Origin of the sequence: Marinactinospora rubrisoli, from assembly GCF_042664915.1 — a bacterium.
Lineage (GTDB): Bacteria > Actinomycetota > Actinomycetes > Streptosporangiales > Streptosporangiaceae > Marinitenerispora > Marinitenerispora rubrisoli.
Window position 1 is genome coordinate 113,380 of record NZ_JBHTBH010000013.1, and the last position, 57,266, is coordinate 170,645.

The following is a 57,266-nucleotide window of genomic DNA, read 5'->3' on the forward strand; positions in this document are numbered from 1 at the left end:
GTTCGGCCGCCCGTGGCACCAGGCGGTGGGTGCGCAGCACCTCGGCGATCGCGGCGCCGACCCGCATGCGCGGGCTGAGCGCGCCCTCGGTGTCCTGCAGTACCACCTGGACGGCCCGGCGGTAGGGGCGCAGCCGCCGCATGGCGAGCACGTCCTCGCCGTCGAACCGCACGCTGCCGCCCGACGGGGTGACCAGCCGCAGCAGCGCCCGCCCCACCGTCGACTTGCCGGAGCCGCTCTCACCGATCAGGCCGAGCCCGGACGGCCCGTCCGGCAGCGTCAGGCTGACCCCGTCAACGGCGACCGTCGAGCCGAACCGGACGGTCAGGTCGCTGGCCTCAAGCATCGGTGGCTCCTCCCAGCCGCGGCACCGCGGCGAGCAGTTCCCGGGTGTAGTCGTGCCGCGGCCCGGCCACCAGCTCGGCGGTCGGCCCGGCCTCGACGACGCGCCCGGCGCGCATGACCGCGATCCGGTCGCACATCCCGGCCAGCACGGCGAGGTCGTGGCTGACGAACAGCACGCTCACCTCCTCCTTGTCGCGGAGCTCGGAGAGCAGCTTGCAGATCTCGGCCTGCACCGTGACGTCGAGCGCGCTGGTGGGCTCGTCCGCGATGAGCAGCTGCGCCCCCAGCGCGAGGCCCAGCGCGATGGCGACCCGCTGCAGCTGGCCGCCGGAGAGCTGGTGCGGGTAGCGTCCGAGGTGCTCCGGCGACAGCCACACCCGGCGCATGGCCGACTCGGCGCGCTCCCGCGCCGTCGCGCGGCTCCCGCCGTGCAGCCGCAGCGCGCGCAGCACCGTCGTGCCGACCGGCAGCACCGGATTGAACGCGCCGGCCGGGCTCTGCGGGATGAGGGCCATGGTGCTGCCGCGCAGCCGGCGCAGCCGGCGCTCGGGCGCGCCGATCAGCTCCTCGCCGGCCAGCCGCACGCTGCCGGTCACGGTGGCGCCGGCGCGGCGCGCCAGCCCGAGCACCGCCAGGCCGGTGAGGGACTTGCCGGCGCCGCTCTCCCCGGCGAGGCCGAGGATCTCGCCGGTCCCGACGGTGAGCTCGGCGAGCTCCACCTGGGTACGTGCGCCGAACGACACCCGCAGATCGCGGATGGCGAGCAGCGGCTCCGCCGTGCTCATGTCACAGCCTCCTCGATACTCCTGGATGGTCCTGGCCGGTGGGGGTGGTCGCCGTCCGCATGCGGCGCGCTCAGATCCGCGGGGTGCGGCGGGGGTCCAGGCGGTCGCGGAGCGCGTCGCCGAGCACATAGCACAGCGCGGCCACCAGCATGATCGCCAGACCCGGGAAGGTCCCGATCCACCACTCGGTGACGAAACGGTTCTGCGACTGCTGCACCATGAGCCCCCAGTCGGGGGTGGGCGACTGCGCGCCGAGGCCCAGGAAGGACAGCCCCGACGCGACGAGGATGACGCCGCCGATGTCGGTGGACGCCTGCACCAGCAGCGGCGTGACCGAGCCGGGCAGCACGTGCCGGAAAAGGATGCGCCAGCGCGACAGCCCGAGCGCCCGGCACGCCTCGATGTGCCGGCGGCCCGCCACCGAGGCGGCCTCGCCGCGCACCAGACGCGCGTACCACGGCCACCAGGTGACGGCCAGGGCGATGGTCACCCCCACCAGTCCCGGCGGCAGCACGGCCGCCAGGGCGAGCGCCAGCAGCAGCGCGGGCACGGCCAGGAAGACGTCGGTGACACGCATCAGGATCTCGTCGATCCAGCCGCCGAAGTAGCCGGCGACCAGGCCGATCACCGTGCCGACCACGAGCGAGACCACCACCACGACCAGCGCGATCGCCGGCCCGAAGCGGGCGCCGTACAGAACGCGGGAGAACACGTCGCGGCCGAGTTCGTCGGTGCCGAACCAGTGGGCGGCCGATGGCGGCTGCAGGGCCTGCCCGGTGTCGGTGGCCCCGGTGGCGTGCTCGGGGTACGGCGCGAGCCAGGGGGCCAGCAGCGCCACCAGGGCGATGAGCAGCAACAGCGCGGTCGTCACCGCGATCACGGGCGAGCGGCGCAGCTCGGCCAGCAGCCGGCGCACCGCCGCCGGCCGCTCGGGGACGGAGGACGGGGAGGACGTGGAGTCGGAGGTCGCAGTCACCGGAGCCGGATCCGTGGGTCGAGGGCGGCGTGCAGAAGGTCGACGAGCAGGTTGGCGGCGATGTAGAGCAACGCCACGAGCAGCGTGACGCCGACGATCGCCGGAACGTCCAGGACGGTGGCGGAGTTCGCGGCGTACTGCCCGAGACCCGGGTAGTTGAACACCGCCTCCACCAGGAAGGTGTTGACCAGCGAGTAGCCGAAGATCAGCGCCATGAGCTGGAGCACCGGGTTCCAGGACAGCCGCATGGCGAAGCCGCCCAGAACGGCGCGCTCGGTGAACCCGATCGAGCGCACCACCTGGATGTGCGTCTCCCCCAGGGTGTCCAGGACGCTGGCCCGCACCAGCCGGGCGATCACCGCCACCGGGTAGGAGGCCACCACCAGCGCGGGCAGCAGCAGGTGGTCGAAGATGCTGGCGAGCATCGGCCAGTTCCCGGTGACGAGGGCGTCCACGAGCGGAAGCCCGGTCACCTTGGCCAGCGGGTACTGCGCGAGCGTGTCGGAGTCCCAGCTTCCGGCCACCGGCAGCAGGTGCAGCCGCCCGGCGAAGAACATCTGCAGCAGCAGCGCGAGCCAGAACACCGGCATGGACGCGCCCAGGATCGCCGCGCCGCGGATCAGCACGTCGGGCAGCCGGTTGTGCCAGCGGGCGGCGAGCAACCCGGCCGGCACGCCCACGAGCACGCCGATGAGCAGGCCGGCCAGCACCAGCTGCAGCGTGTTGGGCAGCAGCGTGAGCAGGTCGTCGAGCACCGGCCGGTGGGTGCGCACCGAGACGCCCCAGTCGCCGCGCAGCACCCCGGCCACGTAGTCGACGATCTGCTCGTGCGTGGGCCGGTCCAGCCCCAGCTCCTCGCGGACCCGCTCCCGCTCCTCGGGGCTGGCACGCGGTCCGGCCCAGCCCGCCGCGGGGTCGCCGGGCACCAGCCGGGCGATGGCGAACGTCAGCACGACGACGCCGAGCGCGACGAGCGCCGACAGCCCGAGCCTGCGGGCCGTGTAGGCAATCACGGGTCGTTACCTTCCCTGCGGGATCTCTGGACGTGACCGGGGCGGCCCGGGGCCCGGCGCGCCGTGCGCGCCGGACCCGGGCCGCCGGAGGGACGTGGGCGTCAGGAACGCCGCCTCAGGCCGCTCAGGCGGGCTGGAGGTCGTAGACGAACACCACGTTGGGGTACGCGGGGTTGTCCACGAAGCCCTCGAAGGAGGAGCTGACGGCCCGCTGGTACACCTGGTCGCCGAGGAGCAGCACCGGCGCGTCGGCGATGATCATCGACTGCATCTCCTCGTACATGGACTGCGCCTCGTCCTCGTCCTGAGCGGTGACCTCTCCGACCTCGTCGATCATCTCGTCGAGCTCCGGGTTGGAGTAGTAGGAGAGGTTCATGTTGATCTCCTCCTCGGTGCGGAACACGCTCTGGAACCAGGAGATCGGCTCGGGGTTGTCCGGCCACCAGTACGTGAGGACGATGTCCTGACGGTCGTCGGGGTTCTCCTCCTGCGCCCGCGGCCACACCCCGGAGTCCCAGGGCAGCGCCTCGATGTTCAGCTCGATGTTGACCGCGGCGAGCTGGGACTGCATGAGGCTGGCGACGGTCGCCACGGTCTCGTTGCCCTCGGTGTAGGTGAGGTCGAGCTGCAGGATCTCCCCGCTGTCCGGCCCGTACCCGGCCTCGGTGAGCAGCTCCTCGGCGCGGTCCGGGTCGTACATCCGCAGGTTGAGGTCCTCGGAGTGGCCGAGCAGTCCCTCGGGGATGACCCCGTCGGCGTCGGACAGCATGCCCTCGGAGGCGTCGATGATCTCGTCGTAGTTGACCGCGTGCGCGACGGCCTGCCGGACGCGCTCGTCGTCCAGCGGGGCCGACTCGGTGTTCATCATCCCGAAGAGGTTCTGCCACGAGGTGGTCGAGGTCACGTCGAGCCCGTCCTCGGAGCGCATGGGCTCCAGCAGGTTGGTCGGCAGGTTCCGGACGTAGTGCGCCTCGCCGGAGGTCATGAGCTGCGCCGCGGTCGACGCCTGTGGGACCACGCGGTACTGCACGGTCTGGTAGTGGCTACCGTCCCAGCCGCCCCAGTAGTCCTCGTACCGGGTGAGCGTGAGCTCGTTCTCGCTGCCGGCCTCCCAGCTCTCGACCTGGTACGGGCCGGTGCCGTAGGAGGTCGCCTCGAAGTCGTCGGCGCTGGCCGGGATGTCGTAGATGTAGGCGGCGTAGGACGCGCTGGTGATGAGGTCCATCGGCGCCGGGCGGCTCAGCTTGAACGTGACGGTGTTCTCGTCCGGGGTCTCGATGGAGGAGACCGGGTCCCACAGGTAGGCGGCGCCGGCGCCCTCCTCGATGGTCCGCTCGATGGCGGCCTTCACCGCCTCGGAGTCCATGGACTTCCCGGTCTGGAAGGTAACGCCCTCACGCAGCGTGAACGTCCAGGTCCGGCCGTCGGAGGAGGACTCCCACTCGGTCGCGAGCAGCGGCTCGATCTCCTGCTGCTCCGGGTTGTACCGGGTCAGCGTCTCGTACATGTTGGGGAAGGCGTAGAGCTCGTTGGAATAGGAGGCCGCCGGATCCCATTCGGTGACGAGCTCGGTGTTCGTGATGTAGGTGAACGTTTCGGAGTCGGCTCCGGCAGCGCCGTAGCCTCCGGACGCGCAGCCGGTGGCGACGAGCGCGAGGGCGGTCGCGAGCGCCGCGACTGTCCCGGCTCTGCGACGCGGACCGGGGTTCACGGGACGGTCGTTGGTTGTCATCGTCTGCCTTGTTCGGGGGTGGACGGTTACGGGGAAGGCAACGGTGGTGGTGCGAACCGTGCCGCGGTCACCTGGCCGGCGGGGGAGCGGCCTCCGCGGTGCGGGAACGGGGGGAGCCGTTCCCGCCGCGGGGTCGCGGCCCGGTGTCCGCTACAGAGCGAACGGGTGTCGGGTCACGAGCAGACAACGGGGCGGTGACGATCGGTCACACCTTGCTGAGGGGGCCGGCGGCCTTCACTCGGAGCCGTACCGCCGGCTCGCGGAGGTAGGCCAGCGGGATCTGGTCGATCTCCACGATCTCCACGGCTCCGGCGTCGGCTCCGGCGCTCACCGCGTTGTCGACCGCCGCCTGGCGGGCCGTCTCGATCGCCTTGATCCGTTCCTGCTCGCCGTACCCAACAGCGAAGATGCGATCGACCTGGCCGCTTACCGTTCCGATAGCCGCACCGATCGCGTTTGCCACATCGTAGTGGGCCGGGCGGAAGACCTCAGTAACGCCGGGCACACGATCGGGGATGAGGACGCTGCCGCCGCCCACCGCGATCAGGGGCATGTCCCCGCGGGTGACCTTGATCCGGTCGATGGCGTCGGCGATCTGCTGGTCGGCCTCGGCGAGCCCCGCTTCGAGCAGGCCCAGGGCGTGCTCGGGCACCGGCCCATCACCGATCTCGGCGCGGCCGGCGGCCACCACGGCGTCGGACAACGTCGCGACCTCGCCGCCGAACACCAGCGCCTCCCGGCTCAGCCGGTAGCCGACGCTGCGCGGGCCGACCAGCGGAACGCCGTGGTCCCCCTCCCGGACCACGGTGCCGCCGCCGATCGCGATGCTGACGAGGTCGGGCATGCGGAAGTTGGTGCGAACGCCGCCCACCTCGACACCGAACGCGGACTCGCGCGGGAAGCCGTTGGCCAGCGCGCCGATGTCGGTGGAGGTGCCGCCGACGTCGGCCACCAGGGCATTCTCCTGGCCGCTCAGGCGGGCCGCGCCGCGCAGGCTGTTGGCCGGGCCGCTGCCGATGGTCAGGACCGGGGTGCGTTCGGTGAAGGCCAGGCTCATCAGCGTGCCGTCGTTCTGCGCGAAGAACGGCACCGCGTGCCCGAGGCCGTGCGCGTCCAGCGCCTCCTCGATGGCCTGGATGATGTGCGCGGCCACCCGGCCGAGGGCCGCGTTGAGGATGGTGGCGTTCTCCCGCTCCAGCAAGCCGAGCGAGCCGACCTCGTGCGAGAGCGACACGGGGATGTCGCCCAGCTCGCGCTGGACCACCTCGGCGGCCAGGTGCTCGTGGGCGGGGGAGACCGGCGCGAACACGCTCGTGATGGCGATGGCCTCGGCCCGGCCGGCGACCTCGCCACAGAAGCGGGCGACCGCGTCGGCGTCGAACGGGACGATGTCGCGGCCGTCCAGCTCCATGCCGCCGGCCACGATGCGGGAGCCGGCCGACACCACCGCGTGGAGATCGTCCGGCCAGCCGAACATCGGACGTATGGAGGTCGACGAAGGCGCTCCGACCCGGATCGCCGCGACCCGCCGCAGGTCCCGCCGCTGCAGTACGGCGTTGGTGGCGTGCGTGGTGCCGACCATGACGTGGCCGACCTGCTCGGTCCGCACAGCCGGGTCGGAGAGCACCGCGCGCAGCGCGTCGTTGATGCCGCCGGTGATGTCGAGGGTCGTGGGGACCTTGGTGCGCGCGATCGGCTGGTCGGAGTTGTTGCCCAGCACCACCGCGTCGGTGTTGGTGCCGCCGACGTCGATGCCGATGCGCAGGTCGCCGGAGGTCATGAGGCGGATTCCTTTCGTCGGGCCACCAGCTCCTCGACGGGGGTGTAGTCGAAGTCGTAGGCGAAGGCGCGCGGCCCCACGAGGGCCAGGCCGGCTTCGGTGCGCCACAGATCGGGGGCGGGCAGCGCCACGAGGGTGACCCGCTGGCCGTAGCGCAGCTCCTCGGTGAAGATCACCTCGCCGGTCTGGGAGTCCAGCGCCGTGATGATGTCCGGGACGGTGGCGAGCACCTCACCGTCCTCCAGGACCGCCAGGTTCTCGTTCTGGATCTCCACCCGGACCAGCCGGCCGCGGTCGCTGGCCACGCCGTCGATCAGCACGTTGCCGCGGACGAACCCGCCCACCGTGCGCCGGTTGACGTCCTCGATCTTGCCGCTGACCAGCACGTGGCCGTCGATCGGGGCCAGCCGCTCCGCGATGTCACCGCGGGAGGAGTCGGCCAGGATCTCCCCGATCCGTACCGCCCAGCTCACGCTGCCGCGCACGGTCGCCGTCCGTGCCGTGGCGCCGTCGAGGCTGTGGTCGACGGTCACCGAGAAACCACCGAACGCGACCGAGAGGGCCCGGGCGGTGTGCTCCAGCCAGTGCGCGTCCATGTCGCGGAAGACCACGTGGTGGCCGCGCTCGTCCACCAGCACGGTGGGGGTGGCGGGGACGCCGTGCAGGTGCATGGAGATCATCTGCACCTCGGGGTAGGCGCGCCCCATGCCGTCGGCGTCCACCAGCGGCAGGCCGGTGTGCGCGGCCCAGATCACCGGCTTCAGCGCGTTGTTTCCGCCGATCTCGGCGGCCATCCAGGCGTAGGCGGGGCGGCCGAGTTCGCGCTCCATGGCGTCGCGCAGCCAGACGCCCTGCTGCGGGTTGCCGATCTTCTCCAGCGTGATGTCGGGTGATCCCAGTCCCGCGGTGGGGAGGATCAGGGCGTCGTCGGGAACGTCGTCGAGGGAGATGACTTCGACAGGTCCGAGTTCCTCCACGGCCTGCAGAGCGGCGAGCAGCCCGGATCTGGTCGATCCCCCGCCGCCCGCCCCCAAGATCGCCGCTCCCCGTGCGTAGTAGGGCAACGTCGTCTCATCGAGTAGCACGGGTGCAGCCTAGGCGTCTGGCCTGGGACGAAACATGGTCCCCGACGCACGACGTTTCCAATTCTTCTTGTGCATGAGGCACAATCAACCTTCATGGCGAAGCTGCGCGCGCTGTTGACCACTCCGGGGCTGGAATCGATGGCCCTGGTGGCCGATGTCGGCCTGGACCGCGAGGTCACCGACATCGTCATGGTGGACGATCCGGCCGAGCTGCACAAGGCCCCGCCGGACGGAATCGTGCTGCTGACCCCTCGGCTCAGCGCCGAGGCGGAAGGTTACCAGTTCGATATCTGGTGCCGCAGGGTGGCCGAACTCGGCGTCACCGCGCTGGTCCTGCACGGCCGCGAGACGGAGGAGGTACCGCGCAGCGCCACCCGCATCGCCCGCCGCTCGGGGGTGGCCATCGCCTGCGTGCCGGCCAAGGTCGAGGCCGCCCAGCTCGTCCGCGACATCGGCCGCGGCATCGACGAGGGCGCGGAGGTCGCCCTGCGCCGGGCCTCCGCCGCGGCCGCGGCGCTGCGCGAGGTGGTGGGGGAGGACGCCAGCACCGCCGCGCTGTGCGAGCGGGTCAGCGGGATCGGCGGGATCCCCGTGGAGCCGCGCCGCCCCGAGCGGCCCGGCGAGTACGGGGTCCCGGTCGTCGTGGACGGCGTGGAGGTGGACCACCTCACGGTCCAGGACCGCGCCGGCAGCGACGGCGACCTCGCCCGCCTGCTGGCCTGGATGACCGCGGAGGCGGCCGGCCGCGTCGCCATGACGCGGCAGCGCGCCACCGAACTGCCGATCCGGTCCCGCACCCGCATCCTCAGCGAACTGCTCATGTCCGACCCCCAGCACGTGGCGGAACTGGTGCCCCGCGCCCGCGCCCTGGGGCTGGCGGTGGACGACTGGCACGTCGTGGTGGACGTGCGCATCGACGCCCGCGAGCTGGACGAGGTGCAGCGGCTGGGCATCGCCGAGATCCTCGGCCCGGTCGCCATGCAGACCGTCGGCCGGTCCGGCGTCGGGCAGGGGCAGGGAGAAGGCGGCGGTGCCGGGTGGCATCTCGCCTACATCGACCGCGCGCCGCTGCTCGTCCGCACCTGGAAGCGCCGGCCCGGTGACCAGGAGCTGCGCGCGTTGCGCGGCTCCGTCGAGGCGGTGCACACCGAGGTCACCCGCCGGATGCCCGAGCGGCCGGTGCGGTGCGGCATCGGCAGCGCCCACGAATCCGTGGAGGGCCTGCGCGCCTCGTGGGCCGAAGCGCGCGCGGCCCTGCTCAGCGACGATCCCGAGGCGGGAACGGCGGCCCCGCCGGTGGTCATGTTCGACGACCTCGGCCTGCACCGCATGCTCGTCGAGTGGTACACCACGCACACCGCACGCACGGCCGTGCGCGACCTGCTGGCGCCGCTGGACGCCTTGGGCCGCGACAAGGCGTCCACCATGGTGCGCACGCTTCGCGTGTACCTTGACAACCAGGGCTCGCTGAGCGCCACCGCGACCGCGCTCAACCTGCACCGCAATGCGGTCAGCTACCGCCTGAAGCGCATCCTGTCGCTGCTGGACGTCGACCTGTCTGACCCGGACCAGCGGCTCGCCGTGCACCTGGCCTGCCGTGCCTGGAAGCTGGTGTGACGGGGGACGCCCCCCGCCCGCTCACGCTTCCGGCAGCAGGTCCCGCCACGGGAACAGGTAGATGGAGAACAGGATGATGGCGATCGTCAGCAGCGGGGTGATGACGTTGCGCTCCACCTTGCCGTCGGTCTCGAACGCCATCGGGCTGGCGAACCGGTACTTGAGGAACGGCCAGAGCAGCGGGCAGCCCATGCTGGTGGCGCAGTCGCCCACGAAGTGCAGGATGCAGCCGAACGCCACGGCCAGGCCCATCCAGCTGTAGTCCACCCCGCTGGTGTAGAGCGCGAGCACGATGCCCGCGGTGGCCAGCGCGTTGATGACCCCGGCCGCCGCGCGGTTCTTGTCCATGCCGAACCCGAGGCCGTTGATCGCGATGCCCACCAGCAGGAAGACGAAGATCTGCACGGCGAGGTCCGACCACAGCGCGAGTCCCTGGGTGATCGCACCCATGATGAGCGCGAACAGCAGCGAGTGCGTGCCGTTGCGGTGGCCGCCGAACAGCCAGTTGAGCAGCCCGCCCAGGGCCTGGGTGACCATGCCATAGGTCTGCGTGATGGTGGCGCTCTTGTGGTCGAGGTCGGGGATCAGCGCGGCTCCGCCGCACACCAGCGCGCCGGCGATGATCTCCCCCGAACCCAGTTCGAAGTTGACGCCGAATATCTCCGCTCCCTGAAGGAGAGGAACGACCGCCATCCAACCGACCACGCCACTGAGTGCGTGCGAATGCCCCATCATGGCCGGAACCGTAGCGGGTGACGGTGTTCCTGGCGAATTCAGGCACCCTTTTCGCAGGGCCGTTGTGAACGGGCGGAACGGCCGTTTTGCCGCCGTCCCCGGAAACCGGTCGCCGCCATCGTAAATGTTCTGTGACGGCGCGCATGGAAGCGGCCGTAAATCGTTGACGCTGTCTCCGCGGCGCTGGTAGACAACCACCACGACACAGCCATCTCACAATGGCGGCCGGTGTCCGACCTCCCCCGAGCAGGACGGGTTGCACAGCATGGTCTTTCGGCAGGTTCCCTCCAGACGACGCACCCCCCGCTGGCTCGCGGTCACGGCCGCCGTGGCGGCCCTCGTCATCGCCGCGCCGCCACTGGCCGCGAACGCCGACTCCACCGGCGGGAGCGGTACCACGCTCACCATCGCCGCCTCCCAGCCGGTCGACTCGCTGAGCCCGTTCCTCGCCCAGCGGGCCATCAGCACCAACATCCACCGGCTGATCTACGACTTCCTCACCAACTACGACGCCGAGACCAACGAGCCCATCCCGGCCCTCGCCGAATCGTGGGAGACCTCCGAAGACCAGCTGACCTGGACCTACACCCTGCGCGAGGGCATGGAGTGGAGCGACGGCGAGCCGCTCACCGCCGACGACGTCGCCTGGACCTTCACCACCATGATGGAGGACGAGGCCGCCGCCACCGCCAACGGCAACTTCGTCGCCAACTTCGAGCGGGTCACCGCTCCCGACGACCGCACCGTCGTGATCGAGCTCCGCGAGCCGCAGGCCACCATGCTCGCGCTGGACGTGCCCATCCTGCCGCGGCACATCTGGGAGGACGTCGACGACTACGCCGACTTCAACAACGACGAGACGCCCATCGTCGGCAGCGGACCGTTCGTCCTCACCGAGCACCGGCCCAACCAGTCCATCACCCTGGAGGCCAACGAGAACTACTGGCGGGGCGCCCCCGGGTTCGACCGGCTGGTGTTCAGCTACTACAACGACCAGGACGCCATGGTCGAGGCGCTGCGCAGCGGCGAGGTCTCCTTCGTCTCCGACCTCACCCCCGCCCAGGCCGACGCCCTTGAGGGCAACGACACCATCACCGTGAACGCCGCCGACGGCAAGCGGTTCAACGGCTTCACCATCAACCCCGGCGCCCGCACCGCCGACGGCGATGAGTTCGGTGACGGTCACCCCGCCCTGCAGGACCGCGTGGTACGCCAGGCCATCATGCGCGCCATCGACAAGGACGCCCTGGTGGAGACCGTGTACGGCGGGTACGCCGAGGCGGCCGAGGGCTACATTCCGGCCCGCTACACCGACTACGCCTGGGCCCCCGAAGGCGACGACCGGCTCGACTTCGACCCCGACGCCGCCAACGAGATGCTCGACGAGGCCGGCTACGAGCGCGGGGACGACGGCGTGCGGGTCTCACCCGACGGCGACCCGCTCACCTTCCGGATGTTCGTGCACAACGACCGGCCCGCGTTCGTGCAGACCGGCCAGTTCATGGAGGAGTGGCTGGCCGACATCGGGATCGAGGTCGAGGGCAACTACGTCGACCCCAACCAGATCACCGACCGGCTGAACAACGGCGAGTACGACCTGATCTTCACGTCGTGGAACGTCAACCCCGATCCCGACTTCGTGCTCGGCATCCACACCTGCGACGCGCTGCCCGAACAGCCCGGCACGATGCGCAGTGACTCCTTCTTCTGCAACGAGGACTACGACGACCTCTACCAGCAGCAGATCCAGGAGTACGACCCCGAGCGGCGGGCCGGGATCGTCCGCGACATGCAGCGGATCCTCTACGACGAGGCGGTCGTGAACGTGCTCGCCTACCCGGACATGTTGGAGGCGTACCGCTCCGACCAGATCGCCGACATCCAGGTCCAGCCCGACCCCGGCGGCAACCTGTGGAACCAGGACGGCTACTGGAGCTGGTGGTCGGCCACCCCCGTCGAGGCCGCGGCCGGTGACGGCGGAGGCGTCCCCGTGGGGGCGATCATCGGCATCGGCGCCGCCGTCCTCGTCATCGCCGGTGGTGTCGCGTTCCTCGTCCTGCGCCGCCGCGCCGCCACCGCCGACGATCGGGAGTAGCACCGAGTGACCGGAACACCCACGCCGCCGCCGGCCGCCGCCCCGGAGAACACCCGGGGCGGGCCGGCCGCCCGTTCCCGGCCACGGACGGGTTTCGCATCCCGCGCGCTGCTCCGGCACATCGGCGGCCGGCTGCTCGGCTCGGTGGTGTCGCTGGTCGCCGTCATGGTCACGGGCTTCTTCCTGTTCCGCATCCTGCCGGGCGACCCCGTGCGCACCATGACCCAGGGCCGCGCGGTCACCGTGGAGCAGCTGGCCGAGCTGCGGCGGCAGTTCGGCCTGGACAAGCCGCTCCCGCAGCAGTTCCTCGACTACTGCCTCGGGCTGCTCCGGTTCGACCTGGGTACCTCGTTCCAGTATCGGGCGCCGGTGGCCGAACTCATCGCCGAACGGTTGTGGCCCACCGTCCTGCTGGCGGGGACCGGCACCGTCATCGCCGCCATCCTCGGTCTGTGGCTGGGCACCCGGGCGGCGTGGCGGCGGGGGTCCGTCACCGACCGGGTGCACACCGGGGTGGCGCTGACCCTGTGGTCGGTGCCCACGTTCTGGCTCGGACTGATCCTCATCGTGGTGTTCGCCGGTGGCCTCGGCGGCGCGCTGCCGCACCTCTTCCCCACGGGCGGGATGGCGACGCCGGGCGTGACCGGGTTCGTCCCGCAGCTGCTCGACGTCGCCCACCACATGGTGCTGCCGGTGGCGACCATGGTCGCGGTCGTGTACGCGCAGTACCTGATGATCATGCGCTCGTCGCTGCTGGACGAGATGGGCGGCGACTACCTGGTGACGGCCCGCGCCAAGGGGCTGCGCGACGCCCTGGTGCTGCGCCGCCACGCCGTGCCCAACGCGCTGCTGCCGACGGTCACCCTGATCTTCCTCAACCTCGGCGGGGTGGTGGCCGGCGCGATCCTCGTCGAGGCGGTGTTCTCCTGGCCCGGCCTCGGGATGCTGTTCTACGAGGCGCTGCGGGTGCCCGACCTGCCGCTGGTGCAGGGCCTGTTCATCTTCTTCTCGGCTTCGGTGATCTTCATGAACCTGCTCGCCGACCTGGTCTACCCGCTGCTGGACCCGCGGGTGCGCACGTGAGCGCGGCCGAGCCGCCGCCGGGCGCCCCGGCGGGAGGCGACCCCTCCGGGGCGGAACGGGCTGACGCCTCCGTGGCCGAACGGACTGGCTCCGCGTCGGCCGATTCCGGCCGGCGGCCGGAAGCCGCGGCCGTCCGGAACCCGCGGGCGCTCGCCTGGCAGCGCCGCCGCCGGGCGGTGGCCGCGTTCTGGCGGGAGTACGCGGCCAACCCCGCGGGCGTGGCCGGTCTGGCCGGACTGCTGCTGTTCGTTCTGGTGGCGCTGACCGCGCCGCTGTTCGTCGACCCGGGCGATCTGTCGGTCACCCGCGCGCCGGGCACGCCCTACCAGCCGCCCAGCGCCGAGTACCCGCTCGGCACCGACAACTTCGGCCGGTCCGTCCTCGACCTCGTCGTCTGGGGTGCCCGGGTCTCGCTCACCGTCGGCTTCCTGGCCACCCTGGTGTCGGTGGCGCTCGGGGCGCTGATCGGGGTGGTGGCCGGGCACTTCGGCGGCTGGACCGGGACCGTGCTGATGCGCGTCACCGACTGGTTCCTGGTGCTGCCCACCCTGGTGCTCGCCATCGCGCTGGCCACCGTGCTGAGCCGCAGCCTCTTCACCGTGATCCTGGCCATCGGCATCACCGCCTGGCCGACCACGGCGCGGCTGGTGCGCGCCCAGACGCTGGCGGTGGAGGCGCGGCCCTACATCGAGCGGGCCCGGGCGCTGGGCGGCGGCCACTGGCACATCATGGGGCGGCACGTGCTGCCCAACGTGATGCCGCTGGTGCTCGCGCAGACCACGCTGATGGTGGCGAGTTCCATCATCGCCGAGTCCACGCTGGCCTTCCTCGGCCTGGGCGACCCGACCACGATCTCCTGGGGCGGCATCCTGCAGGACGCGCGCAACGCCGGGGCGGTCAGCTCCGGTGTGTGGTGGTACCTGCTGCCGCCGGGACTGGCCATCGCGCTCGTCGCGCTCGCCTTCACGCTGTGCGGGCGGGCGATGGAAGGCGTGCTCAACCCGCGGCTGAGGGGGCGCCGGTGAGCTACCTGGAGGTCCGGGACCTGACCGTCGCTTACCGCACGGCAGGGGGCGAGGTACCCGCGGTGCGCGGCGTCGACCTCACCGTCGAGGCCGGCAGCAAGCTCGGCCTCGCGGGCGAGTCCGGCTGCGGGAAGTCCACCGTGGCGCTCGCCCTGCTGCGGCTGCTGCCCGCGTCGGCGCGCGTCGGCGGACGGATCCTGCTGGACGGCGAGGACGTCCTGACGATGCGGTGGGGCCGGTTGCGCGCGGTGCGCTGGGCCGGGGCCTCGATCGTCTTCCAGGGCGCCATGCACTCGCTGAACGCCGTGCACCGGATCGGTGACCAGATCGCCGAGCCCATCCTGCTGCACGGCAACGCCACTCCCGCCGGGGCGGCCCGGCGCGCCGGAGAACTGCTGGAACAGGTCGGGCTGCCGGCCCGCCGGGCCTCCGCCTACCCGCACGAGCTGTCCGGCGGCCAGCGGCAGCGGGTCATGATCGCCATGGCGCTGGCGTGCGGACCGCGGCTGATCGTCGCCGACGAGCCCACCACCGCACTGGACGTGATGATCCAGGCGCAGATCCTGCGGTTGATCGACCGGCTGGTGGGCGAGAACGGCATCAGCATGCTGATGATCAGCCACGACCTGTCCGTGCTCGCCGACACCTGTGACCGGCTCGCCGTGATGTACGCCGGTCGGGTCGTCGAGGAGGGACCGGCCGCGCAGGTGTTCCGCGCCGCCCGGCACCCCTACGGGGCCGCGCTCGGCGCCGCCTTCCCGGCCATCGGCGACCCGGAGTCGCGGCGCCGCCCGCGCGGCCTGCCGGGCGACCCGCCCGACCCGGCCGCGATGCCGCCGGGGTGCGCCTTCCAGCCGCGGTGCGCCGTGGCCGAGCCGCGCTGCGCGGAGGTCGACCCGGTGCTGTGGCCGGCCGGCCCCGGCCGGACCGCCGCCTGCGTGCGGGTGCTCAGCGACGAACAGGCGACGGCGGCGGGGGTGTCGGCCGCGGTCGGCGCGCCCACACCGGCGGGCGGAACGGACGGCGGGGACGGTCCCCGTCCCGGGCAGGAGGGCCGGACGCGATGACGACCGAGACCGAGCACCCGGACCACCCGGGAGCACCGCCGGCCGATGGGCCGCCGACCGACGGCACGGTCGTCCTCGGCGCCGCCGGCCTGCGGGTGGAGTTCCGGGCCCGGGGCGGACGCGGCACGGCGCGCGCGGTCGACGGGGTGAACCTGGACGTGCGCGCCGGCGAGATCGTCGCGCTGGTCGGCGAGTCCGGCTGTGGCAAGACGACGCTGGCCCGCACACTGCTCGGCCTGGAGCGTCCCACGGCCGGGGAGGTCAGCTTCGAGGGCCGGCCGCTCGGCTACCGGGCGCGGGAGCTGAAGGCGTTCCGCCGCCGGGTGCAACTGGTGCTGCAGGACCCGAGCGGTTCGCTCAACCCCCGGCACACCGTCTACGACGCGGTGGCCGAGGGCCTGCGGATCCACCACGGCACCACCGCCGACGAGCCCGAGCGGGTGGCCGCCGCGCTCTCCCGCGCCGGGCTGCGCCCGCCGGAGCGCTTCTTCCTCCGCTACCCGCACGAGCTGTCCGGCGGCCAGCGCCAGCGGGTGGTGATCGCCGGAGCGCTGGTGCTGGAACCGGAGATCATCGTCGCCGACGAGCCGGTCGCCTCCCTGGACGCCTCGGTGCGCGGTGAGATCCTGGCGCTGCTGCTGCGCCTGCGCGACGAGCTGGGCCTGTCGGCCCTGGTCGTCACGCACGACCTCGGCCTGGCGTGGAACATCGCCGACCGGGTCGCGGTGATGTATCTGGGCCGGGTCGTCGAGGTCGGCCCGGTGGAGGAGGTCCTCACCGCGCCCCGGCACCCCTACACCCAGGCCCTGCTGTCGGTCCTTCCGGAGGCCCCGGGCGACACTCCGGTCATCCTCACCGGCGAACCCCCGGACCCCACCCGCGTCCCCGGAGGCTGCCGCTTCCACGCCCGCTGCCAGGTGCTGTCCAGCGGCGCGGCGGAGCGGGCGGGTGTGGCGGATCGCTGCCGGACCGACGATCCGGCCGTCCTGACCGGCGGTACCAGGGCCCAGGTGGCGTGCCACTACGCGGCGGCGGTAGCGGAGAGCGGCGAAGCGCCAGCGGGCTGAGGGACGCGCGTCAGCTGAGGGACGCGCGTCAGCTAGCGAGCCGACTCCGGCAGCGCGTTCCCGGGCGTGTCGAGCCACACTCGCTGCCCGGCCGCGTCGACCGTGACCCCGAACCGCTCGCGTTCCGGCCGCCCCCAGCCGACCCAGGTGAGGTAGGCCCGCTCCGCCTCGTCCCAGAGGTCGCGCGGGCCGCGCTGTTCGACGCCGCACCGCAGGTAATCGGGGTCATAGGCGACCCGGGCCTGGGAGTCGGCGCTCCACAACCACGCCTGGTAACGGCCGTCCGGTCCGTCGGCGCCGTGCCCGAACACGCCCGGCAGCTGCCCGGCGACCGCCACGTGCGCCCCGGGAGGGCCGTCCAGGACCCGGCGCGGGTCCAGAAGGGTCGAGCTCTCCCGCCACTCGCCGTCGGCGGCGAAGTCGGGAGCGACAGGACGCTGGGCGCGCAGCATCATGTAGGAACAACCGCCGGCGAGGCGGCCCACCGCGCGGCCGTCGCCGGTGCCGGTGAGCCATAGCCGGTGACCGTGGCCGATTCCGGGCAGCCACGGCAGCACGAGCGTGCCGCCCGGCCGGGTCTGCGTCACCCACGCGTGCGGGATGTCGCGGACTCCACAGGTGACGTGCACGCCGTCGTACGGTTCGCCGCCCGGCCACCCGGCCGCGCCGTCGGCCACGATCAGCTCGGGAGCGGACCCGGCCGAACGCAGGTTCGCCGCGGCCCGCGCGGCGACGTCGGCGTCGATCTCGACACTGGTCACCCGGTCGGCTCCGAGACGAGTGGCCAGCAGCGCGGCGGTCCATCCGGTCCCGGTGCCGATCTCCAGCACGTGGTCCCCCGGGAGGGGCGCCAGCAGTTCGAGGAAGGCCGCCACCATGCCGGGAGCGGACGCCGAACTGGTCGAGTCGCCGTCGCCGGTGGTCAGCGGGGTGTCGCCGTCGTCCAGCTGGGTGACGATCGCGGTGTCGGAGTAGACCGCCTGCCGCCACACGTCCGGGGCGGCGTGCCGGTCGATCGGATACCGCCGCGTGGTGTCGGCGGACACGGCGACGGCCACCGGCGGGATGAAATGCTCCCGGGGTACCGCGAGCATGGCGTCCCGCCAGCGCCGGTCGGTCAGCTGCCCCGACCGGCTGAGAGCGGCCACGAGGGCGGCGGGTTCGGTCATTTCGGCTGGGGTTTCTCACGTGTCCCGCCGCCGGGCGTCTGGGTGTCGGGGTTGGTCGGTGGCGGCTCGTATGGTTGGCTGGGTTTGGGCCGGCCTTCGTGGCGTCCCATGGGACCTCCCGTCGTGGCGGACTCGGCCAATATCGTAGCCGCGGAAATTCGCCCGGTCGGGACGTCGGCCGATTCCGGCCGCAGCGGTGGGCGGTATGGCGGTGAAATCCCAGAATGCCCCGCCCGCCATTCGTGGCGGGCCCGGCGGTGATCGGGAATCAATTCCTAGATGTAGAGTCCGTAGCCGGTCCCGATGCGGTAGTTCGACCCGACGGTGGCGCAGTATGCGTAGGACCATGAGCCGTTGCTCGCCGATGCACCCTGCACCGTCCGGCCGTTGGTGCACTGAGCCACGGCGATGTACGGTCCCCCGGAACAGGAGACGCCGAACGTCCGGCTGTCGTACCAGGGGCGGCAGGCGGCGGCCTGCTCGATCTCGGCGTTGGCCGTCGTGGGAACCATGGCGAGGCCGACCGCCGCGACAAGGGCGGCGAGTAGCGACACGACGCGTTTCATAATGAACTCCCCGTTGCGGTGTTCGTGGCCGCGCCGTCAAAGTTGATCGGTCGAATCGCGATCTTTGAATGGTGCGGCATTTGGGAGCATCTCCCGTTCCGAGAAATCAGCGGATATTGAAGTACTTCGCTGGCGCTCCGCGGATGGTTTCCCGGCGTCAATGGGTGAGATCGAGGGTGCTCGGTGGCTACGCGGCCGAAATCGGCCATTCGGTAAATTGATCGAAATTCCCGGGGATCTCGAAAGGATGCCGTCGATGAACGGCGAGGGGAACCTTGCGGGTGGAAGCGGGCCGATCCGAACCGCCGGATCGGCATGCTGTGAAACGCGCAGGTCCGCGGGGGTATGCGGCGATGCCCGGCCATTGCCGCGCGCGGTCTCGGGTCGGGGTGGCCGTCCTCCGGCCGCGACGCGCGACCGCCGCGATGGCCTGGTCGAGCGGGCGGCCGATCCCGGCCACGGGGGGCGGCTTGAGGGCAGGCCCGGGAGTGAGCGGCGCTCCGATCGGCACGCGGGCCCGGACTTCGCGCATGGTTTGCCTTAGGTTAGGCTAACTTGCGCTGATTTCCGGTGAGGTGGGAGGGCCTGAGCGTGACGACGACGGAGGCGCCGCGCCCCACCGGATCCGATCCATCCGGGTCGTCCGCCCCCGACCAGGCCGCCGACCCGCCGCCGCTCGCCCCCCTCACCACCTGGACCCGCCGCTCGCTGCGGCGGCACCTCGTCCGGCGGCGGTGGCGGGCACTCGCGCTCGCCGTTCCGCTGGTCATGGCGCACCAGGTCGGCGAGGCCATGGTCCCGGTGATCGTCGGGCTGGTCATCGACGGCGCCGTTGCGACCGGCGACGTGCGCCGCGGGGTCCTAGGGCTCGCGCTCCTGGCGGGCGTCTTCCTCGCGTTCTCCTGGAGCTACCGGATCGGGGCGCGGATCAGCGAACGGGTCGCGCAGAGCGCCGAGCACGAGCTGCGCGTCGACCTTGCCCGGCGGGTGCTGCACCCGCGCGGCGGCGCGGAGCGCGGCAGGCAGCCGGGCGCGCTGCTCAGCGTCGCGACCTCTGACGCCCAGCGGGCCGCCATGTTCACCCCCGCCATCGCCATCACCGCGGCGGCCGTCACCGCCCTGGCCGTCACGGTCGTGGCCCTGCTGCGGGTGTCGGTCCCGCTGGGGCTGCTGGTGGTCGCCGGCCTGCCGCCGGTCCTGTGGCTGACCCACCGGCTCGGCCGTCCGCTGGAGCGGCGCAGCGCGGCCGAGCAGGAGCGGGTCGCCCGCGCCGCCGGGCTGGCCACCGACCTGGTCCGCGGGCTGCGGGTGCTCAAGGGGGTCGGCGCCGAGCGGGCGGCGGCCGGGCGCTACCGGGCGGCCAGCCGGGACTCGCTGCGCGCCACCCTGGTCGCGGCCCGTGCCGAAGGGCTGTACGAGAGCGGCGCTCCGCTCGTCACCGGCGCGTTCCTGGCGCTCGTCGCCTACGCCGGGGGCCGGCTCGCGCTCGCGGGCGACATCACCGTCGGCGAACTCATCGCGGTGGTCGGCCTGGCCCAGTTCCTCATCGGGCCCATGCAGCGGATCTTCCGGGCCGGTGCGGTGTTCGCCCAGGTGCGGGCGTCGGCAGGCCGGGTCGCCGAGGTGCTGTCCGCGCCACCGGCGGTCGGGGCGGGCACGGCCGAACCCGCGGCCCGCGCGGGCGCGCTGCGGCTGGACGGCCTCACCCACGGGGGCCTGCGCGACCTCACCCTGGAGATCGCGCCCGGCGAGGCCGTCGGCCTCGTGGTGCCGGACCAGGCCACCGCCACCGCACTGCTGGACTGCCTGGGCCACCGCATCCGCCCGGAGGGCGGCGCGGTGCTGCTGGACGGGGTGCCGCTGGACCACCTGGCACCGGAACGGGCGCACGCGGCCGTCCTGGTCTCCGACCACGAGGCCGACCTGTTCGAGGGCACCGTGCTGGCCAACGTCGGCGCGGCGGCCCGCGACCCCGGCCGGGTCCCCGACGCACTGGCCGCCGCCGCGGCCGACGAGGTCGCCGCCGGTCTTCCCGACGGCCTGGACACGGTCGTCTCCGAACGCGGCCGCTCGCTCTCCGGCGGCCAGCGCCAGCGCGTCGCCCTGGCGCGCGCACTGGCCGCCGACCCGCCGGTGCTCGTCCTGCACGACCCGACCAGCGCCATCGACGCGGTCACCGAGGCCCGCGTCGCCTCGGGCCTGCGCACACTGCGCGCCGGCCGCACCACCGTCGTGCTGACGACCGGCCCGGCGCTGCTGGCGGTCTGCGATCGCGTCGTACTGATCCACGACGGCGAGGTCACGACGACCGGCCGGCACGCCGATCTGGTGCGGGACGACGCGGGCTACCGCGCGGCGGTGCTGTCATGAGGACCCGCCACCACCCCGGAACACCGGCGGACCGTTGCCCGGCGACTCGGCGCCGTGCCCTCGGCGCCCACCGGTGCTCGGTCGGCCCGGCCGGGAGGTGGGTGCCGTGGGCGACGGATTCGGGCGCGTCGCCGCCGATGGCTGCTCTTGGACGGTCATGCGCGGATCTGGCGTGGTGCGTCCGCGATGCGGCCGGCCGGACATATCCGGTGCGGCCCGGACCCGCCCGCGTCTTCGCCGCCGGGCGCTGCCGGGCGTGTGGCGCGTCATCGAACCGGATCGTTGCGCGCCCGCGCGACGACCTTCGCCGTCGGCACCGCGATGCTCGTCGCGCCGCGGACGAGGTGCCCAGGACAGCGACACCCCAGGACAGGACGTCCGCACGACCAGGGGCGACGAAAACCGGACGCGGCAGGGCCGTCGTCGGTCCCCGTCCGACACGCGGGCCCCTGGGCCGCCGCACGGATCTGCGTGTGGGTCGCGCCTGCGGTCTTCGGTCGTGCGGGGGCCGATGCAGTCCGGGCCGGGTGGCGGGGGAGATCCTGGTGGCTCGGGGCGCTGCGGGCGGTCGGCCGGGCGCGGCGGGAGACAGCCCCGTGCCTGTCGTCAGTGCTCCGTGTCGTCCGTGCGGTGGCGTCGGCCAGGTCAGGGTGTCGTGGTGGGGCGTTTCTGGCTCCTGGCCGCAATGGGCGGGCTGTGTCGTGGGCCGCGTGGCCGGGATCGGGCTGGGCGGCCGGATGCGGTTGGTGGTCCACGGGCGTTTCCGTGCGGTCTTCGACCAGGGCCGTCCGGCGCCTGGCGCGTTGCCCGGTCGCACGGATCTGCGTGTGGGGCGTGCCTCGGGTGTCCGGTCGTGCGGGGGCCGATGTACTCCGGCTCGGGTGGCGGGGGAGATCCTGGTGGCTCGGGTCGCGGCGGTCGGTCGGCCGGGCCCGGCGGGATATGGACTTTCTCGCGGCTTCAGCGGTCCGTGTCGTCCGTGCGGTGGCGCCGGCCGGGTCGAGGCGTCGCCGTCGTGCACTTCGGCCGGAGGACGCGGTGGAGGGCACCGCGGCGCCGGCAGGATGATGGTCGGGGCCGGTCCGCTGTCCCCGGTGTCCGACAGGTGTGCTCGTCCCGTCGTTGACCGGACTGTTCATCGTCTGGTGCATCGGCCGGCCGCACCGAGGCGGGCACGCGTCGCGGCTCTCGTCACCGATGGCGCGGCGCCGGTCGCCCGTTGCGTAGGGGACGTGCCGGCGGGCCACGCCGTGCCGCCCGGTCACGTCGCCCCGGCGGCCCGGCCGTCCCGGTGCCCGGCCGCGGCACGGCCGGCCTGTTCAGGCCGGCACGCCGGGCCCCGGACGTCGGCTCCTCGGCCCGGCCGGTCTCTCCGCCACGGGCCCGCCCGGCTCCGGCGATCGCCCGCCCCTCCCGGACCTCAGATGGTGGTGTCACCGTGACCTCCCGCGTCCCCCTGCCCACCGCCACCGCTTCGCAGACCCGGCGGGCGCTCGCCGGGCTGCTGCGGCCGCACCGGGCGCTCGCCGCCGCGACGCTGGCCGTGCTGGTCGCGGGTGCCACCGTGCAGATGGCGGGGCCGCTGCTGCTCGGGTACGTCGTGGACGTCATCGCCGAGGGGCGTCCCGCCTCAGCGCTGGTGCTCCCCGCCGTGCTGCTGCTGGCCGTCGCCGTGGGGCACGCGGCGCTGTCGGCGCTGGGGACCGTGCTCACGTCGCGGCTCGGTGAGACGGCGCTGGCCCGGCTGCGGGAGCGGGTCGTGGACCGGGCGCTGCGGCTGCCCCTGCGCCGGGTGGAGGAGGCCGGCAGCGGCGACGTCGTCGCGCGGGTCGCCGGGGACGTCGCGGTCATCGCCACCGCCGTCCGCGAGGCGCTGCCGGCGTTCGCCGGGGCCGGTCTGACCGTGGGGTTCACCCTGATCGGACTGGGGGCGCTGGACTGGCGGTTCGCGCTCGCCATGCTCTGCGCGGTACCGATCCAGGCGTTCGCGCTGCACCGCTACCTGCGGACGTCGGCGCCGCTCTACGCGGAGCAGCGGGTGGCCGAGGGCGAGCGCGCCCAGCAGCTGCTCGACTCCGTCGGCGGCGCCGCGACCGTCCGGGCGTTCGGGCTGTCCGGCCGGCACACCGCACTGGTCGCCGAGCGGTCATGGGCCGCCGTTCGGTACGCGCTGCGGGTGGTCGACCTGCGCAACCGCTTCTTCGCGCGGCTGAACGTCGCCGAGTTCACCGGCCTGGCCGCCATCCTGTGCACCGGATTCCTCCTGGTGCGCGCCGACGCGGTGACGATCGGCGCGGTGTCCGCCGCCGCGCTCTTCTTCATCCGGCTGTTCGACCCGATCAACGTGCTGCTGTTCCTCTTCGACCAGGTCCAGGAGGCCGGGGCGGGCCTCGCCCGGCTCGTCGGCATCGCCGACCTCGACCCGCCCGCCGAGCCCGTCGACCCTCCGGCCCCCTCCGGCGCGTCGGTGCGGGTGTCCGGGGTGCGCTACGCCTACACCCCCGGCCACGACGTGCTGCGCGGCGTCGACCTGGAGATCCCGGCCGGCGCGCGGGTGGCGCTCGTGGGCGCGAGCGGGGCCGGCAAGACCACCCTCGCCAAGCTCGTCGCGGGCGTCCAGGAGCCCACCGCCGGAACGGTGACCATCGGCGGTGTGCCGCTGGACCGTCTCGGAGCCACCGGGATCCGCGACCAGGTCGCCCTGGTCAGCCAGGAGGTGCACGTGTTCGCCGGCACCCTGGCCGACGACCTGCGGCTGGCCCGTCCGGCGGCGGGCGACGCCGACCTGCGCGCCGCGCTGGACCTCGCCGGGGCCCTGGAGTGGGCGGAGGCGCTGCCCGACGGACTGGCGACCACGGTCGGCGACGGCGGGCACCGGCTCACCGCCACGCAGGCCCAGCAACTGGCCCTCGCCCGGCTCGCGCTCGCCGACCCGAAGGTCGCCGTCCTGGACGAGGCCACCGCCGAGGCCGGCAGCGCGGGCGCCCGCGTCCTGGAGGCCGCCGCCGACCGCGTCCTGGCCGGACGCACCGCGGTGGTCGTGGTGCACCGCCTCACCCAGGCGGTCACCGCCGACACCATCGTGGTCCTCGACGAAGGCCGGATCGTGGAGAGCGGCGGTCACGCCGAGCTGGTCGCCGCGGGCGGCAGATACGCCGAGCTGTGGGCGGCGTGGTCCACGGCGAACCTCACGGCCGGTTCGGAGCGGTGAACCGGGCGGGGACACCTCCCTGGCGGTCGGCCGCCGGGTTCACTCCGCCCCCGCCTCGACGGTGGCCGCGCCCACCGCCCGTGTCGACGCGCGTTCGGTCAGCCACGCGAACAGGCTCGGGTCCTCGCCCATCTCCGGGTGCCACTGCACGCCGATCACGTCGGCACGGTCGGTGTACTCCAGCGCCTCGACCGTGCCGTCCGGGTGCCACGCGGTGGCCGTAACGTCGCGTCCCGGGGCGGCGACCGCCTGGTGGTGGTAGGTGGGGACCGACAGCTCGGTCCGGCTGAGGACCACGGCGAGGCGGCTCCCGGCGGCGACGGTGACCGGATGGCGGCCGAAGGCGCCGGGCGTCGGGCAGTGGCCGGCATGGCCGACCACGTCCGGGAGGTGCTGGTGCAGCGTTCCGCCTCGGGCGACGGCCAGGAGCTGCATGCCACGGCAGACGCCCAGAACGGGCACGCCCAGCCGCAGGGCGGCGGCCAGCAGGCCGGCCTCGGCGGTGTCGCGGCGGTCCTGAACGCCCGTGGTGTGCGCGATGGCCGGCGCACCGTAGCGGGCGGGGGAGATGTCCCCACCGCCGGCCAGCACCAGGCCGTCCAGCCGTGGCACCGCCGCACCGGCGTCCGCCACCGGCGGGAGCAGCACCGGCACCGCTCCGGTCGCGGCCACGGCGTCGACATAGGACCAGGGCAGCAGCGCGGCGGGCATGTCCCACACCGTGCCCCAGCGCGCGTCCTGCGAGTAGCACGAGATGCCGATGACCGGCCGTCCGGTGATCACAGTGTGCTCCCTCCCGTTCGCACGGCTACGGGCCGTCCGCCTCCCGTCGTGCGGCGGCGCGTCCGGTCGGCCCGCTACCCCGGCCGCCGCGCGCGACGCGCGTCACCGTAAACCGGTCCCGCCGACGCGACCCGGCGGGACGCGCTCCGCCGGACGGCAGGCGCGCCCGTCCGCGTATCGACTCCGCGGTTCGCGGCCTGCCGCCGCGACGTCATCCACCGGGGGCCGCCAGGCCGGCGCCGACGCGGTCCAGCATCGCGCGCACCGCGGCGATCCGGTCCGCCGCGGGCTGGTCGGTCCGCCAGTAGTGCACGCCGGTCCCGAGGGCGGTGACCGCGACGTTGATCATCAGCATGATCTCCGGCTCGGGCACATGGGGATGGCGTTCGAGCGCCCATGTGCGCAGGTCGGCCACCAGCCGCTGCGTCATCGGCCGGGCGGACCGGGAGAGGGTGGGCGAGTCCGCTTTGAGGCGCAGGTGCACGATGATCTGCGCCTCGAACTCGGCGAGGTAACCGAGGATGACCGCCACCAGTGAGTCCCACAGTGGCTCGTCCGCCGGCCGCTGTTCCAGTAGGCGGCGCTGGACCTCGGCCTCGTGCGCGTCGTAGGTGACGACGACGGCTTCTTTGCTTTCGAAGTAGTTGAAGAACGTCCCGCGTGCGACGTTGGCCGCGGCGGCGATCTCGTCGATGGTGACCGCGTCGAACCCGCGTTCCTCGAACAGGGCCAGGGCTGTGGCGCGGATCGTCCGCCAGGTCAGTGCCTTTTTGCTGGCTCGCAGTCCCACGTCGCGCGAGTCGCCGACTTCGGTGTGCACGCGGGAAGTATAGCCGTCACCACTGCAATCATGTACTGGGTACAAAATTGTACTCAGTGTAGGACGGCGCTAGGTTGTGCGGCGTGCGAACGACGGCGGAACGAGGCTGACGCACCGGGAGCACTTCAGCGGGCTGCTGGCCCGGCTGGTCAAGGAAGGACCGCGCGGGGGCGACGAGGGGTTCGCCGCCTTCAACCGGGCGCTGAAACGCCGCGTAGAGCGGTGACCGCCGTTCCGTCGCAGCGCTCGGGGCCGAGCGGCTCCCGGCGCCCACGAGCCGAGCGCATCCACCGTGCGGGCGCCGGTCACCTCGTCGGCGGGCGCCAATGGTGAGACCGCAGCGGGCGCGAGTCCGGAATCCGGCCACGTCCGGCCGCACCGCCACACGTCCGGCGGCACGAAGGGCGCCCCGGCCGATGGCCGGGGCGCCCGATCGGCCGGTCAGGTCAGCGCCGGCCGGTCCAGTGTCAGCACGGCCCGGTCGGCGTCCAGGACGGCCGGCACACCCAGCGGGACGGTGAGCTGACTCGGGCAGTGCCCGAACCCGAGCTCCCACACCACCGGAACGCCGAGCGGGGAGAGCCGCTCCAGCATCAGGTCGCGGATCACCTCCAGGTCCGGCGTGCAGTCCTGCCACGAACCGAGAGCGATGCCCGCCACCCCGCGCATCCAGCCGCTGCGCAGCAGCTGGGTGAGCATCCGGTCGATGCGCGACACGTCCTCACCGACGTCCTCCAGCAGCAGGATGCCGCCGGCCGCCGACGCCCGGCTGTGCGGGGTGGCCACCCCATCGTTCAGCAGGCTGAGGTTGCCGCCGATCGTGACGCCGCGCGCCCGGCCGGGCACCAGCGTGGTGGCACCCGGCGAGGTCAGCTCCAGCCGCGACTCCGGCTCGAACAGCGTGACGCGCAGCTCCGCCGGTGTCCGGGCGTCCTCCAGGAAATCCCGGCTGGCGATCACCGGACCGTGCACCGTGACCACGCCGAGCTCGGTCGCGAACGCCTCGTGCAGCGCGGTCACGTCGCTGTAGCCCACCAGCGCCTTGGGCCGCGCGCGGCGCATCGCGGTGAAGTCGAGCAGGTCGACGGTCCGGTGCGCGCCGTCGCCGCCGCGAGCGCACAGCACCGCCGCGACCTCCGGGTCCAGCCACGCGTCCTGAAGGTCGCGGGCCCGGTCCGCGTCGAGCCCGGCCAGATAGCCGAAGCGCGGATGCCGGTCGTGCACGTGCCGGCCCAGCACCACCTCCAGCCCCCAGCCGGCGATCACCTCGCACGCCGCCACCAGCCGTTCGGGCGTCGGCGGACTGCACGGGGCCACCACCGCCACCCGGTCGCCGGGCCGCAACCGCGGCGGCCGGGCGATCCGCGGGCTCGGGCCCGCGCCCGCGGTCACCGCCGCAGCTCCAGGGCCGGCGCATCCGTCTCGAACCCGAACACCTGGGCGTACAGCGACAGTTCGGCGTGCAGCGCGGCCACGATCGTGGCCTCCTGACGGAACCCGTGCTGCTCGCCCTCGAACGTCAGGTAGGCGTGCGGGACCCGCCCGGCGATGCGCTCCAGGAAGCGCTCGCACTGCACGGGCGGGCAGATCTCGTCCTCCAGCCCCTGCAGGAGGACGAACGGCGCGGTGATCCGCTCGGCGTGGTTGACCGGGGACCGCTCCTCGTAGCGCGCCCGTTCCCGGGGCCACGGGCCGACCAGGCTCTCCAGGTACTGCGACTCGAAGTCGTGCGTCTCCCCGGTCCGCCACCCGGCCAGGTCCAGGATCGGGTACTGGATGGTGCCGCACGCGAACACGTCCGTGAACGTCAGCGCAGCCGCCGTCGTCCAGCCGCCGGCACTGCCGCCCCTGATCGCCGTCCGAGCCGGGTCCGCGGTCCCCTCATCCGTCAGCGACCGCGCCACCGCAACCGAGTCGGCGACGTCCACCACGCCCCAGTTCTCCCGCAGCCGCTCCCGGTAGGCGCGGCCGTGCCCGGTGGAGCCACCGTAGTTGACCTCGGCCACCCCGATTCCACGGCTGGTGAAATAGGCGATCTCCAGATCGTGCACCATCGGCGCCCGGCTGGTCGGGCCGCCGTGCACGAAGATCACGAACGGCGGGGCCACGCCCTCCGGCCCGGTGACGGTCGGATGGTGCGGCAGGTACACGTTGGCGTGCACCTCCCGGCCGCCCTCGCCCCTGAACGTCCGGGCCTTCGGCCGCGGCAGGAAGTCGGCGAACGGCTCGTCGGGAAGGTCGCCGTCACGCGGCCGGGTCAGCGACCGCCACTCCCCGGTGACCGTGGAGACCGCCACGATCTCGGCCGGCAGCGTGGCGGCGGCGGCCACCCCGATCACCCAGGAATCCGCCGCACCCCCCGAGGTCAGCCGGCCGAACCACTCGGTGTGCGGGGTCGTGACGTCGGCGATCGCCCCGGAGTCGGGGGAGAGCACCCCCAGCGCGGTCGTCGCGCGGCCGTGCACCACCGCGATCCGGCCGTCGCGCAGCGGGCGCAGCCACGAGCTGCCCAGCTGCCACAGCGGCCCGCCGAACTCCTCCTCGCGCCGGGCCAGGTTGACCGGCGCCCGCTCGGCGCCGCCGTCGGCGGCGAAACCGATCTGGTGCGGGTTCCACCAGCCGTCGGGATCGGTGACGCAGTAGAGCGTGCCGTCCGCGCCCCACTCGGCCTGGACCACCGCTTCCCCCGGCCCGCCGGCCACGGTGCGGACCTCGCCGGCCCGGCCGTCGGCCGACAGGTCGCACACGTACAGCCGGGTGGAGTCCCACGGCATGTCGGGATGGTCCCAGCCGATCCAGGACAGCCGGTCTCCCGACGGCGAGACCCTCGGGCAGGCGAGGAACCGCTGCCCGGCGGCGACCCGGCGGATCGCCTCCGGCCGGTCCGCGCCCGAGCCGTCCAGCGGCACCGCGACGATGTCGCGCTCCACGTCCGTCGGGTTCGGGCCGAGATGCGTCTCCCGGACGCACCAGACCTCGTCGCGGCCCGGCGGCACGATGGGCTCCACGTACCGGACGCCCGCCCGGATCTCCGGCTCCGGCGTCAACGGGCGCACGGTGGGCGCCCCGCCCGAACCGGCCGGCGCCGCGTCGCGCAGCGGACCGGGCTCGCACCGGTAGAGGCGCTGGTCGGAGAACTCGCTGAACACCACGATCGGGCCGGCGTCCGGGGCCGCGCCGCGGACCAGGGCGTAGGGCCGGCCACCGTACTCGTGCACCCGGCTGCGCACGTTCCACGGTGCGGGCAGCACCGTCTCGGCCGGCAGCCCGGGCAGGTCCAATCGCGCCCGGCGCAGGGTCACCCGGCCCTTTTCCGCCGGGCGCGGCTCCGTCCACCACACCTCCTCACCGACAGCCGTGGGCCAGTTCGGCATGCCGTCGTGCCGTGCGACGGCGCCTGCGCCGATGGGGGACGGCCACGAGCCGTGCCTCAGGGGTCTCTTGCTCATCCGGGTCCTTCCTGTTCCTGGTCTCCCGATGGCGGGAGCGGGGGCGGATGGCGGACGGCCGCCGCCGACGGCGGCGGCACGATGAGAAGGGACGCCGGTCAGTCGACAGACGTCAAGAACCGGTCCAGCACGCGCACCCCGAACCGGAGCGCGTCCACCGGGACGCGCTCGTCGACGCCGTGAAAGAGCGTGCCGTGGTCGAGATCCGCGGGCAGCCGCAGCGGCGTGAACCCGTAGCCGGTGATGCCGAGCGCGGCGAACTGCTTGGCATCGGTCCCGCCGCTCAGGCAGACCGGCACCACATGGGCGCCGGGATCGTGCGCGAGCAGGGCCGAACGCATCGCGGCGAACGTCGGCGACTCCACCGGCGAGACGAGCGGATCGGAGCGGTGCTGGTACGCCCACTCCACGGCCGGTCCGGTGAGCTCGTCCAGGGTCTCCTCGAACTCCCGCGCCGCCCCCGGCAGCACCCGGCCGTCGATCCCGGCCGACGCCGACTCCGGGATCACGTTCACCTTGTACCCGGCGTCCAGCATGGTGGGGTTGGCGCTGTTGCGCACCGTGCCGGCGACCAGCCGGGACGTGGGATCCAGCCGCTCCAGCAGCGCGTCCAGGTCCCGCTCCGCGACGAAGCCGGGAGAGTCCAGGTCCACCTTCACACCCACGGCCGCGCCGATCTCGGTGATCGCCGCGCGGGTCACCGGGGTGAGCCGGATCGGCCAGCGGTGCTCGTGGATCCGCGCCACCGCGCCGGCCAGCGCACCGACCGCGTTGTCGGGATTACGCCGCGAGCCGTGCCCGGCCGTGCCGTGGGCGGTCAGCCGCAGCCACGCCGAGCCGCGCTCGCCCGCACCCACCGGGTACAGCCGCACCGGCCGCCCGGACACGGTCCGCGCGTGGTGCGTGTAGCCGCCCGACTCGCTGATGCCCTCGGTGCACCCCTCGAACTCGCCGGGGTGCTCGCGCACCAGCCACTCGGCTCCGTAGGCGGCGCTGTCCTCCTCGTCGGCGGTGAACGCCAGCACGATGTCGCGCTTCGGGCGGCGCCCGGTGCGGGCCCACGCCCGCACCAGGGCGAGCACCATCGCGTCGGCGTTCTTCATGTCGAGCGCGCCGCGCCCCCACACCATGCCGTCGCGGACCTCGCCGGAGAACGGCGGAACCCGCCAGTTGGCCGGGTCGGCCGGCACCACGTCGAGGTGGCCGTGGACGAGCAGGCCCGGCGCGGCCGGATCCGACCCGGGGACGCGCGCCACCACGTTGGCCCGGCCGGGGGCCGACTCCAGGATCCGCGGCGCCAGCCCGGCGTCGGCGAGCCGCTCGGCGACGTACTCGGCCGCCGGGCGCTCGCGGCAGTCGCCACCGCCGCGGTTGGTCGTGTCGATCCGGATGAGGTCGGAGGTGAAGCGCACGACCTCCTCGTCCGTGATCGCCCAGTCATCGCCGGAGGCGCCGGGCGCCGTGTCGTCCGTTCCCGGCCACGGAGGCGTGTCTCCCGTTCCCGGCCACGGAGGCGTTACGTCAGCCATAGTTGGATTCCACCGCGTTCGATATGAGGGTCATGACGGCCTTGAAGCAGCGGATCATCGCATAGGCGTCCCGCGCGGTGTAGCGGACGCGCCGTTCGGCGACCTGCCGGACACCCGGCACCAGCGCGGCGGCGCCGACCAGGTGCGCGGCGTCCACCTCGACCTCGACGGTGAGCGGGTCGTGGCGGACCGGATCGCGCCGTCCGGCCAGCGCCATGGCGGACTCGGCCGCGGCCCGGATGTCGGCCGAGGTGCGCGCGGGCGGGCGGCAGACGGCGGCGTACCGCGACACGTACTCCTTGACGGCGACGGTGCGGGCCTCGGGCGCGTAGCTCGCCGCGTCCTGGCAGGCGCGGTCGTCGCCGGTGACCAGGACGACCGGCGCCCCGTACTCGGCGACGACCCGGGAGTTCAGGTATCCCTCGCTGGCCGGCGTGCCGTCCAGCCACACGCCCGTGACCGAATTGGGCAGGTAGGTGTGGGCGAGCACGCCCTCGGCCCCCGCGCCGGCGTGGTACCCCAGGAACGCGACCCCGTCGACGTCCCCGCGCTGCACGCCCTCGACCATGCTGAGGTCCTTGTGCCGCCCGGTCAGCATGACGGCCCGCTCGTCCAGCCGCTCCAGCAGCAGGTTGCGCATGGTGGCGTGCGCCTCGTTGATCACCACCTCGGTGGCGCCGCCGGCGAGGAAGCCCGCCACGGCGGCGTTGACGTCTGAGGTGAACATCGCGCGGCAACGCTGCCACTGCTCGGTCCCCGGTTCGACATCGGCGGGCCAGGTGACCCCGGTCGCGCCCTCCATGTCGGCAGAGATGAGGATCTTCACGGGGCCCGACCCTATGCCTTCCGGCCAGTGCGGCGCACCTGTTCCGCTAGAGCCTGTTGCCGCCGTGTCTCGTGGGACTCGTGAGGCGACGGGGCGCGCGTTCCCGCGTGGACCTGGGGCTACGGCAGCGTGAGGATCTCCGCGCCGTCCTCGGTGATCACGAGGGTGTGCTCGAACTGGGCGGTGCGGCTGCGGTCGGCGGTGACGGCGGTCCAGCCGTCGTCCCACAGGTCGTAACCGATCCCGCCGAGCGTGATCATGGGCTCGATGGTGAACGTCATCCCCGGCACCATGACGGTGTCCGCGCGCGGGTCGTCATAGTGCGGCACGATGAGCCCGGAGTGGAACTCCGGCCCGACCCCGTGGCCGGTGAAGTCGCGGATCACCCCGTAGCCGAACCGCCGGGCGTAGGACTCGATGACCCGCCCGATGACGTTGATCTGCCGCCCCGGCCGGCAGGCCCGGATGCCGCGCATCGTCGCCTCGCGGGTGCGCTCGACCAGCAGCCGGGACTCCTCGTCCACGTTCCCGGCGAGGAAGGTGGCGTTGGTGTCGCCGTGCACGCCGTGGATGTAGGCGGTGATGTCGATGTTGATGATGTCGCCGTCGGAGATCACGGTGTCGTCGGGGATGCCGTGGCAGATGACCTCGTTCAGCGAGGAGCACAGCGACTTGGGGAAGCCCTTGTACCCGAGCGGGCTCGGGTAGGCGCCGTGGTCGCACAGGAACTCATGGCCGATGCGGTCGAGTTCGTCCGTGGTCACCCCCGGCCGGACGTGTCTGCCGACCTCCTCCAGAGCCTGGGCGGCGATGCGGCCCGCGATCCGCATGGCCTCGATGGTCTCCGCGCTCTGGACGTCACCGAGCACACCCTCGGTCGGCCGCTTCCGCCCGACGTACTCCGGCCGTTCGATGTGAGAGGGGACCGAACGTGGTGGCGACAGGCGCCCGGGAACCAGCGGAGTAGTCATGGAGACAGAGTGTAGCCAGCGCCGCGACCACGGCTGCCGGGCTGCGCGGGCGGGGGCCCTGCACAGGTGGGCGGCCGGCCGCCGGCGGGTAGGAGCCGGGTGGAACCGGCCGTTCCACCCGGCGGCCGGCGGCACTTGGCGCAGGAGGTAGCGAACGCATGAGTGACCGCGACGGCACCACCCCCGACGGCGACCACCGGTGGTGGTTCTGCCTGAAGCACAACCGTCCCGAGTACGGCCCCGGCTGCCCGAACAAGTACCGGCTCGGGCCCTACCCGGACGAGGCGGCGGCCGGCGACGCGCTGGCCACCGTTGCCCGGCGCAACGAGCGGTGGGACGAGCAGGACGAAGAGGACTGAACCGGCAGAGGGCCGCGGCCACGAACACCCACCGGCCGGCCGGCCAACGACGGCCAACGCCCTACGCCAGAAGCCGCACCCCGCCGGAGCGAGCAGCCGAACACGGCCAACGGCACGGCATGGTCCGGCCTTCTCGCTTTCCTCCGCCGTCGGCGGTTTCGGGCGCTCGGCGGCTCGCCGCTCGGTGTTTGTGGTCGCGCTCGCCTTCTCGCTTCCCTTCGCCGCCGACGCGGTGGGCCTTCGGCCGTTGGCGTCGGCGGTTTCGGGCGCTCGGCGGCTCGCCGCTCGGTGTTTGTGGTCGCGCTCGCCTTCTCGCTTCCCTTCGCCGCCGACGCGAGAGGGCTTCGCCAGGGGACGTCGGCGGCTCCGGGCGCTCGGCGGCTCGCCGCTCGGTGTTTGTGGTCGCGCTCGCCTTCTCGCTTCCCTTCGCCGCCGACGCGAGAGGGCTTCGGCGATGGCGTCGGCGGCTCCGGACGCTCGGCGGCTCGCCGCTCTGGTCAGTCCAGGATCCGCGGGCCGCTCACCACGTCGAGGAACCGGTGGATGCGGTCGCGCAGGCTCTGGCGTGGTCGTCGTTCCCCGGGCATGCCGGCGGCGCTGCTCACCAGATGCTGGACCCCCTCGAACGACAGCGGCGCACGGGCGGGGTCGAGGCTGATCGCGTCGTGCGCGAGGGAGGCCAGCTCCGGATCGCCCTGGTCCAGGGCGAGGATGGTCGCCCCGGTGCGCCGTGCGTCGTCCACCCGCTCCAGCAGCGGGACGGGCGCCTCCTGCTCTGGGCTGACCACGAACAGCGTCTCGCCGCGCCGTGCCTCGGCGAGCCGGTCCAGGCCGATCCGCAGGTGCGCGGGGGCGTCGGGCGCGGGATTCCAGCGCAGCAGGGTGGGGGAGAGCTGCGGCAGCCCGGCGTAACGGCTCTCGTCGGCGAGGTGCGCCGCCAGATGCCAGGGCTCGTCCTCGGGGGTGCCCACGAGCAGCAGCCCGCCGGCCTCACGGGTGTCGCGCAGGGCGCGGGCGAACTCCTCGGTGCGTTCCAGCCAGGGGGTGGCGACGAGGAGCTCGCGGAGTCTCGCTACGTGCTCGGCTTCCACGCACCCCATGGTGCCGTACCCGGCCGGTCGCGCGCAGTGATGTCGCGCAAACCGTTTCCCGTTCGCGTCCCGGCCTTCGGCCGGTACGGGGGCGGGCCGGCACGCGCCGCCGGCGTGCGGCTGGAATGATGCGGAGCATGGCAGACCAGAAAACACCGCACGACACCCCGGACGTGTCCGGACTGCGGATCGCGGTCCTGGGCGGCACCGGCGACCAGGGGCGCGGCCTGGCCCGGCGGTTCGCCCTCGCCGGGCACGAGGTGGTCATCGGCTCCCGGAGCGCCGAACGCGCCCAGGCCGCCGCCGCGGACCTGGGCGAGGGTCTCCCGGTGACGGGGCTCGACAACGCCGCCGCGGCCGAGCAGGGGGACGTCGTCATCGTCGCCGTGCCCTGGGACGGCCACCGCGACCTGCTCGTCGCGCTCGCCGACCGGCTGGCCGGCAAGATCGTGGTCGACTGCGTCAACCCGCTGGGCTTCGACAAGCGGGGCGCCTACGCGCTGGCCGTGCCCGAGGGCAGCGCCGCGCAGCAGGCGGCGGCCGTCCTCCCCGACAGCCGGGTGGTGGCCGCCTTCCACCATGTGTCGGCGGTCGTGCTCCTCGACCCGGAGGTCGCGGAGGTCGACCTCGACGTTCTCGTCCTCGGCGACGACCGTGCGGCCACCGACACCGTCCGCGCCCTGGCCGCCCGCATCCCGGGCGTCCGCGGCATCTACGGCGGTCGCCTGCGCAACGCCCACCAGATCGAGGCGTTCACCGCGAACCTCATCTCCATCAACCGCCGGTACAAGGCGCACGCGGGGCTGCGGATCACGGACGTCTGACCCCGGGGGCCGAATGCGGCCGTCGGCTCGGCCGTCGGCCGCTCATCGCAGGGAGCGGCCGGCCCGGGTGTCCAGGTACACCACGTCCAGTTCCCGGCCGGCCCGCGGTTCCACTAACGGAGTGAGCGACGTCAATCCCACCGGCAGGCCGCGCCGGCCCCGCCGGTGACGGTGGCCGTTGCCGGCCGCCCACGCCAGTTCGCCGGCGGCGTCCCGGAACACCGGCCGGCTGCCGGCCAGGAACAGCGTCTCCGCGTGCGCCGCAGGCAGCAGCCGGTCCCGGAAGTCGGCGTGCGTCCACCGCTCTGCGGTGAGCCGCACGTGCTGCCAGCGGTGCTCGTCGGTGTCGACGGTGATCGGGCGCCCGGTGCCCAGCCGGCGGCGCAGCTCCGGCCACGCCGAACGCCGCAGCCCCAGGGAATGGTGCACCAGCACCAGGTCGAGGGCGTTCGCGGCGAACGCCCAGTCGGCCAGCTTCCGGTTCTGCCGCAGCGGGACGTAGAGCACGCTGAAGCGGGATCGGGCGGCGAGCGCGAACAGCGCAGCCAGCCGTGCGAGCCCGTCCTGGTCGCCGACCAGCGGGGTCCAGCGCCCGACGACGTCGGCGAGCACGGTCTGTTCGAGGGGGGACCGCGGCTGGAGCACCCGGTGGACGCGGCCGTCCAGCCGGGGGCGGTGTTCACGGAGCCGCAGGCGCATCCGGTTTCCTGAGGAGCGCGCATCGGCGGGGCGCCCGTCCCCCGCGGCCCGATGGCCGGGAGGCCGTGCTGCGGGTGCGCGGCGCTACAACCATCCGGCCACCTTCTCGACCAGCCGCACCGGGTCGTCGGCCACCGGGGTCACGTCGAGGTGGGTGACGCCCGCGGCGCGGAACGCCTCGACGCGTTCCCGGACGTAGCCCTCCGGGCCGACCAGGTTGGTCAGCTCCACCATCTCCTGCGGGACGGCCGCCGCGGCCTCCTCCTTGCGGCCGGCCAGGTAGAGGTCCTGGATCCGTTCGGCGGCCTCCTCGTAGCCGTACCGGCGGGCCAGCGCGTTGTAGAAGTTGCGGCCCTTCGCGCCCATTCCGCCCACGTACAGCGCGATCTTCGGGCGGGCGAGGTCGAGCAGCCGCCGGGTCCGCTCGCCCTCGCCGATCGCGAGCATGCCGCCGGCCGAGATCGCCAGCGGGCCGAGAGCCGGGTCGCGGCGGGCGCGGCCGGCCGCCAGCGCGGCGCCCCACACCAGGTCGGCCTTCTCCGGGATGAAGAGGCCCGGCAGCCACCCGTCGGCGATCTCGGCGGTCATCTCGACGTTCTTCTCGCCGAGCGAGGCGACGTAGATGGGGATGCGCGGCCGGACGGGGTGGTTGATGATCTTCAAGGGCTTGCCGAGGCCGGTGCCCTGGCCGGCGGGCAGTGGAAGAGTGAAGACGGCGCCCTCGTGGGTGAGCGGTTCGGCGCGGGCCCACACCTTGCGGCAGATCTCGACCACCTCGCGGGTGCGGGCGAGCGGCCGGGTGTAGGGGACGCCGTGCCACCCCTCGATGACCTGCGGGCCGCTCGCGCCGAGGCCGATGACGGCACGGCCACCGGAGAGGTGGTCCAGTCCGGCGGCGGTCTGCGCGATCAGGGTGGGGGTGCGCGTGTACACGGGCAGGATTCCCGCGCCGATGTTCACCCGCTCCGTCCGTGCGGCCAGATAACCCATCAGGGTGGGGCTGTCGAACCCGTACGCCTCGGCGACCCAGACCGTGTCGAGGCCCGCCTTCTCCAGTTCCACGACCTGGTCCACCGACCGTTTCGGATCGCCCGCGTAGTCCATCGGCATGGAGATGCGCATGTCGGTCGCCTTCCCAGTCGCCCGGCTCCGGAATCGCCTCATATTACCGTTGAGTAGCATCCGGGTTCGAGGGCTCCGCGCACACGCGACCGCCCCGGTGGCGGGCCACCGGGGCGGTCGGCCGAGCATCGGCTCAGCTGTAGGAATGCTCCGGGTCCGGGAACGCTCCCGACACGACCTCTTCGGCGTAGCTGCGCGCGGCTTCGGTCAGCGTGCCGGCGAGGTCGGCGTAGGTCTTGACGAACTTCGCCACCCGGGGGCTCAGCCCGGCCATGTCCTGCCAGACCAGGACCTGCGCGTCGGTGCCGGAGCCCGCGCCGATCCCGATGGTGGGGATGCCGACCTCGGCGGTGACCCGGCTGGCGAGTTCGGCCGGTACACATTCCAGGACCAGCGAGAACGCCCCGGCCCGCTCCAGCTCCTTGGCGTCGGCGAGCAGCGCCGCCGCGGCCTCCCCGCGCCCCTGCACCCGGTAGCCGCCGAGCGTGTGCACCGATTGCGGGGTGAGACCGAGGTGGCCCATGACCGGGATCCCCGCCGCCACCAGCGCCTCCACCTGCGCGGCGACCCGGGTACCGCCCTCCAGCTTGACCGCCTGGGCGCCGCCCTCCTTCATGAGCCGGGCCGCGGAGTCCAGCGCCTGCGCCGGCGACGCCTGGTAGGAGCCGAACGGCAGGTCCGCGACGACGAGCGCGCGCCGCGTGGCGCGGGCGACCGCGGCCGTGAGCGGCACGAGGTCGTCAACGGTGACGGGGATGGTGGAGTCGTGGCCGTAGACGACCATGGCGGCCGAGTCGCCGACGAGCAGGACCGGGATGCCCGCCTCGTCGAAGACGCGGGCGGTCAGGGCGTCGTACGCCGTCAGCATCGGCCAGCGCTCACCGCGCTCCTTGGCCAGGGCGATGTCGCGGACGGTCACCCGCCGGGTCGATGTTCCGCCGTACAACGCGAGGGAGCCGGCCTGGGCGGCTGCGGAGCGTGGGGCGGACGTGGTGGTGCTCATGTGCGTTTCCTCCGTCGTCTCGAAGCGCCGAACGGCGTCCCCGGACGTAGTCGGTAACGGTGCCGGACCGCGGGGTTCGTGGTACCGGCCGGTATCGCCATTTTCGCACGCGCGTCCAGGCCGTAGCCGAGGCGGCCCCGCCCCGGCGGGAACCGCGAGCGGATGAATTCCGCGGCCCGGAGGGTTGGATTCGGCGTGGGGGAGCAGGGACAAAGGGGCGGGTCCGCTGCGCGGGGAACGGGTTCGCGACGTCCGCGCGGGCCCGTTGCCCGACGTCGTCATGGAGGAGCCGTGGACCACCCGGGGGGACATCCGAGGCGCTGGGTCATCCTGGGCGTGCTGGTCATCAGCCTGCTGGTGGCGGTGCTCGACAACACCATCCTGAACGTCGCGCTGCGCGTCATCTCCGACCCCGGGGAGGGGCTGGGCGCCAGCCAGAGCCAGCTCGCGTGGGCGATCAACTCCTACACCCTGGTGTTCGCGAGCCTGCTCTTCACCTGGGGCGTCGTGGGCGACCGGCTCGGCCGCAAACGGATCCTGATGACGGGTCTGGCGATCTTCGGCATCGGCTCGCTCGCGTCGGCGTACGCCCAGAGCCCCGACCAGCTCATCCTCGCCCGCGCGCTCATGGGATTCGGCGGCGCGGCGATCATGCCGCAGACGCTCTCCATCATCACCAACGTGTTCGACCCGGCCGAACGGGGCCGCGCCATCGGCATCTGGTCCGGCGCGGTCGGGCTCGCGCTGGGCATCGGTCCGCCGCTGGGCGGCCTGCTGCTGGAGCACTTCTGGTGGGGGTCGGTCTTCCTGATCAACGTGCCGATCGTCGCGGTGGGCCTGCTGCTCATGGCGTTCCTGGTCCCGGAGTCGCGCAACGAGGCGCCCCGCCGGCTGGACCCGCTCGGCGTGCTGCTCTCCGTCGTCGGCCTGGTGCTGCTCGTCTACGGCATCATCGGCGCGGGCGAACGCGCCTCGCTGGCCGACCCCGACGTCTACGGCTCCCTGCTCGCGGGCCTGGCGGTCCTCGCGGCCTTCGTCGTCCACGAGGCGCGCAGCGACCACCCGGCGCTGGACGTACGGCTGTTCCGCAACCCGCGCCTGGCGGTGGCGGTCGCGGCGATCATGCTGATGTTCTTCGCGCTGTCCGGCGTGCTGTTCTTCATGAACTTCTACTGGCAGAGCGTGCGCGCGTTCACGCCGCTGCACGCCGGTCTGCTGGTGATCCCGGTCGCGCTCGCGCAGCTTCTCGTCGCGCCGCTCAGCCCGTTCCTCGTCGCGAGGTTCGGCCCCAAGGCGGTGTGCGCCACCGGTATCGCGATCGCCTCCGCCGCCCTGGGCTGCTACGCGCTGGCCTCCGTCGACACCCCGGTATGGATGATCGAGGCCGTCTTCTTCGCGCAGGGCACCGGCATGGCCCTGGTGATGCCGCCCGCGACCGAGTCGATCATGTCCTCGGTGCCCCGCGAGAGCGCCGGCGCCGCCTCCGCCGTGCAGAACACGGTGCGTCAGGTCGCCACCGCGCTGGGCGTGGCGGTGCTCGGCGCGGTCGTCTCCACCGTGTACCGTGGCCGGATCGAGCCGCTGCTCCACGACCTCCCGGCGGCGGTCCGGCAGCCGGCGGCCGAGTCGATCGAGGCGACCCTCGTGGTCGCGCGCGGCCTGGGGCCGGCCGGCGAGCACCTGGTGGCGCCGGCCAAGGAGGCGTTCCTGTCGGGGATGCACTTGGCGGCGCTGTGCTCGCTCGCCATCGGCATCCTCAACATGGTGATCGTGCTGGTGTGGCTGCCCCGGCACAGCGCCCGGGCCCCGGCCCCGGCGCGCGCCCGCGCGGACCGCCCGGCGGTCGGCAAGGGGGGAGACGGCGAGGCGGACCACCCCGCCCCCGGTGCCGGGAACCGGCCGCGCCGAGACGAGTGAACGGAGCGGGAAGCGACCGCACAGCGGGCCCGGCGGCGGCACGGCGTGCGCCGCCCGCCCCGGGACGGCGCACGCGCGGCGGTCCGTCTCACTGCGGTGGGACCTTGGCGCCGGGCTGCCCGCCCTCGCGGGCCCGCTCCAGCCCGTCGGCCACGCGGGAGTACAGGTCGTGCAGCTCGCGCAGCCGCCGGCCGGGGCCGCGGCCCTCGCGGTCGTGCACGAGGTCCAGCTCCGCGCCGGTCAGGTCGCGCAGTTCCCGCACCATCCAGGCGCGCTTGCGGAACAGTTCCTCCCAGTGCGCCCGCGGCGGGATCTGGAACGTCGTGTCCCTCCCGCCCGGCTCGCCGTTCTGCTGGACGGCCCGCGCTCCGGCGAACGCGCACAGGATGCCGCCGACCTCCTCGGCGCTGAGACGGGTGCCCTCGGAGATCTGCACGACGGTCTGTGCCTCCGGGTCGCACACCATCAGGTAGCCGGCGACCCGGCCCCAGGCCTCGGGCAGGTCGCCCGCGGCGAAGACCTGGCCCACGCGGTCCGTGTAGCCCGCCACCTCCTCACGAGTCGGCTGGTGCATCGCGGTGTCGGCCATGGCGTCCCCCTTCCGAACTCCGGGGAGCCGGGACCCCGCCGTCCGGGCTCCCCAGGATCCATCCGACCGCCGCGCTCACCGGGGAGGAAGGGGTCCATGGTCCCGCCGGACCATGGAGTTGGCCCCGGTCGGCCCACCGCGCCCGTGAGGTGGGCGCGGAGGTGAGCCCGCACGTGGGACAGGGCGCTCCGACGAGGGGAACGCGCCGGTCGCCCCCCGGCGCGCGAGAAGAGCAGCCCCGTCGCGAGATCGCGCCCGGCAACACCGGGAGCGCGCTCGTGCCCCGCTCCGGATGCCGGCGAGGCCCGAGCAGGGTTCGATCCCGTCCTTTCCGGCGGGGAGGCACCGACGTGACGGGCGGCGGTCCCGGTTCGCTCACCCGGAGGCGGTCGTGTCGTCCCGCCCCGGCAATGACCGCAGGATCAGCGACAGCCCGAAGTCGAACCGGTCGTCGAAGGACGGGTCCGTGATATGCGGGACGACCCGGGCCAGCGCGGGATAGTCACTGTCGGCGATCGCCCCGGTGAAGCGCCGGCCCACCGCCGCGTCCGGGGACGCCTGCTCCTCTTGGGCCAGGCCCAGGGTGAAGTACACGATGGTCCAGCATCCCCAGGCCGCCTCCCGCTCGGTGAGTCCGCCGGCCAGGAGCGCCGCGACCATGGTGTCGGCGAATCGGAGCGTCGCCGGCTCGGCCGCGTAGGTGCCGGCCACGATCCGCGCGCCGTCGCGGTGGGACAGCAAGGCGCGGCGGTAGCGGCGCGCGAGTTCGCGAACCCGGTTCCGCCAGGCGTCGGGCAGGTCCTCCAGTGCCGCCTCGGCCAGGATCGCGTCCGCCATCAGCTCCAGCAGCCGTGCCTTGGTCTTGGCGTGCCACAGGACCGTGTTCATCCGGACTCCGAGACGGTCGGCGATGCCGCGTATCGACACGGCGTCCGCGCCCTGTTCGTCCAGCACGTCCAGCGCCGCCCGCACGACCGCTGCGGAGTCGAGACGGGGGCGGGTGCCCTTCACCGGTTGCTTGTTGGTCACTGACCTAGTTTACTGGCCATCGTCATTGGTCACCGACCAAGGAGAATTTCATGCAGCAGGTCATCATCGTGGGAGGCGGTCCGGTCGGTCTCTGGCTGGCCGCGGAACTGCGACTCGCCGACGTCCCGGTCACCGTCCTGGAGGCACGACGGGAACGGGACCCGCACTCCAAGGCGCTCACCATCCACCCGCGCACCATCGAGGTCCTCGCCTTCCGGGGAGCGGCGGACCGCCTGCTCGCCGAGGGAGTCCGCCTCCCGAACGGCCACTTCGGCGGGCTGGACGACCGGATGGACTTCGCCGTGCTCGACACGCCCTTCCCCTTCACCCTCGTGCTGCCGCAGGCCCACACCGAGGAGCTGCTGGAGGAACGCGCGCTCGCGCTCGGCGTGCGGATCCGGCGTGGGCACCGCGTCACCGGCCTGACCCAGCACGCCGACTCGGTGACCGTGCGGGCCGAGAGCGCCACCGGGCCGTACTCCCTGGAGGCGGCCTACGTCGTCGGCTGCGACGGCACCCGCAGCACCGTGCGCGCGGCGGCGGGGATCGACTTCCCCGGCACCGACGCCACGGTGTGGGGCTGGCTCGGTGACGTCGTGCTCGACGATCCGCCGGCCGCCGGCGGCTTCAGTGCCTGCACGCCGGACGGAGGCGTGATGATCGTGCCGCTGCCCGGCGGAGCACACCGGCTCGTGGGCTCCGACCCGACGAACATCCGCCCGGACTGGCCCGGCGAACTCACCCTCGACGAGCTGCGAGCCACCGTCAGGCGCGTCGCCGGCACCGACTTCGGCATGCGCGACCCGCAGTGGCTCTCCCGGTTCGGCAACGCCACCCGGCAGGCCGCGCAGTACCGCTCCGGCCGGGTCCTCCTCGCCGGTGACGCCGCCCACATGCACTTTCCCACCGGCGGCGTCGGACTCAACGTCGGCATCCAGGACGCCACCAACCTCGGCTGGAAACTCGCGGCGACGGTGCGCGGCCGGGCGGCGGACACCCTGCTGGACAGCTACCATGCCGAGCGCCACCCGGTGGGCGCCGACCTGCTGCTCAGTACCCGGGCGCAGACCGCGCTGATGACCGCGTTCACGCAAGAGGGGCAGGCGCTGCGCGCGCTGCTCAGCCGGTTCGTCGCCACCGTGCCGGAGTTCTCGCGGGAACTCGCCGAGCGGTTGTCGGGCCTGGCCGTCAGCTACCCGCCCACGACAGCCGACGCCCACCCGCTCACCGGCCGGCGCGCCCCCGACCTGCGGTTCGCCGGGTCGGAGGCCACGCTGTTCACACTGCTTTACCCGGGGCGGCCGGTGCTGCTCGACCTGGCCGGCGACACCGCCGATACCCCCGAGGGAGCGGCGGAGCCCGCCCTCACGACGCACCGCGCCCCGCTGCACGACCCGCCCGCCGGGTGGGAGAACGTGCGTGCCGCCGTCATCCGCCCCGACGGCCACGTGGCGTGGGCGAGCGACGACCCCCGCGACGGCTCGCCGACGCGGAGGCGATCGCCCGCGCGGACGGGCATTCCCGGGTGGAACTCCTAGCGCTCAACGCGGACGTCGACGGAAAGCTCGGCTCATGCTCGTCGCACCATGGAGCGTGCGCGAGCATCGGGCCGCCGCGCAGCCCGGGCGGGATCCCCAACACCGGCCTCGAGGCCGGGCTGCTCAGACCGTCGCGGGAGGCGCTGATGTGCGCGGACCCTGCGGCGCCTCCCGAAGCGTGGCGCTCGGCCATCGCCGAAGCGCGGGCCAAGGGGGGCCGGAACTGCGCCTTGGCCGTCGGCGACCGGGCCACCGGCGGACGAAGCCTCGCCGAGGCGCTGACCATCTCCGTGCAGACGGTCGGCGGGCACGTGTCCAACGCGTTCGGCGAGCTGGGGCGTCTCGATCCGCAACGACGCCGCCATCAGGGCGCGCGAACTCGGCCGGGAGGACTGACGGCCACCGTGGGTACGGCGGGCGTCAGGCGGTGGCGGTCGAACGGAACGCCGCGCGGCCACCCGGCAGGCAGAGGCGGACGGCGTTGATCGCGCCGACGGCGATGGCGAGCAGCGTCAGCCCCTGGCCGGTGGTCTGAGCGGCGAACATGAACCGCAGCCACCGCACGTCGTCGCCCGAGGTGTAGGCGAACCAGCCGAAGGACTCCGTCGTCCCCGCCGACGTCACCGCGTAGGCGGCCACCAGGAGCCCGGACAGCCCGACCAGTGCCCACCACACGGCCGGTGTCGCCCGCCCGACCACGGTGAGCAGGCCGCCCGCGACGACGGCCACGATCCCCGGCAGAACCGGGAGCCGCCAGGACACCGTGAGCCCGACCGCGCCGAGGAAGGGCAGTGCGAGCGCGGCGAAGGCCACCACGGCGACGCCGAGTTGCACCGCCAGCAGCACGCGGGTCCAGCGGAGCACCGCGGCGTGCGGCTCGGGGTTCGCAGGGGAGGGCATGCGGGGGATTGTAGAGGGCCGTGGCGACGGCGCCGACCCGGTCTCGGATGGGTGGCGGCCCGTGGCCCGGTGCCCGGCCGGCCAGTGTCGCCGGTGCCGCTCCCGACGCTCCGGCGATGGGTGCGCCGAACGGCACCGAGGCCGGGCCGCACCGCCGCGCCGGGATCCGATCCGCTCGCGGCCGGCGGCGGTGGGAGATCCCTCCCCGGTGTCCGGCGAGGCGGCCGTTCCGCCACCGCCGCGGTGAGACCGCGCGGGGGCACCGCCCCGGTCCCCTCGCCGGACGGCCGGGGTGCCTCGAAAGTGCTGCGGACAAACCCGCCGGACCGGGAGTACGCTGCGTGACGAAGATCGGCCATCGACGTCACCGTCCCGGACCGTTCCCGTCCCGGCCGGTTCGGTGGAGCCGGCAACGGTGTGCGGAACGTTCCAGGACGGCAACCAGGAGGCGTGCAGTGCCCGAGACCCACACCCGGGAGACGTTCACCCGTCACGTCGCGCGGAAGGAAGCCGAACGGCGGGGGATCGCCGTCGACTGGAACGCGACGGCCCCGGAGGACGCGCCCGCCGAGCTGAGGCACGCGATCTTCCGCGTGCTGGACCGCGGCTGGTGCGTGTGGGCCACCACGCTGGCCGAGGAGAGCGTGACTCCGGCCGAGCGCGACTTCTACCCGCTGGAGGCGGCCCTCCCGGACCGGTGGTCCCGCGTCGGCTGGAACGGGGTGCGGCTGCACCCGGCCGAGGGCGCCTGACCGGCCAGAGGCGGGCCGAGACCGAGCCGCCCGGCGGCCACCGGGCGGCCGGGCGCCCCCGGACATCGCGGAGAGCCGGGCACCCCGCGGGCGCCGTGGTGCGGCGCCGTCAGAGCGTCGGCAGGTACCGGTTCAGCTCGTACGGCGTCACCTGGCGCCGGTACTCCTGCCACTCCGCCTTCTTGTTCCGCAGGAAGAAGTCGAAGACGTGCTCGCCGAGCGTGTCGGCCACGAGTTCGCTGTTCTCCATCGCGCGGATGGCCTCGTCCAGGCTCTGCGGCAGCGGGGAGATGCCCAGCGCGCGGCGTTCGGCGTCGGTGAGCGCCCACACGTCGTCCTCCGCGCCCTGCGGCAGCTCGTACCCCTCCTCGATCCCCTTGAGCCCGGCGGCGAGGATCAGCGCGTAGGCGAGGTAGGGGTTGGCGCCGCTGTCCAGCGACCGGAACTCGATCCGGCTGGAGTTGCTCTTGGTGGGCTTGTACATCGGCACCCGCACCAGCGCGGAGCGGTTGTTGTGCCCCCAGCACACGTACGCCGGAGCCTCGCCACCGGCGCCCGCCGAAGCCGCCGCCTGGTCCCACAGCCGCTTGTAGGAGTTGGTCCACTGGTTGCACACCGCGGTGATCTCCGTGGCGTGCCGGAGCAGGCCGGCGATGAAGCCGCGCGCCACCTTGGAGAGCTGGAAGTCGGCGCCCGGCTCGAAGAAGGCGTTGCGGTCACCCTCGAACAGCGACAGGTGCGTGTGCATGCCCGAGCCGGGGAACTCGGTGAACGGCTTGGGCATGAACGTGGCGTACACGCCCTGCTCCAGCGCCACCTCCTTCATGACCAGCCGGAACGTCATGATGTTGTCGGCGGTGGTCAGCGCGTCGGCGTAGCGCAGGTCGATCTCCTGCTGGCCGGGGCCGCCCTCGTGGTGGCTGAACTCCACCGAGATGCCCATGGCCTCCAGCATCATGATGGCGTTGCGCCGGAAGTCGTGGGCGCTGTTGTGCGGCGTGTGGTCGAAGTAGCCGCCGGAGTCGTTGGGCTCCGGGAACTCGCCGTACTCCGGCTTCTTCTTCAGCAGGTAGAACTCGATCTCGGGGTGCGTGTAGAACGTGAACCCCAGATCCGAGGCCTTGCTGAGCTGACGCTTGAGGACATGACGCGGATCGGCGTAGCTGGGCGTGCCGTCGGGCATCAGGATGTCGCAGTACATCCGCGCCGTGCCGTGCGGTTCGTTCCGCCACGGCAGGACCTGGAAGGTCGACGGGTCCGGCTGCGCGAGCATGTCCGCCTCGTGCACCCGCGCGAATCCCTCGATGGCCGAGCCGTCGAACCCGATGCCCTCGGCGAAGGCCGCCTCCAGCTCCGCCGGCGCCACGGCCACCGACTTGAGGTACCCGAGCACGTCGGTGAACCACAGTCGCACGAACCGGATATCGCGCTCCTCCAGCGTACGGAGCACGAATTCCTGCTGTCGGTTCACGGTCCACCTTCCTCAACGGATCGTCGTCTGTACGCGTTCCTACCAGACGTGATACCCCAACTATGCCCAGTCGGGGTTTCCCCGACGTTAACGCACCAGGTAGACGGGGTACCAGGGGAGCGATCGGGGCGCGGACGGCCAGGTCAGCGGCCCCCGGACGCGCCGGAATCCGGACGAATGGCTAGGCTCGATCGCGTGGCACAACTGCGGATCGCTCTGGCTCAGATCAACTGCACGGTCGGGGACCTCGACGGCAACGCCGACCTGATCGCCGGGTACGCACGGCGGGCGGCGGACGATGGCGCGCACATGGTCGCGTTCCCCGAGATGGCGCTCACCGGTTACCCGGTGGAGGACCTGGCGCTGCGCCGGTCCTTCGTGGAGGCGTCCATCAGCGCCGTGCGCCACCTCGCCGAACGGCTCGCGAACGAGGGCCTGGGCGACCTGCCCGTCGTGGTCGGCTACCTCGACCGCCGCGAGGGCGTCGCGCAGCGGTACGGCCAGCCGACCGGCATGCCGCAGAACGCGCTCGCGCTGCTGTACCGGGGCGAGGTCCGGGCGGTGTCGGCCAAGCACCACCTGCCCAACTACGGGGTCTTCGACGAGTTCCGGTATTTCGTGCCCGGCGACACGCTGCCGGTCGTGCGGCTGCACGGGGTGGACGTCGCCTTCGCCATCTGCGAAGACCTCTGGCAGGACGGCGGACCGGTGGCCGCCGTGCGCGACGCCGGTGCCGGGCTGCTCGTGGTGCTGAACAGCTCGCCGTACGAGCGCGCCAAGGACGACGAGCGGCTGGCGCTCTGCCAGCGCCGCGCCCGGGAGGCCGGCGCCGCCCTCGCCTACGTCAACATGGTGGGCGGCCAGGACGAGCTGGTGTTCGACGGCGACTCCCTGGTGGTCGACGCCGACGGGGCGCTGGTGTCGCGGGCCGCGCAGTTCGAGGAGACCCTGCTCGTCACCGACCTGGAGCTGCCGGTCCCCAGCGACCCCCAGCCGATCGAGCGCACCGCCACCACCGACATCGAGATCCGGCGCCACACGCTCTCGGAGCGGCCGGTCGACGCCTACCGGCCGCGCCCGCCGGTCGTCGCCGACCGGCTGGACGACCTCGCCGAGGTCTACGCCGCCATCGTCACCGGCACCCGGGACTATGTTCGCAAGAACCGCTTCGGCTCGGTCATCCTCGGGCTGTCCGGCGGGATCGACTCCGCCCTCACCGCCACCATCGCCACCGACGCCCTCGGCCCCGAGATGGTCAACGTGGTGCTGATGCCGAGCCGCTACTCCAGCGACCACTCGATCACCGACGCCGAGGAGCTGGTCAAGCGCCAGGGCATCACCGCCCGCACCGTCGCGGTCGGCCCGATGATCGACGCCTTCGAGGCGGCGGTCGAGATCGACGGCCTGGCCGCGGAGAACCTGCAGTCGCGGGTGCGCGGGCAGCTGCTGATGACGCTCTCCAACCAGTTCGGGCACCTCGTGCTCACCACCGGCAACAAGAGCGAGCTGGCCACCGGCTACTCCACCCTCTACGGTGACTCCGCCGGCGGGTTCGGGCCGATCAAGGACGCCTGGAAGACGCTGGTCTGGGAGCTCGCCACCTGGCGGAACGCCGAGGCGGCCCGCCGCGGCGAGGTTCCGCCGATCCCGGAGAACTCCATCACCAAGCCGCCGAGCGCCGAACTGCGCCCGGACCAGCTCGACACCGACTCCCTGCCGGAGTACCCGGTGCTGGACGCGCTGCTGGACGACTACATCGGCACCGACCTCGGCCGGGAGGAGCTGGTCGCGGCCGGCCACGACCCCGCCCTGGTGGACCGGGTGATCCGGCTGGTCGACCGCGCCGAGTACAAGCGCCGCCAGTACCCGCCCGGCCCCAAGATCAGCAAGCGGAACTTCGGCCGCGACCGGCGGCTGCCCATCACCAGCCGCTGGAACTGACGGAGCGGCCGGCGGTACCGGGCGAGGCGGCGGGAGCCGCCGTCCCCGCAACGCGGTCGTGCCCGTTGTCCGTGCCGTCTCCCGCTCCTTGGTCACGGCGCTGCACGCCGTGACCAAGGAGCAGCCGGAGGACCTTCGCCATCGGCTCATGAGGGGCGTGCGTCCGCCGTCGCCCGTGTGCGACCGTTCTACCGCTCGTGCAGTCGCTGCCGCCACCAGGCGGCCGCGTGCCAGGGGCTGATCGAAGCCGCCTTCGGGTCCGGGAGAGTCCTCCGCCTGAACTCGTCATCGAGTGCGGCGACGATCCGGCGTAGCTCCCCGCGAGGGCCGTCCGGCAGCACCCGCAGAGCGGTTTCCAAGTCGTCACGAGCATCGACCGGATCACACCACGGACAGTCCGGCCACGGGACGTACAGCCAGCGGCCGGGTCGACGCAGGAAGCGTCGATACCGGTCGAGCGCCTGACCAATGAACCCGGTCCCCAGGTGACGGGCCTCTGCGATCTCGACGGCGATCTGCGTTCTTCGTCCGGCACCGAGGATCGGCGTCGATCGGCGGTCGTGAGCACGTGGCCGCTCTGCGCGGACGGCGCCCGGCCTCCTACGAGGCATCGCCCCTTTGGGTCGACTTCATGCCGTCATCGTGGCACACCCGCTGTCGAACGTCATCACATGACTTGATCGATCACCGGGTTCGCGTGCCCCGGCAAGGCGCAGCCGAGCACCCCGGCGAAAACGGCTTGGCCGGCGTCGCACCGCGCCGGTAGGGTTCCGGTCCGCCCGCCGTCCGCACCTGGAGCACCGCACATGACCAGCCGACCCGCGACCACGACCCTGTGGCGGCCAACCGGACCCACGGAACTGGACCTGGTCCGCGCCCTGGAGTGGCGGGCCTGGCCGCCCCGGCTGCCCGAGCAGCCGATCTTCTACCCGGTGCTCAACGAGGACTACGCCGTGCGGATCGCGCGGGACTGGAACGTCAAGCACGACGGGGCCGGCTTTGTGACGCGGTTCGAGGTCGAGGCGGCCTTCCTGGAGCGGTACCCGGTTCGGCAGGCGGGCGGCCGGAGCATCCTGGAGCTGTGGGTCCCGGCCGAGGAACTCGACGAGTTCAACGCCCACATCGTCGGCCGGATCGAGGTCGTCCACGAGTTCCGCTGACCCGGGCGTGGCGGCCGTCGGCGTCCGCCATTGCGCTGAAGGCGGGAGGCGGGCGGTGGTGGTGCGAGCGGTTCGGGGACGGCCCTGGTGGACGCTGCCTTAGGTGCCGGTGCTCGCGGCCGTGGGCTGCTCCTCGTTCCCGGCGGAGATCGACCTCGCGGGCCGTGCCGCCTGCGATCTCCTCACCCGGGAGCAGGCGATGCGCTTCGGGTTCTCCGGGATCTCGGCGGAGGACGGCGGCGACACCGTCGGCGGGGACTCACTGTGCGTCCGGGCCTCGTCACCGCCGGGAGACCTGATGTAGGTGCTGCTGCGTCGCCGCGAGGGCTACGACGATCACTTGGACTCTCCCGAGGGCGGCCACCACCCCCGCCGGGCACCCCGCGCTCAGCGCGGCCAACGGCACCGTGCTGATGGTCGCCGTCTCCCCGGACGGCGACCTGATCCGGCCGCAGCGGACGAGCACCCCCGAACGGCTCCCGGACGTCGCGCGCACCATCGTGGCGAGCATCTGCTGACTCCAGGGGAGTCCGGCCTGGGCGCCCCGTTGCCCGCCGGAACCCGGCACCGAAGGACTGGCGGCGCCGAGTCGTCCCATGGCATGATCGCGGGCATGCCGACTCGAAAGGCCGATGCCGCGTAAGCGCCCGAGCGCGCTGCGCGCCGAACCCACTCTCCGCCACGCCGTCTGGTCGAGCGGGCTTTTAGCGAAGATCCCCGGTCTGTCCCTCCGCGCCACCCGCCAGGTGTACCGGGTGGAGGCGCTGAGCCTCGACTACGTCCTCTTTCCGGGGGCCACCTGGCTGGCCCTGCGCCGCTACCGGGCGTTCGTGGCGGCTGCGGGACGCCGGCCCCGCTACCCGATGGCCGCCGACTGCTCCTGCCGCACCTGCGCCATGGACGACGCCCGGCACGCCCGCGACGTCCTGGAGACGGTCGCGCAACGGCTCCCGCCCCGGCCGCGCGCCGAGCTGCGGCGCCTGCTGCGCCCGCTCGACGCCCGCTACCTGCGGTGCACGCTGCCCGACCCGGCCCTCTCCCGTCGCATCGACCCCGGGGAGCGCTGGTGGAATCGCCGGATCGCCGTCGGGACGTGGCTCTCGCGGTGAACGAGGCCGGGAACGCGCGGCCACCGCCGGTCGTCGGGGGACACCGGCCGGTCGGCCGGCCTGCGGAATGGGGCGGGCCGGTCCGGCACGCCGAAGGACGCCGGGGCAGGAGGCGGCCCGCCCGCGCCGCGCTCCACGGCCCGGTGGCGGGCCGTGGCCGCCATGAGCATCTCCGCGGGGACGGTGCAACGCCGTCGTCGCCATCGGCGAGGTACCGCCGGCCCGTGGCAGCGGAGCCGGCGGTCGCCCACGCTCCCGGCGTCGGGTGGCCACTCCGACGCGCGGTCTGAGGGAGCCTTCCGGCCGGGCGCCTGTCCCCCACACCGTGGTGCCGTCAGCCCGCTCCACCCGCCACGACCGGGCGCGACCGATGGGCGGTACCCCGTGGTCGGCCGCCCCATCAGCGAGCTAGATCGTTGATGGCCATCGTGTGCGACACGGGCTTCGCCGGGGCCGGGATCGAGAAGGCCGCCGCCGGCCCGGGCCACGCGCTCATCCGCCCGGCCCGCCGCGACGAGGACGCCCCCGGCGTCTACCCGGGCCGGCCGCACATGCGCATCGAGGCGGTCATCCGGACGCCGAAGAACCAGCCCGGCCCGCAACGCCACCAGGCGCGCACCAACGAAGGACTCTGGGCACGCACCTGCCGGCGCACCCCCGCCCTCAACACCGCGATCCGGCACAACCGGCTCAGCGAAACCCGTCAAGCGCTCACTCGTGGCCCACGACCACTGAGCAACCCCCATCAACGATCTAGGCCAGCCCCAGCTCGTGGGCGCGGGCCGCGGCCTGGCCACGGTTGGGGAGGCCGAGCTTGGCGAGAATGTGCGACACGTGCACGCTCGCCGTCTTCGCCGAGATGAACAGCTCGGCGGCGATCTGGGCGTTGGTGTAGCCGTGGGCCAGCAGTCGCAGCACCTCGGTCTCGCGCGCCGTCAGACCGGCCGGTGGGGACGGGGGAGCCGACGCCGACGCGTCCAGGGAGAGCCCCAGACGGCGGGCGAGGTCGGCGGTCCGCCGCTCCACCTGGACGGCCCCGAGTTCCTTGGCGATGTCGGCCGCCGCGCGCAGCCGCTCCGCGGCCAGCGCGCGATCGCCGTGGTTCGCGGCGGCGTCCGCGGCGTGCAGCAGCGCGTCGGCCCGGGCCAGCCGGTACTCCGTCCCCGCCGTCGATGCCACCGCGCGCTCCCAGGCCTCGGTCAGGGCGGCGGGGCCGGCGCCGTCGAACGCGGCGATCCGGGCCCGCACCATGTCGCGGTGGGCCGTCCGTGCCGGCCCCTCGGAGGTGATGGTGGGGTAGAAATCCACGAGCCTGCGACGGAGCTCCGCGGCCCGGCCGGCCCGGTCCGGCGTGTCGGCCGGCGCGCCGCGGCTCAGGCTCAGGGTCCGCGCGGCCAGGTTGCTGAACTCCCAGCGGTAACACGCGCCCGCCCGGACGTCGATGCGCTCGAAGGTGCGCAGGGCCGTGTCCACCGCGGGCCACACCGCGCCCTCGGCGAGCGCCGCCTCCATGGTCAGCATGGCCAGCGACACCACCGACTGGACGCGGCTGGTGAGGAGGACGCCGTTCGTGCGCAGCTCCGCCAGCAACGCGGCGACCGTGTCCTGGTCGCCGTGCAGGAGGGCGATCCGGCCACGCAGCACCTTCAGCAGCGACGCGTGCAGTGGGGCCGGGGACCAGCTCAGCGCGGCGTCGATGATCCGGGCCGCCTCCTGCAGCTCGCCGAGCTCGAACAGGATCTCCGCCCGGTTCAGCGCGATGAACGCGCCCTTGGACCGCAGCATGCTGACCTCGCGCGCCCGCTCCAGCCCGCGCGCCGTGAGATCCAGCGCCTCCCGGTGCCGGCCGTTGTCGCGCAGCAGCGAGGACAGGTTCCCGATCCCGCGCAGCTCCAGCTCGGGCTCGTGCACCTGCTCCGCGAGCGTGATGCCGCGCCGCATGCTCTCGGCGCCCGCCTCGGTGTCGCCGGCCTCACCGTGCACGGTCCCCCGCGTGATGAGAGCGTCGGACACGGCGCACAGGTCCCCGTGCTCGGTGGACCGGGCGAGCGCCTCGGTGGCGACCTCGGCGGCGGTGAGCCGGTCGTGCGCGGTGTCGAGGGCGATGGTGCCGCCGGTCAGCCGCTCCGCGGGCAGCGTGCCGCCGCGCAGCATCAGCTCACGGGCGATGATGGCCAGCAGCCACCCGTAGCCGTGGTGCTCCGGCGGATGCAGGTCGAGCGCGGCCAGCAGGTCGGCCATGGCGTCGTCGTGGCCGAGCTGGATGCGGATCCGCCCGCGGTAGCGGAGGATGACGGCCCGGACGGTGCGCGTCCCGGTGTCGTCGGAATCGGGGAGCAGCGACAGCGCGAGGTCGGCCAGCTCCCGGCCGCGCCGGAACTCGCCGCACTCCAGCGCCGCCGCCACCGCGTACTCCAGCACCTTCACGCGGTCGGTCGCCACCAGCTTGCCGGCTTCGGGGACGCGTTCCCACAGTTCGAGGACGCGTTCCAGCATGCGCAACTGCTCGGCGAACGCGAGCGCCTCACCGGCACGCACCGCCGCCCACCAGGCGGCGCTGAGCGCGCGCGGCAGCTCCTGCGCGGCGTGGAAGTGGTGCGCCTGCTCGGCGGCCAGGCGGTCGGCCGGCACCAGGCCGGGCCGGGCCTCCAGCGCCTCGGCGAACCGCAGGTGCAGCCGGGCGTGCGCGCCGGGCAGCAGCTCCTGGTGCACGGCCTCGCGCAGCAGCGCGTGCCGGAACCGGTAGCCCTGACCGTCCACCCGCAGGATGTTGGCGTTGACGGCGGAACTGAGGGCGTCGTCGAGTTCGTCGGGATCGAGCCGGGCCACGTGCGCCAGCAGCGCGTGCCCGACGTGGTCACCGTCCACGGCCCCCACGGACGCCATCCGGACCACGCTGCGCGCCTGCTCGGGCAGCCGGTCGACGCCGGCCAGCAGGAGTTCGCGCGGCTGGGAGGGGACCGGGGAGTCCAGAATGTCCTCAAGGACGCAGGAGTCCAGGAACGACTCCACGAACAGCGGGTTGCCGGCCGTGCGCTCGTACAGCGCCGCGACCTGCTCGGGCGCGAGTTCGGACCGGCGGATGGCGGCGGCCTGCTGGGCCACCTCCTCCAGGGAGAGCGGACGGAGCGTGAGCTGGCTGACCGTCGGCAGCCGCTCCAGCTCGGGGAGCAGCCGGCGCAGGGGGTGCGAGCGGTGCAGGTCATCGGACCGGTAGCTCGCCACGATCTGCACTCGCGCGGTGTCGAGGTTGCGCACCAGGAAGACCAGCAGGTCCCGGGTCGCGGCGTCGGCCCAGTGCAGGTCCTCCAGCACGACGGTCAGGCCCGCGGGCTCGGCGGCGCCGTCCAGGACCCGCAGGACCTGCTCGAACAGCCGGTTGCGCGCCTCCCGGTGCTCGCCCGGCGGCTCGCCGAGCTCGGGAAGCAGGCGAGCCAGCTCCCGCCCGCCCCCGGCGACCAGCTCCGTCAGGTGCTCGCGGCCCAGCTCGCGCAGCAACTGGCGGAGCACGGTGACGAACGGTGCGAACGGCAGGCCGTCGACGCCCAGTTCCAGACAGCCCCCGGCCACGACCGGCCCGCCGTCCAGGTGCTCGGCGAACTCGCGCAGCAGCCGGGACTTGCCGACGCCGGCGTCACCGCAGAGCAGGAGGGTGCCGGCCCGGCCGGCCCGGGCGGCGTGCGCGTGGTCGAGGAGGGCACGCAGCTCCGTGGCGCGTCCGACGAGGACGGGGCTGGTGCCGTGCGAACTCATGGGCTCCAGTATGCCGGTCTGGGGGGACATGTCCGAGTTGATTATTTCGGTCGCCCAGCCGATCGGACCAGGAGCGGGACGTCCGGCCGCCACCCGGCGGGTCCCCGACCGCCCGGCGGGGGCGACGCTCAGCGCCGGGCCGCCGCCACCGGCTCCCGGTCGCCGGCGGGCGCCGCGTCGGCCGGAGTGTCCGGAGTCACGTCCGGGCCGACGGCGCTGCCGCCGGCCGGCCCCTCCCCGCCGGCCCGCGCCCGCTCCTCGCGGCGCGCCCGCGCGTCCACCCGCCGCCGGATCTCCCGCTCACGGTCGGCGATCCGCTCCCGCGCGACGCCCCCGACCAGGTCCGGATGAATCATTCCTTGGCTCCCGGTGATCCGCGGGCCGGTCGATCCGGCCCCGTGATCCTCAGACTCGCGGTAAGGACCCCGGTGCCACATCGGGCGATCGCCTTATCCGGACCCGGCCGCCGGGGGAGCGGGTGAGCCCGGAGTAAGCCGGGTGCTGAGAACCTCGGTGGGCGGCGCACGGCGGCCGTCGCGCCGCTCACCGGACCGGGAATGTCACCGGCCACGGGCATGATCCGGCACAGCCCGGCCCCGATGAGGTTCCCGAGGCGGTGGGCTCGCCACGGCCGGTCCGGGGAAGGGCGCCCATGGCCGCGGCCGGCGCCCGGCGCCGTCCGGTACCCCGCCCACCCACCCGCATGAGAGAGGGCGATGATGTCCGACCGCACCCCGATCGCAGCGGACCATCCGTTCGAAGAGCGCTACGCGCGCATGCTCCACGAGCTGCGAACCAGTCCGCACGTCGACCTCGAGCACGAGGCGCGCGGCCCCGTCGACGACTTCCTGGCCGACCCGGAGCGGGTGTTCCACGCGCTCGCCGAGGAGTACCGGCTGCCGGTGGCGGCCGCCTTCCGCCCGGTCTTCTTCCGGCAGGCCGGGCTCGGTGTCTTCTGGCGGAGCGTGCCGCCGCTCCCGCTCGTCGTGGGGGAGTTCCACCTACGGCACGTCTACCTGTCGGCCATCCGGGAGCCGGTGCCGTGGCTCGCCGACCAGGTCACCGACGAGCACGCCGAGGTCGCGGCCGAGCTGCGGGTCATGGACGACACCCCGCAGGGCGGTTCGGGCAGGTTCGCCGCGCTGCGGACCACCCCCGGGACGGCCGAGTCACAGATCTGGCTCTACGACATGAGCCACGACCACCGGGCGATCACGCCGCTGGAGGTCGACTACCGCGGTTACCTGGAGGCGCTGCTGCTCACCAGAGGGTTCTCCGGCTGGCAGTACCTGTACGCCGACGTGCCCTTGGGCGCCCCGGAGTTCCGTGGGATCCGCCGGACCATCGAGGAGGCGCTGGAGGTCCTGCCCAAGGCGTTCCCCGGCGACGACCACACGCCGCTGTTCGAACGGTTCGAGCGGCGGTCGTGAAAGGGCGGCCGGCCCGCCTCCAATTCACAGGCTGGACCAGCAGTACAGCTTCTCGCCGGCCGCACGGGCGCGCCGCGCCAGGAGGACCAGCCGTTCCAGGAAGGACTGGAGCGCGAACGGCTCGGCCTGCCGGTCGAACTCCTCGATCCGTGCCCATCGGGCGGCCAGATCCGCGATGCGGGCGTTGTCGATGCCGGCGAGCGTGTCGCGGGCGGCCGGGCCCAGCTCCTCGATCCACGGGCCGGTGACCCAGGGGGAGTTCTCCGGGACCCTTTCCCAGTCGGCGGGGTATCCGCCGGCCGGCCAGACCACCGTGCCGTCGACCAGCCCGGTGTGCCACGGGGTATCGCGGACGAGGGCCACGAGCCGGCCTAGGACCACGGCGGGATCGATGCCCTTTCCGTCCACCGCGTCCCAGGAGGAGTTCGCCACCGTGGGGCCGCCGGGCTCGTCCGCCACCCGGACGGCCGCCTGGGCGTCCGCCGCGCGGTAGTAGCCGTACAAAGCTCCCATGCCCGCTCCTTTCCGCGATACCACACCAACTCCCCCGAGTCGGGCGAGCTGGACGGCAGTAGAGCAGACGGGGCGGACATTCCGGGGACTCGGCGGCCCCACGGCGGCTCAGTCGCGATCGCCGGCGTGGTGGTCGAGCACACGGACGAGCAGCCGGGTCAACTGGTCGCGTTCGGCAGCGGACAGCGGGGCCAGCAGCGCGTCCTGGACGTCGGCGAGCGCGGCGGCGATGTGGCGCAGCCACGCAGCCCCGGCATCGGTGATGGTGACCGAGTTGCGTCGGCGGTCCGCCGGGTCCGGGGTGCGCACCACGAGCCCGGCCTCGGCGAGTTCGTTCAGCGCCGCCACCACGTCACTGCGGTCGATTCCGCACCGGCGCCCCAGGTCGGCCTGGCTCGCCGGGCCGAACTCCTCGACCGCGGCGAGCAGCGCGTAGTGGTACCGGCGCACGCCCATCTCCCCGAACCGCTCGGCGACGAGCCGGTTCGCGTGCGTGGCGGTGTGCGTGAGGAGCCAGCTCGGCGTCGCCCGCAGCCGGGCGGGGGCGAGGTTGTCGGTCGCGGGTGGCATGCCCCCGAGCGTAACGACTGCGCGGGCCGCGCCCGCCCGCGTGGCGGCGCCTCGCCGGGCGCCGCCGTTGACCGGTCACGCACTGTCGACTACTCGCGCAATTTCTTGCGTTTCTTGCAATCCTTGCGAGGTGGCTGCCCCGCGACGTCGCTGGTGGGCGTGCGGCGACCTGGATCCGCGACGGCCGGCCGATCGCGTAGCTGCGGCGCGAACGCGCACGTGGAGACAGCGAAGTGAGGGCCGATGACAGCGGTCGGTGACCGCGTGGAAACGCACCATTCACAAAACGGCGCGGGTTTGTTAGCTTCGTCACTTGAAACTTCTTGCAAGGCTTGCGGCTTCCTGTCCCCCCCGGCGCCGCGCCCGCCCACGGCGGTGCGGCGTCCCCGCGAAGGAGTGCGAGATGCGACTTCGACGATGGTGCCGTGCCGCCCTCGCGGCCGGACTCGGCGCCGCCGCGTTGCTGATACCCCTCACCCCACCGGCCACCCCCGCCCACGCCGAGAACGCCCCCGCCGCGGCCGAGGCCGCCGACGCCAACGGCGACGTCATCGTGCACCTGTTCGAGTGGCCCTGGGAGTCGGTCGCCACCGAGTGCGAGACCTTCCTCGGCCCCAACGGCTACGGCGCCGTGCAGGTCAGCCCACCCCAGGAACACGTCGTGCTCGGCGGCGAGGGCTACCCCTGGTGGCAGGACTACCAGCCCGTCTCCTACCAGATCGAGTCCCGCCGCGGCGACCGCGAGCAGTTCGCCGCCATGGTCGCCACCTGCCGCGACGCGGGCGTCAAGATCTACGTGGACGCCGTCCTCAACCACATGACCGGCAGCGGATCCGTCAACAGCGGCCCGGGAAGCGCCGGCTCGACCTTCACCAAATACGAGTACCCGGGCATCTACCAGAACCAGGACTTCCACGACTGCCGCCGCGACATATCCAACTGGAACGACGCCAACGAGATCCGCACCTGCGAACTCGTCGGCCTCTCCGACCTGCGCACCGAGACCGACTACGTGCGCGGCCGGCTCGCCGAGTACCTCAACGACCTCGTCTCCCTCGGCGTCGCGGGCTTCCGCATCGACGCGGCCAAGCACATGGCGGTCGCCGACATCGCCGACATCCGCGGCCGGCTGGACGAGGTGCCGCACTGGGGCGGCCGGCCCTACCTGTACCAGGAGGTCATCGAGGACTCCGCCATCAGCCCGGCCGAGTACGTCGGACAGGGCGATGTCACCGAGTTCCGCTACCACCGCCAGGTCAGCCAGGCGTTCCGCGACGGATCGCTCGGCGGCCTGCGCGACCTTCCCGGCTCGATGGCGGTCGGCAGCGACCAGGCCGTGGTGTTCATCGACAATCACGACACCCAGCGCAACGAGCCCACGCTCACGTACAAGGACG

At 73.3% G+C, this 57,266-nt stretch carries 49 protein-coding genes and 1 pseudogene (2 of these 50 only partly in view); 21 read left to right on the plus strand and 29 right to left on the minus strand.

Annotation, left to right across the window (positions count from 1 at the left end):
- The 7 genes from ACFQRF_RS23450 to ACFQRF_RS23480 all read right to left on the minus strand — a co-directional run.
- A protein-coding gene (locus ACFQRF_RS23450; RefSeq protein ID WP_379873338.1) for an ABC transporter ATP-binding protein crosses the window boundary here: on the minus strand, positions 1-346 show its start. It extends 410 nt beyond the left edge of the window; the window shows 346 of its 756 coding nt (coding positions 1-346); its start codon is at positions 344-346; the stop codon falls past the left edge of the window.
- On the minus strand, positions 339-1,130 hold the full coding sequence (locus ACFQRF_RS23455; protein ID WP_379873339.1) for an ABC transporter ATP-binding protein: 792 nt from the start codon (positions 1,128-1,130) through the stop codon (positions 339-341). The genes ACFQRF_RS23450 and ACFQRF_RS23455 overlap by 8 nt, the downstream gene beginning before the upstream one ends.
- A gap of 70 nt (positions 1,131-1,200) precedes the next feature.
- Complete coding sequence (locus ACFQRF_RS23460) at positions 1,201-2,106, minus strand: ABC transporter permease (protein WP_379873340.1); 906 nt, start codon at positions 2,104-2,106, stop codon at positions 1,201-1,203.
- Entirely contained in the window at positions 2,103-3,119 is a 1,017-nt protein-coding gene (locus ACFQRF_RS23465; protein WP_379873341.1) for an ABC transporter permease, read from the minus strand. Before ACFQRF_RS23465 ends, ACFQRF_RS23460 begins: the two co-directional genes overlap by 4 nt.
- Before the next feature lie 124 nt (positions 3,120-3,243).
- Positions 3,244-4,851 carry an ABC transporter substrate-binding protein gene (locus ACFQRF_RS23470; protein ID WP_379873342.1) on the minus strand — a complete coding sequence of 536 codons (1,608 nt, stop codon included), beginning with the start codon at positions 4,849-4,851 and terminating at the stop codon, positions 3,244-3,246.
- Between the two features lie 205 nt (positions 4,852-5,056).
- Positions 5,057-6,631 carry a hydantoinase/oxoprolinase N-terminal domain-containing protein gene (locus ACFQRF_RS23475; protein ID WP_379873343.1) on the minus strand — a complete coding sequence of 525 codons (1,575 nt, stop codon included), beginning with the start codon at positions 6,629-6,631 and terminating at the stop codon, positions 5,057-5,059.
- On the minus strand, positions 6,628-7,716 hold the full coding sequence (locus tag ACFQRF_RS23480; protein ID WP_379873344.1) for a DUF917 domain-containing protein: 1,089 nt from the start codon (positions 7,714-7,716) through the stop codon (positions 6,628-6,630). Before ACFQRF_RS23480 ends, ACFQRF_RS23475 begins: the two co-directional genes overlap by 4 nt.
- Before the next feature lie 93 nt (positions 7,717-7,809).
- On the opposite strand from ACFQRF_RS23480, the gene ACFQRF_RS23485 reads away from it, so the two are divergent.
- Positions 7,810-9,333 carry a PucR family transcriptional regulator gene (locus ACFQRF_RS23485; protein WP_379873345.1) on the plus strand — a complete coding sequence of 508 codons (1,524 nt, stop codon included), beginning with the start codon at positions 7,810-7,812 and terminating at the stop codon, positions 9,331-9,333.
- A 21-nt stretch (positions 9,334-9,354) separates the two neighbouring features.
- On the opposite strand, the gene ACFQRF_RS23490 is transcribed toward ACFQRF_RS23485, so the two are convergent.
- Positions 9,355-10,068 (minus strand): metal-dependent hydrolase, encoded by a 714-nt coding sequence (locus ACFQRF_RS23490; protein ID WP_379873346.1) that lies wholly within the window; start codon positions 10,066-10,068, stop codon positions 9,355-9,357.
- Between the two features lie 265 nt (positions 10,069-10,333).
- Between ACFQRF_RS23490 and ACFQRF_RS23495 the strand changes: the two genes are divergently transcribed.
- The 5 genes from ACFQRF_RS23495 (at position 10,334) to ACFQRF_RS23515 (ending at position 16,405) form a co-directional block, all read left to right on the plus strand.
- Positions 10,334-12,163, plus strand: coding sequence for an ABC transporter substrate-binding protein (locus ACFQRF_RS23495; protein ID WP_379873347.1), 1,830 nt, complete (start codon positions 10,334-10,336; stop codon positions 12,161-12,163).
- 6 nt (positions 12,164-12,169) lie between these two features.
- Complete coding sequence (locus ACFQRF_RS23500) at positions 12,170-13,246, plus strand: ABC transporter permease (protein ID WP_379873348.1); 1,077 nt, start codon at positions 12,170-12,172, stop codon at positions 13,244-13,246.
- Positions 13,247-13,422: 176 nt separating this feature from the next.
- Complete coding sequence (locus ACFQRF_RS23505) at positions 13,423-14,271, plus strand: ABC transporter permease (protein ID WP_379873401.1); 849 nt, start codon at positions 13,423-13,425, stop codon at positions 14,269-14,271.
- Complete coding sequence (locus ACFQRF_RS23510) at positions 14,268-15,338, plus strand: ABC transporter ATP-binding protein (RefSeq protein WP_379873349.1); 1,071 nt, start codon at positions 14,268-14,270, stop codon at positions 15,336-15,338. Before ACFQRF_RS23505 ends, ACFQRF_RS23510 begins: the two co-directional genes overlap by 4 nt.
- Positions 15,335-16,405 carry an oligopeptide/dipeptide ABC transporter ATP-binding protein gene (locus tag ACFQRF_RS23515; protein ID WP_379873350.1) on the plus strand — a complete coding sequence of 357 codons (1,071 nt, stop codon included), beginning with the start codon at positions 15,335-15,337 and terminating at the stop codon, positions 16,403-16,405. Before ACFQRF_RS23510 ends, ACFQRF_RS23515 begins: the two co-directional genes overlap by 4 nt.
- Positions 16,406-16,437: 32 nt before the next feature.
- On the opposite strand, the gene ACFQRF_RS23520 is transcribed toward ACFQRF_RS23515, so the two are convergent.
- Together ACFQRF_RS23520 and ACFQRF_RS23525 are read right to left on the minus strand one after the other, a co-directional pair.
- On the minus strand, positions 16,438-17,574 hold the full coding sequence (locus ACFQRF_RS23520) for a methyltransferase domain-containing protein (RefSeq protein ID WP_379873351.1): 1,137 nt from the start codon (positions 17,572-17,574) through the stop codon (positions 16,438-16,440).
- A gap of 275 nt (positions 17,575-17,849) precedes the next feature.
- The gene (locus ACFQRF_RS23525; protein WP_379873352.1) at positions 17,850-18,140 is read right to left on the minus strand and encodes a hypothetical protein; all 291 of its coding nucleotides are present in this window, start codon (positions 18,138-18,140) and stop codon (positions 17,850-17,852) included.
- Between the two features lie 591 nt (positions 18,141-18,731).
- Between ACFQRF_RS23525 and ACFQRF_RS23530 the strand changes: the two genes are divergently transcribed.
- Both ACFQRF_RS23530 and ACFQRF_RS23535 read left to right on the plus strand, forming a co-directional pair.
- Positions 18,732-20,510 (plus strand): ABC transporter ATP-binding protein, encoded by a 1,779-nt coding sequence (locus ACFQRF_RS23530; RefSeq protein ID WP_379873353.1) that lies wholly within the window; start codon positions 18,732-18,734, stop codon positions 20,508-20,510.
- A gap of 1,438 nt (positions 20,511-21,948) precedes the next feature.
- On the plus strand, positions 21,949-23,721 hold the full coding sequence (locus ACFQRF_RS23535; protein WP_379873354.1) for an ABC transporter ATP-binding protein: 1,773 nt from the start codon (positions 21,949-21,951) through the stop codon (positions 23,719-23,721).
- Between the two features lie 39 nt (positions 23,722-23,760).
- Here ACFQRF_RS23535 and ACFQRF_RS23540 read toward each other — a convergent pair whose 3' ends face one another.
- Together ACFQRF_RS23540 and ACFQRF_RS23545 are read right to left on the minus strand one after the other, a co-directional pair.
- Entirely contained in the window at positions 23,761-24,504 is a 744-nt protein-coding gene (locus ACFQRF_RS23540) for a gamma-glutamyl-gamma-aminobutyrate hydrolase family protein (RefSeq protein ID WP_379873355.1), read from the minus strand.
- 211 nt (positions 24,505-24,715) lie between these two features.
- Complete coding sequence (locus tag ACFQRF_RS23545) at positions 24,716-25,324, minus strand: TetR family transcriptional regulator (RefSeq protein ID WP_379873356.1); 609 nt, start codon at positions 25,322-25,324, stop codon at positions 24,716-24,718.
- 76 nt (positions 25,325-25,400) lie between these two features.
- Between ACFQRF_RS23545 and ACFQRF_RS23550 the strand changes: the two genes are divergently transcribed.
- Positions 25,401-25,550, plus strand: a complete 150-nt coding sequence (locus ACFQRF_RS23550) for a hypothetical protein (protein WP_379873357.1) — start codon at positions 25,401-25,403, stop codon at positions 25,548-25,550.
- 215 nt (positions 25,551-25,765) lie between these two features.
- On the opposite strand, the gene ACFQRF_RS23555 is transcribed toward ACFQRF_RS23550, so the two are convergent.
- The 5 genes from ACFQRF_RS23555 to map form a co-directional block, all read right to left on the minus strand.
- The gene (locus tag ACFQRF_RS23555; protein ID WP_379873358.1) at positions 25,766-26,716 is read right to left on the minus strand and encodes a S66 peptidase family protein; all 951 of its coding nucleotides are present in this window, start codon (positions 26,714-26,716) and stop codon (positions 25,766-25,768) included.
- The gene (locus ACFQRF_RS23560; RefSeq protein ID WP_379873359.1) at positions 26,713-28,773 is read right to left on the minus strand and encodes a prolyl oligopeptidase family serine peptidase; all 2,061 of its coding nucleotides are present in this window, start codon (positions 28,771-28,773) and stop codon (positions 26,713-26,715) included. The genes ACFQRF_RS23555 and ACFQRF_RS23560 overlap by 4 nt, the downstream gene beginning before the upstream one ends.
- 98 nt (positions 28,774-28,871) lie before the next feature.
- A complete protein-coding gene (locus ACFQRF_RS23565) occupies positions 28,872-30,302 on the minus strand; it encodes a M20/M25/M40 family metallo-hydrolase (RefSeq protein WP_379873360.1) in 1,431 nt (476 codons plus the stop codon).
- Entirely contained in the window at positions 30,295-31,128 is an 834-nt protein-coding gene (locus ACFQRF_RS23570; protein ID WP_379873361.1) for a M55 family metallopeptidase, read from the minus strand. Before ACFQRF_RS23570 ends, ACFQRF_RS23565 begins: the two co-directional genes overlap by 8 nt.
- A 119-nt stretch (positions 31,129-31,247) precedes the next feature.
- Positions 31,248-32,099, minus strand: coding sequence for a type I methionyl aminopeptidase (gene map, locus ACFQRF_RS23575; protein ID WP_379873362.1), 852 nt, complete (start codon positions 32,097-32,099; stop codon positions 31,248-31,250).
- 158 nt (positions 32,100-32,257) lie between these two features.
- On the opposite strand from map, the gene ACFQRF_RS23580 reads away from it, so the two are divergent.
- Positions 32,258-32,458 (plus strand): hypothetical protein, encoded by a 201-nt coding sequence (locus ACFQRF_RS23580; RefSeq protein WP_379873363.1) that lies wholly within the window; start codon positions 32,258-32,260, stop codon positions 32,456-32,458.
- A gap of 497 nt (positions 32,459-32,955) precedes the next feature.
- Here the strand turns inward: ACFQRF_RS23580 and ACFQRF_RS23585 are convergent, their stop codons facing one another.
- Positions 32,956-33,558: a hypothetical protein gene (locus ACFQRF_RS23585; RefSeq protein WP_379873364.1), complete on the minus strand. Its 603-nt coding sequence runs from the start codon at positions 33,556-33,558 to the stop codon at positions 32,956-32,958.
- Positions 33,559-33,686: 128 nt separating this feature from the next.
- On the opposite strand from ACFQRF_RS23585, the gene npdG reads away from it, so the two are divergent.
- Entirely contained in the window at positions 33,687-34,373 is a 687-nt protein-coding gene (gene npdG / locus ACFQRF_RS23590) for an NADPH-dependent F420 reductase (RefSeq protein ID WP_379873365.1), read from the plus strand.
- 42 nt (positions 34,374-34,415) lie between these two features.
- Here npdG and ACFQRF_RS23595 read toward each other — a convergent pair whose 3' ends face one another.
- The 3 genes from ACFQRF_RS23595 to panB form a co-directional block, all read right to left on the minus strand.
- Positions 34,416-35,072: a hypothetical protein gene (locus ACFQRF_RS23595; protein WP_379873366.1), complete on the minus strand. Its 657-nt coding sequence runs from the start codon at positions 35,070-35,072 to the stop codon at positions 34,416-34,418.
- 84 nt (positions 35,073-35,156) lie between these two features.
- Positions 35,157-36,194 carry an LLM class F420-dependent oxidoreductase gene (locus tag ACFQRF_RS23600; protein WP_379873367.1) on the minus strand — a complete coding sequence of 346 codons (1,038 nt, stop codon included), beginning with the start codon at positions 36,192-36,194 and terminating at the stop codon, positions 35,157-35,159.
- A 133-nt stretch (positions 36,195-36,327) separates the two neighbouring features.
- Entirely contained in the window at positions 36,328-37,197 is an 870-nt protein-coding gene (gene panB, locus ACFQRF_RS23605; protein WP_379873368.1) for a 3-methyl-2-oxobutanoate hydroxymethyltransferase, read from the minus strand.
- A gap of 291 nt (positions 37,198-37,488) precedes the next feature.
- On the opposite strand from panB, the gene ACFQRF_RS23610 reads away from it, so the two are divergent.
- Positions 37,489-39,114, plus strand: a complete 1,626-nt coding sequence (locus ACFQRF_RS23610; protein WP_379873369.1) for an MFS transporter — start codon at positions 37,489-37,491, stop codon at positions 39,112-39,114.
- 88 nt (positions 39,115-39,202) lie between these two features.
- Here ACFQRF_RS23610 and ACFQRF_RS23615 read toward each other — a convergent pair whose 3' ends face one another.
- A complete protein-coding gene (locus tag ACFQRF_RS23615) occupies positions 39,203-39,703 on the minus strand; it encodes a hypothetical protein (RefSeq protein ID WP_379873370.1) in 501 nt (166 codons plus the stop codon).
- A 375-nt stretch (positions 39,704-40,078) separates the two neighbouring features.
- A complete protein-coding gene (locus ACFQRF_RS23620) occupies positions 40,079-40,732 on the minus strand; it encodes a TetR/AcrR family transcriptional regulator C-terminal domain-containing protein (RefSeq protein WP_379873371.1) in 654 nt (217 codons plus the stop codon).
- Positions 40,733-40,782: 50 nt separating this feature from the next.
- On the opposite strand from ACFQRF_RS23620, the gene ACFQRF_RS23625 reads away from it, so the two are divergent.
- Entirely contained in the window at positions 40,783-42,270 is a 1,488-nt protein-coding gene (locus ACFQRF_RS23625) for an FAD-dependent monooxygenase (protein ID WP_379873372.1), read from the plus strand.
- A 420-nt stretch (positions 42,271-42,690) separates the two neighbouring features.
- On the opposite strand, the gene ACFQRF_RS23630 is transcribed toward ACFQRF_RS23625, so the two are convergent.
- Positions 42,691-43,170, minus strand: a complete 480-nt coding sequence (locus tag ACFQRF_RS23630) for a hypothetical protein (protein WP_379873373.1) — start codon at positions 43,168-43,170, stop codon at positions 42,691-42,693.
- A gap of 455 nt (positions 43,171-43,625) precedes the next feature.
- On the opposite strand from ACFQRF_RS23630, the gene ACFQRF_RS23635 reads away from it, so the two are divergent.
- A complete protein-coding gene (locus tag ACFQRF_RS23635) occupies positions 43,626-43,922 on the plus strand; it encodes a hypothetical protein (protein ID WP_379873374.1) in 297 nt (98 codons plus the stop codon).
- A gap of 109 nt (positions 43,923-44,031) precedes the next feature.
- Here the strand turns inward: ACFQRF_RS23635 and ACFQRF_RS23640 are convergent, their stop codons facing one another.
- Positions 44,032-45,393 carry a glutamine synthetase family protein gene (locus ACFQRF_RS23640; RefSeq protein ID WP_379873375.1) on the minus strand — a complete coding sequence of 454 codons (1,362 nt, stop codon included), beginning with the start codon at positions 45,391-45,393 and terminating at the stop codon, positions 44,032-44,034.
- Between the two features lie 195 nt (positions 45,394-45,588).
- On the opposite strand from ACFQRF_RS23640, the gene ACFQRF_RS23645 reads away from it, so the two are divergent.
- The 5 genes and pseudogenes from ACFQRF_RS23645 to ACFQRF_RS27750 all read left to right on the plus strand — a co-directional run.
- Positions 45,589-47,334, plus strand: a complete 1,746-nt coding sequence (locus tag ACFQRF_RS23645) for an NAD+ synthase (protein WP_379873376.1) — start codon at positions 45,589-45,591, stop codon at positions 47,332-47,334.
- A gap of 806 nt (positions 47,335-48,140) precedes the next feature.
- Entirely contained in the window at positions 48,141-48,494 is a 354-nt protein-coding gene (locus ACFQRF_RS23650) for an ADP-ribosylation/crystallin J1 (RefSeq protein WP_379873377.1), read from the plus strand.
- A gap of 103 nt (positions 48,495-48,597) precedes the next feature.
- Positions 48,598-48,798: a hypothetical protein gene (locus tag ACFQRF_RS23655; RefSeq protein WP_379873378.1), complete on the plus strand. Its 201-nt coding sequence runs from the start codon at positions 48,598-48,600 to the stop codon at positions 48,796-48,798.
- Positions 48,799-49,126: 328 nt separating this feature from the next.
- Positions 49,127-49,603, plus strand: a complete 477-nt coding sequence (locus tag ACFQRF_RS23660; RefSeq protein ID WP_379873379.1) for a hypothetical protein — start codon at positions 49,127-49,129, stop codon at positions 49,601-49,603.
- Between the two features lie 425 nt (positions 49,604-50,028).
- A pseudogene (locus ACFQRF_RS27750) lies at positions 50,029-50,338 on the plus strand (IS982 family transposase); the annotation flags it as partial.
- 18 nt (positions 50,339-50,356) lie between these two features.
- Here ACFQRF_RS27750 and ACFQRF_RS23665 read toward each other — a convergent pair.
- Positions 50,357-53,356 (minus strand): helix-turn-helix transcriptional regulator, encoded by a 3,000-nt coding sequence (locus ACFQRF_RS23665; protein ID WP_379873380.1) that lies wholly within the window; start codon positions 53,354-53,356, stop codon positions 50,357-50,359.
- A gap of 128 nt (positions 53,357-53,484) precedes the next feature.
- Entirely contained in the window at positions 53,485-53,712 is a 228-nt protein-coding gene (locus ACFQRF_RS23670; protein ID WP_379873381.1) for a hypothetical protein, read from the minus strand.
- Positions 53,713-54,072: 360 nt separating this feature from the next.
- Here ACFQRF_RS23670 and ACFQRF_RS23675 point away from each other — a divergent pair, with 360 nt between their 5' ends.
- On the plus strand, positions 54,073-54,786 hold the full coding sequence (locus tag ACFQRF_RS23675; RefSeq protein ID WP_379873382.1) for a hypothetical protein: 714 nt from the start codon (positions 54,073-54,075) through the stop codon (positions 54,784-54,786).
- 24 nt (positions 54,787-54,810) lie between these two features.
- On the opposite strand, the gene ACFQRF_RS23680 is transcribed toward ACFQRF_RS23675, so the two are convergent.
- Both ACFQRF_RS23680 and ACFQRF_RS23685 read right to left on the minus strand, forming a co-directional pair.
- Positions 54,811-55,299 (minus strand): hypothetical protein, encoded by a 489-nt coding sequence (locus tag ACFQRF_RS23680; protein ID WP_379873383.1) that lies wholly within the window; start codon positions 55,297-55,299, stop codon positions 54,811-54,813.
- 108 nt (positions 55,300-55,407) lie between these two features.
- Positions 55,408-55,869 (minus strand): MarR family winged helix-turn-helix transcriptional regulator, encoded by a 462-nt coding sequence (locus ACFQRF_RS23685; RefSeq protein WP_379873384.1) that lies wholly within the window; start codon positions 55,867-55,869, stop codon positions 55,408-55,410.
- Positions 55,870-56,272: 403 nt separating this feature from the next.
- Between ACFQRF_RS23685 and ACFQRF_RS23690 the strand changes: the two genes are divergently transcribed.
- Positions 56,273-57,266 carry the 5' portion of a carbohydrate-binding module family 20 domain-containing protein gene (locus tag ACFQRF_RS23690; protein WP_379873385.1) on the plus strand. It continues 824 nt past the right edge of the window, so 994 of the gene's 1,818 nt are visible here — the first part of the coding sequence; it begins with the start codon at positions 56,273-56,275; its stop codon lies beyond the right edge, outside the window.

Coding starts and splice junctions, on each gene's coding strand:
- ACFQRF_RS23455 (WP_379873339.1), bottom strand. CDS start 1,130: ATGAGCACGGCGGAGCCGCTGCTCGCCATCCGCGATCTGCGGGTGTCG.
- ACFQRF_RS23470 (WP_379873342.1), bottom strand. CDS start 4,851: ATGACAACCAACGACCGTCCCGTGAACCCCGGTCCGCGTCGCAGAGCC.
- ACFQRF_RS23475 (WP_379873343.1), bottom strand. CDS start 6,631: ATGACCTCCGGCGACCTGCGCATCGGCATCGACGTCGGCGGCACCAAC.
- ACFQRF_RS23485 (WP_379873345.1), top strand. CDS start 7,810: ATGGCGAAGCTGCGCGCGCTGTTGACCACTCCGGGGCTGGAATCGATG.
- ACFQRF_RS23490 (WP_379873346.1), bottom strand. CDS start 10,068: ATGATGGGGCATTCGCACGCACTCAGTGGCGTGGTCGGTTGGATGGCG.
- ACFQRF_RS23495 (WP_379873347.1), top strand. CDS start 10,334: ATGGTCTTTCGGCAGGTTCCCTCCAGACGACGCACCCCCCGCTGGCTC.
- ACFQRF_RS23515 (WP_379873350.1), top strand. CDS start 15,335: ATGACGACCGAGACCGAGCACCCGGACCACCCGGGAGCACCGCCGGCC.
- ACFQRF_RS23520 (WP_379873351.1), bottom strand. CDS start 17,574: ATGACCGAACCCGCCGCCCTCGTGGCCGCTCTCAGCCGGTCGGGGCAG.
- ACFQRF_RS23525 (WP_379873352.1), bottom strand. CDS start 18,140: ATGAAACGCGTCGTGTCGCTACTCGCCGCCCTTGTCGCGGCGGTCGGC.
- ACFQRF_RS23560 (WP_379873359.1), bottom strand. CDS start 28,773: ATGAGCAAGAGACCCCTGAGGCACGGCTCGTGGCCGTCCCCCATCGGC.
- ACFQRF_RS23565 (WP_379873360.1), bottom strand. CDS start 30,302: ATGGCTGACGTAACGCCTCCGTGGCCGGGAACGGGAGACACGCCTCCG.
- map (WP_379873362.1), bottom strand. CDS start 32,099: ATGACTACTCCGCTGGTTCCCGGGCGCCTGTCGCCACCACGTTCGGTC.
- ACFQRF_RS23580 (WP_379873363.1), top strand. CDS start 32,258: ATGAGTGACCGCGACGGCACCACCCCCGACGGCGACCACCGGTGGTGG.
- ACFQRF_RS23585 (WP_379873364.1), bottom strand. CDS start 33,558: ATGGGGTGCGTGGAAGCCGAGCACGTAGCGAGACTCCGCGAGCTCCTC.
- npdG (WP_379873365.1), top strand. CDS start 33,687: ATGGCAGACCAGAAAACACCGCACGACACCCCGGACGTGTCCGGACTG.
- ACFQRF_RS23595 (WP_379873366.1), bottom strand. CDS start 35,072: ATGCGCCTGCGGCTCCGTGAACACCGCCCCCGGCTGGACGGCCGCGTC.
- ACFQRF_RS23600 (WP_379873367.1), bottom strand. CDS start 36,194: ATGCGCATCTCCATGCCGATGGACTACGCGGGCGATCCGAAACGGTCG.
- panB (WP_379873368.1), bottom strand. CDS start 37,197: ATGAGCACCACCACGTCCGCCCCACGCTCCGCAGCCGCCCAGGCCGGC.
- ACFQRF_RS23615 (WP_379873370.1), bottom strand. CDS start 39,703: ATGGCCGACACCGCGATGCACCAGCCGACTCGTGAGGAGGTGGCGGGC.
- ACFQRF_RS23625 (WP_379873372.1), top strand. CDS start 40,783: ATGCAGCAGGTCATCATCGTGGGAGGCGGTCCGGTCGGTCTCTGGCTG.
- ACFQRF_RS23630 (WP_379873373.1), bottom strand. CDS start 43,170: ATGCCCTCCCCTGCGAACCCCGAGCCGCACGCCGCGGTGCTCCGCTGG.
- ACFQRF_RS23650 (WP_379873377.1), top strand. CDS start 48,141: ATGACCAGCCGACCCGCGACCACGACCCTGTGGCGGCCAACCGGACCC.
- ACFQRF_RS23660 (WP_379873379.1), top strand. CDS start 49,127: ATGCCGCGTAAGCGCCCGAGCGCGCTGCGCGCCGAACCCACTCTCCGC.
- ACFQRF_RS23665 (WP_379873380.1), bottom strand. CDS start 53,356: ATGAGTTCGCACGGCACCAGCCCCGTCCTCGTCGGACGCGCCACGGAG.
- ACFQRF_RS23670 (WP_379873381.1), bottom strand. CDS start 53,712: ATGATTCATCCGGACCTGGTCGGGGGCGTCGCGCGGGAGCGGATCGCC.
- ACFQRF_RS23675 (WP_379873382.1), top strand. CDS start 54,073: ATGATGTCCGACCGCACCCCGATCGCAGCGGACCATCCGTTCGAAGAG.
- ACFQRF_RS23680 (WP_379873383.1), bottom strand. CDS start 55,299: ATGGGAGCTTTGTACGGCTACTACCGCGCGGCGGACGCCCAGGCGGCC.
- ACFQRF_RS23685 (WP_379873384.1), bottom strand. CDS start 55,869: ATGCCACCCGCGACCGACAACCTCGCCCCCGCCCGGCTGCGGGCGACG.